The sequence below is a fragment of the Caloramator sp. CAR-1 genome, from assembly GCF_030546345.1.
GTDB lineage: Bacteria > Bacillota > Clostridia > Clostridiales > Caloramatoraceae > Caloramator > Caloramator australicus.
The window spans coordinates 1-45,359 of the sequence record NZ_JAUONW010000024.1; the positions used below are offsets into that span (position 1 = coordinate 1).

The window sequence follows — 45,359 nt, forward strand, 5'->3', positions numbered from 1 at the left end:
CCTTTATAATGGGGAGCATACAGACTGTTGAAAAAGTTATATTTTGATAAGCCCCGTGAAGGATTTCCCTGGCATTCGCTCATTTCGCTAAGCAATTCTAAGCTTTTCTTTGTTTTCAAAAGTCCTACCCTCGTGAGCCGACATCCGTGTCGGCCACTCGGCTCTGCACGTCCGTGTGCAGAATTACGGACTTTTGAAAAGTCGAAAAGCAAGAATTGCTAGAGCTCATGAGAGATGCCTTTTTGAAATCCATTCACGGGGCTCTTGCAAAGTCTAAACACCAATGAGAGTTTGTCTACAATCTGAGGCTATCTAAAAGGATAGCCTAATTTTTTTTTAAAAAAGTCTTTATTAATTTCAATTTTAGTGTATAATTATACCTAAATTACATTACAAAGGAGGATAATATGTTTGGCTACAATTCATTAGGAATAAATGAAAATGGGGTATTAACTATATCTGGGGTAGATGCTGTCCTGCTTGCAAAAATATACGGAACTCCCCTTTATGTTATAGATGAAGCCGAAATAATAAGAAGATGTAATGAAATAAGAGAAAGCCACATAGAAAAATATGGTGGAAGGGCGGTGTATGCCAGCAAGGCCTTTTTAAACAAAGAGATGTGTAGAATAATAGAAAGACAAGGTCTAGGTCTTGATGTTGTATCCGGGGGTGAACTTTATACAGCAAGGGCAGCAAACTTCCCTATGGAAAGGATTATATTTCACGGAAACAATAAATCCCTTAATGAGTTAGAAATGGCTGTTGAGTTAGGGGTTGGAAGGATAGTGATTGACAATTTTTATGAAATAGATAATTTAAACTATATTGTAAAGTCAAAAAACAAAAAAATAGATGTTCAAATAAGGATAAACCCTGGTATAGATGGTCATACCCATGAATTTATAAAAACGGGGCATGTAGATTCAAAATTTGGCTTTCCTTTATTCGATGATTCAGCTTTTTTTGCAGTAAAATCTGTTTTAGAAAGCTCCTTACTAAATCTAAAAGGCCTTCACCTTCATTTAGGCTCGCAACTTCATCAAAAGGATGTATATGTAAGAGCAGTTACTGTTTTAGCTGAATTCATTAAAAGAATAAAGGATGAGCTAAACTATGAGATAGAGGAAATAAACTTAGGTGGTGGATTTGGAATATTCTATACGGAGGACGACTCGAGAAAATTTATAAATTATTTTACAGATGCAATAAATATTTCAGTTATAAAGGAATTTAATAGATTAGGATTAAAAAGACCTATTGTTTATATAGAACCAGGAAGATGGATCATCGGTGAAGCAGGGTTTACTATATATACTGTAGGAGCAATTAAAGAGATTAAAGATGTAAGAAAATATATAGGCGTTGATGGAGGAATGGCAGATAATCCAAGGCCACCCCTTTATGGTGCAAAATATTTAGCTCTTTTGGCAAATAAAATAACTGAGGTTGAGGAAGAGGTTGTAACAATTGCAGGCAAATGCTGTGAATCTGGTGATATTTTAATAAGGGATATTAGTCTTCCTAAGGTTGAAAGCGGAGATATATTAGTAGTTTTGAGCACAGGGGCTTATAACTATTCAATGGCTAGCAATTACAATAGGCTTCCAAGACCGGCAGTTGTTTTAGTCAACAACGGTAATCATAGATTAATCGTAAAAAGGGAAACGTATGAGGATTTAATACGAAACGATATATGATGGAAATTTATAGAAATGTCAAAATGTCAAAAAGTCAAGTGCCTGGCACTTGACTTTTTATAAATTAAATTCTTTAGCAACTAAACCTACTGCCTTCATTTTATCCTGCTGTTTTATTGCACAGGTTATTCTTATTTCTGATGTTGTAATCATTTTAACTTCTATATCATTTTGCTTAAATAGCTTAAAAATCCTTGATGCAACGCCGGATGTTGTTTTCATTCCAAGTCCTACAACTGAAAATTTTGTTATGTCCTCATCGATTATAATTTCATCCTTTTTATAATAAGGTTTAATGACATCTAAGCAATCCCTTAGATCATCCTTTGGAATGGTAAAGGAAAGATTTACCTTATTGTGTATTGGAGCTGTTTGGCTTATCATATCCACATTTATCTTTTTGCTAGCAACAGCCTCGAATATATCTGATAAAAGATTTGTATCGTATTCGATGTTTTGAAGAGTAATAGCAACATCACTGTCGGATACTGCAATGCCAGTTATAGGCTTTTGTTCCACTATTTCAACCTCCCTTATATAAGTTCCTTTTATATCGCTACAGCTTAAAGCAACATAAATAGGAATATTAAACTTTTGAGCAAGCTCTACAGATCTTGAATGCATAACCTGAGCCCCAAGGCTAGATAGCTCAAGCATCTCTTCATAACTTATTTCATCTATCTTTTTAGCTTTCCTATAAATCCTTGGATCGACGCTGTAGATGCCGTCAACATCGGTGAAAATTTGACATTCTCCCTTTAACTTTGCAGCGATTGCAACTGCTGTTGTATCGGAGCCACCTCTACCTAAGGTTGTGATATCACCATCCTCAGTAATTCCCTGAAAACCAGCAACAACCACTATTTTGCCTTCCTTTAATCTATCCAAAATAGCCCTTTCATTTATATCCTCAATTAGAGATTTTCCATATGTTCCATCGGTTAAAAGTTCTATCTGAAAGGCGTTCATTGAAATTGCGTCATATCCTAAGGATTTTATAGCCATTGCAAGTAGGGCGCTAGAAACCATTTCACCAGTTGCTAATAGGGCGTCGAGTTCTCTTTTATCTGGATGTTCAGTTATCTTTTTTGCAAGGTCTATAAGTTCATCGGTGGTATCTCCCATTGCTGAAATTACAACAACAACATCATTTCCCTCCTGTTTCTTTTTTATAACCCACTTTGCAACATTTTTAATTTTTTCAGGAGTAGCAACGGAACTTCCACCGTATTTTTGCACGACAATAGCCATCCTTTCACCCCCATAACAATATTTAGTTGCAATTTTAACATAAATATTTATGCAATTCAATATATTTTTATGCGAACAAAAATCATTTTTTCATTTTCCTTCTTTTGAAAATTACATAATAAAAGTAAATAAATAAAGGTAAAAAAACCTCAAAGGGAAGGGAATAATATGGCCATATTTCAGTTGCCCATTCTACCATCTGCATTATATTCTCATAAACTATTATTGCAAAATTTAACATCAAAAGGCCTATTGGAGTAACTAAAAATCTATAGTCGTTGAAACCTAAAATTTTTGACAATCCCTTTGATGAGGCATACAAACAAATACTTATTTTTGCAAAAGTATAAATTAGAAAGGATATTGCTACTATACTTTCTATTCTTTGAAAAAAATTAGCTATATTTATTCTGCTAACAGCAGTATAAGAAGAAAAATAGTTTCTTGTTGATGTTTCGGGACCTAAAATAAGCACATTTCTCAACGCTAATATTATAAGAATACTGCCAGCAAAAATTAAGGAGGTATAATAAACTTTATAGTATTGTTTTTTATTTATTGAAGGTAGAACAAATAAAAAAACTATAGTTTCTGCAAAGGGGAAGGAGAAAGTTGCAAAGGCTCCCTTTAACACAGGCATGATTCCTTCATATAACATTGGCCTTAAATTGTTTATATCCATTTCAGGTATAGAGAATGGAATAGTTAATAATAATAGAAACAACAAAATTAATAGAAAAAGTTCACAGCCCCTTGCAATTGTTTCGATTCCAGATTTTACTGAAATAATAGCCAATAGGATACATATCAACATAAGAATGGAATTTGGGGTTTCTGGAAGACCAATGGTTTTTATAAATTCCCCAAAATTTCTTAATACAAGAGCTCCAAGATGAAATGAGAAAAATATAAGGAAAAATGACAATAATCTTCCAAAAAACTTGCCGAATATCATTTCTAAAATATCAACAATATCATTGTTTGGTTTTATGGATAGAATTTTAGAATAAAACCAAGTTATAATAAGTGCGGCAATCAATGCGATACTGATTGCAATCCAAAGATCACCCTTTGCATCTACACCGCTGGTTATAATTACAGAACTTCCTATAATAAACATTGTCATTGTAAATATTGCCTGTCTTACAGATATTGTTTCCTTCATAGACTCAACCTCTATTTAAAGAAATAGTTTTTAATGACAATAGCAGGGCTTGGAATCTTAATGTTTAGGGAGATTAAAAGGCTTAATGTAAAAGCTATTAAGTAAAAAAAAGAAAAAACAATTATTTTTTTTATGTTTCTTTCTAACTTTAAGTCAGTAAATTCAAATATATAAAGAAGGATATAGCCTATTATTGTTAAAATAACCTTTGCCATACTATTTACCAACCCTTATTATCTTGCTTGTAGTTGCAGTTCCAAATATATTTAATTTTACATTTACTGAATAGGAAACGGTTTGAAATATTTTATTCCAGTTATCTTTATTTTTCTTCCAATAAGTAGGATATTTTATTTTAAGAAACCTTCCGAAATTTACTATGTCGGCATTATAACTTTGAATTATCGAAAGGGTATTTTCGATATCTTGAGCTATGTATTTTTCAGAAAAATCCTTTAATTTTATTAAGTTTTCTTCCTTTATGAAATCAAATTCACCAGAGTTTTCGGCAAGGGATACATCTACTGAAATATCGATTTTAAATTTGACTTTATCATCAACGATGGGGGTTATTTTGGCTTGGGAATTATATATTTCAAATGATATATCTGTTCCAGTTGAAAGGGCGTTTTTAATAGGAATAATGCCTCCTTTTATTTGATTTTTTATAAAAAGCAAATTTTTAGTATTATGGTCATCTAAAAACCCTAAAAGTTTTGCATCTTTAAATAAAGCACAGCCGGATATTTTTACTATATTTCTTCCCTTTTCCTCTATTATATGGGCAACGGGAAGAATAGTAGCTGCAGAATCTGATTGTATCTCATTTATAACCTGCCAAAGATTGATATTTGGATATTTAGCAATATTTTTAGAGGACTCCAATATATCATATACATGGAAGGATACAATTTTTTGAAGATTATTGGTAGTAGTAAATACATCCTTGGCCATTTTGGAATTTACAAAAACTATTTTCATATCTGGTCTTACTTCAGCATCCCTTTCAATCCAGTCTAATATGGGTAAGATACCTCTCTTAGCTAATTTTTTATTTATGAAAACAACCTTTGCATGACTCCAGAATATTTTTTTACCTGTTTTGGAGATTAAATTCCTAACTGCATCAAAAATAGTGTCGCCTTCTTCAGAAAAATACTCAGGTAGGATCAAAGATTGCCCTTGTCCATAATTGGTTATTGTTACAATTTCTACTGTTAGAATGTATTTGTTTTTATTTTCATCATAGTCAAAGGCTACTCCTGCAGCTGTTGAAACTTGATCTAGTTCTCTGTAATTCCAGCAGGATGTAAAAAAAAGAGAAAATATTATTATTAAAAATATTTTAATCTTATTCAAGATTAATCTTCTCCTTTGGTTTTTGGCTTTTGTTTCTTATTACGTTTTTAGCCCCTAAAATAATCGGCCTGTATTTCATAGCCCACCATGGTCCTCTTATGGATGTGTCCTTTATGTCTTGAAGATCAATGGAGATTGTATGCAAAGTATATGGAACTCCAAAACTTTTTAATGATAAGAGTCTTATAAACATAATTAATATTCCAAAAAACATACCATATAATCCAAAAAAGGATGAAAATAAAAGTATAATAAATCTATAGATTATAACTGCCCATGTCAGCTGAGGAATTAGAAATTCAGTTATGCCTGTTAGGGCAGTTATAATAACCATGGGAGCGCTTACAAATCTTGCAGTAACAGCAGCATCGCCTATTATTAATGCACCTACTATGCTAACTGCTTGACCGATGGGTTTTGGTAGCCTTGTTCCTGCTTCCCTTAATATTTCAAATAAAAATATCATGCCAAAGGCTTCGACGACGGTTGGAAAAGGGATACCGTTTCTTGCTGCAGTAATACTAAGAACAAGAGGGGTAGGTAAAAGTTCTTGATGAAAATTAACAAGGGAAATATATAAAGATGGAATAAAAGTTGTGAGAATAAAACCTAGTATTCTAAGAATTCTATTAAAGGATGCAAAAATAAAGTTAACATAATAATCTTCGCAGGACTGAAAGGATTCAATAAATAAGTAAGGAATGGTTAATACAAAGGGAGAGCCATCAACAAGGATGATTACTCTTCCTTCCAAAAGCTTAGCACAGGCAACATCAGGTCTTTCAGTTGCCCCAATTGTTTGAAAGGGGCAAAAGGGATTATCACAAATAAGCTCTGCAATATAGCCTGAATCCAATATACCGTCTATATTTATGTCATCTAACCTATTTATTACTTCGTTTATTATTTTTTCTGATGCTATGCTGTTTATATAAGCAATACAAATTTGTGTTTTAGTATATTTGCCTATCGATTTAAATAAAAATTTTAGATCTTTATGAGGAATTCTTCTTCTAATTAAGGAAAGATTGATTAATAATGATTCGGTAAACCCTTCCCTTGGTCCTCTTATTATACTTTCTGATGGTGGCTCTTCAATATTTCTTGTATTGCCTTCCTTTGCTTTTATAAGCAACGCCCTGTTGTCATCATTTATTAAGATAACAACATATCCGGTTAAAATACAACCGATAACTTCATCAAAATCTTCAGATGTTTGAATATTAGCTGATGGTAGATGATTTTTAAGAAAATCAATTGTAATTTTATCTTTTATATTTACATTAATGATGCTTTCTAAAATATTATTTATATAATCAGTCTTTACCATCCCATCTGAATAAATTAACATAAAAGTATTTTTATCCTGATGATATGTTCTAAAAATTATAGTTTTATCATTTAAAAAAATGGTTTTTATTAGTTTCATATTTTCATATATATCTGAACTTAACTTTTGCGATTTTTCTTTTTTAAAAAATCCAAACATAGTCCTTCACCATTAAATTTTATTTAGTAATTATTTTTAACATAATGTTCTAAATTATACATTTTTTAATATCAAATAAAAAATATGAAGGCACTGAAAGTGCCTTCATATTACAGATTGTAGACAAACCATCTTTGGTGTTGAAATTTTGCAAGAGCCCTGTGAATGGATTTCAAAAAGGCATCTCTCATAAGCTTTAGCAATTCTTGCTTTTCGACTTTTCAAAAGTCCGTAATTCTGCACACGGACGTGCAGAGCCGAGTGGCCGACACGGATGTCGGCTCACGAGGGTAGGACTTTTGAAAACAAAGAAAAGCTTAGAATTGCTTAGCGAAATGAGCGAATGCCAGGGAAATCCTTCACAGGGCTTATCAAAAAACAACTTTTTCAACAGTCTGATGAAGGCACCTTCAGTGCCTTCATATTACTACTTATAAACTGTTTTTAATTAATTCTATAACTTTTCTTCTGTCTTCTAAATTATTTTCAAAATCAAGGTTGTCTACGTTTATTTTAAGAATTGGCGATATTGAATATTGATCGAAGTATTCTTTGTAATGTCTATTTAATCTTTCCCAATATTCCCTTTCAACTATCTTTTCATAAGATCTTCCCCTTAGGTTAATCCTTCTTATTGCCTCATCTACAGAAATTTCAAGGTAAACCATGAGCTTTGGAGGGTGGCAATGTTCTATCATGTTTTCGAATAGCTCTATGTAAAGTTCAAATTCCTCAGGGGACATCTCGCCGCTTTCCATCAGCATCTTAGCGAATATAACGTCGCCATATATACTTCTGTCCATTACAGCGTTTTCTACCTTTGAGGCTTCCTTGATATGTTTAAATCTTTTATTTAGAAAAAATATCTGCAAAGGAAAACTATATCTATGCCTATCGTAATAAAACTTTTCCAGGATAGGGTTATTATATACAGGTTCCTCAAAGGGAACAAAGCCTTCTTCCTTTAATATTTTCATCAATGTGGTTTTACCGGCACCAACAACACCATCAATCACAAGCATGTTCCAAAATCCTCCTTTATTTATCTTGCTGAGGGCTCCTTTGTAAAACATAATATCTCCCCTTGAAAAGAATATGCCTAAATAGTATATAAAATTTTTGACCCAAATACAATATTTATTTATTTTTTGACAAATAACAATGTATGAAAACAATATTGACTAATTTAAAAACAATGCTAGAATAATTATGAAATATTTAAAAACTAATTGTATCGATACATATAAGGAGGGGAATTTATGGAAAGGTTTAAATTAAATGCTGATCTTGCGAGGATGCTAAAGGGTGGCGTAATAATGGACGTTACGAATGCTAAAGAGGCAGAAATTGCTGAAAAAGCAGGTGCATGTGCTGTAATGGCCCTTGAGAGGGTTCCAGCTGATATTAGAAGGCAGGGCGGGGTTGCAAGGATGTCAGATCCTAAATTGATTAAGGAAATAAAATCGGCTGTTTCAATTCCGGTTATGGCAAAGTGTAGAATTGGACATTTTGTTGAGGCACAAATTCTGGAGGCCTTAGAGATAGATTATATCGATGAAAGCGAAGTTTTAACTCCTGCTGATGATAAATATCATATAAACAAATGGGCCTTTAAGGTTCCCTTTGTATGCGGTGCAAGAAATTTAGGTGAAGCACTAAGAAGAATTGGCGAAGGTGCAGCAATGATAAGAACAAAGGGAGAAGCAGGAACGGGAAATGTAGTAGAGGCAGTAAGGCACTTAAGACAAATCATGGAGGATATAAGAAGAGTAAAAAATGCACCCTATGAAGAACTTATGACCTTCGCAAAGGAACTTGAGGCACCTTATCACCTTGTTGAATATGTTTGGAGGGAGGGAAAGCTTCCCGTTGTTAATTTTGCTGCAGGTGGAATTGCAACACCAGCCGATGCTGCATTAATGATGCAGCTTGGTGCTGAAGGCGTTTTTGTAGGCTCTGGAATATTTAAATCCCAAAATCCTGAAAAAAGAGCAAGGGCAATAGTTCTTGCAACTACTTATTACAATGATCCAAAGGTTTTAGCTGAAATTTCAGAAGACTTAGGGGAGCCTATGTTTGGACTTGATGTTAAGGAAATAGAAACTTCCCTTTCAGAAAGAGGTTGGTAATTATGAAAATTGGGGTTTTGTCAATCCAAGGTGGGGTTATAGAACATATAAACCATCTTAAAGCTTTAGGTGTTCAAACGATAGAGGTTAAAAAGAAAGAGGATTTAGATGATATAGATGGCATTATTTTACCAGGTGGAGAGAGCACGACTATAGGGAAAATAATTTCAGAAAATGGTATTAAAGATAAACTTAAAAAGCTCATAAAAGAAGGCCTACCAGTTTGGGGGACCTGTGCAGGTATGATTTTGCTTGCAAAGGAAATAAAAAACGATACAAGGAGACATCTTGAAGTTATGGACATTGAGGTGGAAAGAAATGCCTTTGGCAGCCAAATAAATAGCTTTATTGAAAATGCTATAATAAATGGAGTTTCAAATAATCCAATTCCTTTGGTTTTTATTAGAGCACCTTATATTTCAAGAATATTATCAGATGATGTTACAATTTTAGGCAGTGTTGGAGGTAAAATAGTTGCAGCAAGGCAAAGGAATATGCTTGCTACAGCCTTCCATCCAGAGCTTACGGATAATCTTGAATTTCATAAATATTTTTTAGATATGTGCCAAAAATAATTTTAAAGGAATAATCTTATAAAAAGCCCCGGAAGGACTAAAAAGGGACAGATAGCTCAAGCGATAAAGCGAATCCAAAGAAATCCTTCACGGGGCTTAAAAAATTTATTTTATAATGCATATATTGTTGTATAATATATATGAGAACTATTTAGGAGTGAGGTTATGAAAAGGCATTATAAATTTATTGGTGTATTTTTTTTGTTTGTATTTTTATTTTTGGGTTTTACATATTATTATAAAGTCAACATGAGGCTTTACAACAAATCAGAAGTTTATTTTATAGTTAAACAGGGGGATAGTATTAATAAAATAGCTGAATATTTACTTAATAAAAAGGTTATAAGATCAAAAAATTTTTTTCTTTATTATGCAAAAATAAAAGGATTTGATAGGAACATAATGGTTGGGAACTATATAATTTCCACCAATAAAGATTTAGACTTTTTATTTAAAAAACTAACATCGGGAAAGTCGGACTTTGCTATAGTTACTATTCCAGAAGGGTATAATCTTTATCAGATAGCAAAAAAATTAGAAGAAAAGGGATTATTAAAGAAGGAAGATTTGTTAAATGCAAAGATTTCGGATTTTGATAAAGAAGGATTAATTCAATTAGATAAAAATGCCTATTATGAGCTTGAAGGTTATTTGTATCCGGATACCTATTATATTCCTTACAATTTAACCTCAAAGGAAATAATAAACATTATGTTTGAAAGGTTTATTAATAAATACAAGCCATTTATAAAAAGGCAAAAGGAATTAAACTTATCCTTAAGGGAAGTTATAACTATTGCTTCATTAATTGAAAAGGAAAGCTATAATGATGAAGAAAGAAGAAGGATATCCGGCGTAATTTATAATAGATTGCAGAGGAACATGCCTTTGCAGATTGATGCAACGGTTATATATGCGATAACAAAAGGGGAAAAGCATATAAACAGGCTCTATTACAAAGACTATAAATTTGAATCGCCATATAATACTTATAAGATCATAGGTCTTCCTCCAGGGCCTATAGCATCACCAGGAATAAAATCCATAGAAGCTGCCTTAAATCCAGAAAAACATCAATACCTTTACTACGTATTGTCAGGAAATGGCCATGTGTTTAGTAAGACCTATGAGGAACACATAAAAAATGTGCATAAATATATCCAGTAGGGTTTCCCTACTGGATATCTGAAAACTCGATATTAACTGTTTCTAGATGATTTTTGTTAACTATTTTAGTGGCAGCTACCTCATCTTGAATGTAATTTTTAGGAAGTCTTACTATAAACTCAGAACCCTCACCTTCTTTGCTGTTTAAAGTTATTTCTCCCCCATGCATTTTAACAAATTCCTGTGCTATAGAAAGACCTATTCCACTTCCTTCGTTTTTCCTTGTGAAGCTAAAATCCGCCTGCTTAAACCTATCAAAGATAACCTTTTGTAGCTCATCTGGGATTCCAATTCCATTATCCTTTATTATTATTAATATATTATCCTCTTCCTCTGAAACCTCTACAAATATTTTTTTATCTTTCTTTGAAAATTTAATTGCATTTGATAAGATGTTTAAAATTATCTTTTCAATCTTTTCAACATCGCAGGCGATATACTTTTCTTCAAAATGGGGGTTATATATTATTTTTATATTTTTGTCATTAAAATAATTATTTGCGGATGTGCATATATCCTCAATTAGGCTAACGATATTTACATTTTCAAGATTAAGCCCCATACATCCAGCATCAATACTAGTAAGATCTATTATATTATTTGTCAGCCTTAAAAGCCTATACATATTTTGTTTTAACACAGGATAAAATTTATCATAGTTTTCAATGAAGGTAGCATCGTTTTTTCTAAATATTTCAAGAAGCTGAACTATACCATATATGACATTCAATGGAGTTCTTAGTTCGTGGGATACCTTTGATATAAATTCGCTTTTTAACTTTTCATATTCAAGCTCCTTTGAAAGTCTTTCCCATTCCATTTGAAGTCTTAGTCTTTCAGCAATTTCTCTTAAGATTATAATCGTTCTATTTTTTTTGCCTTTTTCTTCTATGAAGGATATATGGGAAAAAGAAACCCAAATATATTCTCCATTTTTACTTAAAAGCCTATAATTTACATTATCTATAATCGGTTCCCCGTTCAAATAAGAATAAAATTTCTTTTTTGCTTCATCTAGATCTTCTGGATGAACTATAGATTGAAGATTTGTCCCGATCAATTCTTTAGAATCATATCCGAGTATTCTGCTAACAGATGCGGAATAGTAAGTGACTTTACATTCTAAATCCGTCATAAATATCATATCTTCTATTCCATTAAATATTTTTTTTAGCATTGCCTCATCATCTTCGATCTTTTTGGCCATTAGAATTGGTTCTGTTATATTGTTTAATATAAGGGCGATATATTCTTTTTCTTTAAGGCAAATAAAATAAAAATTTGCTTTAAAATAATATGTGCAATCATTAAGTAAAAGACTAATCTTTTCTATTACATATTCTCCTTTTATTTTAAGTTCTGAAATAACTTGCTTTGAATTAATATTCAAAGCCTTAAATATATTTGAAGGATTGCCTTTAAATAAAGTATTAAAGGTGTTATTTTTAAGTAAAATATCTCCGTTTTTATCAGACAAAATTACAGCATTTGGGCTTTTTTTGAACATCTCGTAAATAACCTCATTTAAACATCTACATTCGCATTCGGAGTTTTTCATATTACCACCTACTGTTTTAAAATTCAACCACATATAATTATTCAACACATTTGCAATTTTTCCTGCAAATTAAATATCGCAAAATTCTACAAAAAATGAGCTTTATCTTATTAAGTCAATCCTTTGGTGTTTTTGCTTACAATAAAGTTTATAAAGTGCTATAATAATATTGTAGAGAAATTAAATAAGACAGTCAAAGAAAGGATATAATATGAAGCAATTTGGGGGGAAAGTGTTCATGAAATATAGAGTTTTAGGGAAAACCCATCTTAAGGTCTCAGAAATAGGGTTTGGAGGAATTCCAATTCAAAAGTTAACTCAAGAAGAGGCAGCAAAGGTTATTCATAAGGCAGAGGAGACGGGGATAAATTTTATAGATACAGCAAGGGCTTACTCCTGCAGTGAAGAATATATTGGAAAGGCCCTAAAGGGAAGAAGAAAAAATTGGATAATTGCTACTAAATCAATGGCAAGAAGCTATGAAGATATGAAAAGGGATATAGAAATAAGCCTTAAGAATTTGAATACGGATTATATTGATTTATATCAGCTTCATAATGTAAAGGATATTGCTTCATATAAAGAAGCTTTTGGTGAAAATGGAGCACTAAAGGCATTATTAGAGGCAAAGGAAAAGGGGATAATAAGGCATATCGGGGTAACTTCCCATAGCCTTGATATGTTAAAACATATGATAGAAAATCCATTAGTTGAAACCATTATGTATCCATATAACGTTGTTGAAAGACAAGCTATTGAAACTTTTAAACTAGCAAAGGAAAGAAATATTGGCATTATTGCAATGAAACCAATGGCTGGTGGGGTTTTATCCGATGGGAAACTTGCTTTAAAATTTATTTTAAAGGATGATTTTATTTCAACAGCAATCCCTGGAATGGCAAGCATACAAGAAGTTATTGAGAATGTATCTGCAAGCAAGGAGGAAATAACTAAGGATGAAATAGAACTTTGCGATAATATTTATAAAGAAATGGATAAGGAATTTTGCAGAAGATGTGGTTACTGCGCACCATGCCCACAGGGGATTGATATTCCATTTAGCTTCATATTAAGGGGATATTATGTTAATTACGACCTTAAGGATTGGGCAAAGGAAAGATATAATAATTTAAAAGCCCATGCTTCTGATTGTAGAGAATGTGGAATATGTGAAACAAGATGTCCATATGATCTTCAGATAAGAAAAATGCTAAAAGAAGTTAAAAAAACCTTCGGATATTAGGCGGCATTTTTTGTTGCCTAATATTTTTTTATTTATTAAAATATAAATAATAAACAAAAATTGGCAGCGGCGAGGTGTTAAGATGAATTTTTTAGCTTTAAAAATTGCATGGGATGTCCATAAGAAACAGCTAAGGAAGGGCTCTTCCATTCCATATATAATTCATCCGATTGAGGTTGCGATAATACTTTACGAAAACGGTGCAGATGAGGAGCTTTTAAATGCTGCTATTTTACATGATACGCTTGAAGATACTACAGGAAATAGGGAGGAGCTTTTAAACAAGTTAAAAAATAATTTCAGCAGAAGGACAATAGATCTTATCCTTGCAGCTTCTGAGCCTTTAAAGGTTAAAACAAAGGAAAAATTAACACAAGAAGAAGAGATAAAAACTTGGAGGGAAAGAAAGGAGCATACAATAGAATTTGTAAAAGGGGCTTCAAGGGATATTAAAATGCTAATTTGTGCCGATAAACTGAGCAACATAAGAAGCACCTATAGGGATTATAAAAGGCTTGGGAAAAAGGTTTGGGAAAAGTTTAATGCAGGATATGAGGATCAAAAATGGTATTATGAAAGCTTAGTAAAGGCTCTGGAGGAACTTAAAGGACTTAAAATGTATGATGAATTTAAAAACTTGGTTGAGCAAATTTTTAACTATGATAAGAAGGATATAATAATAAAATATGCAGATATTGAAGAAAAAAAAGTATTAATGGAGGGCATTAAAAGGGAATGGGGTTCTGATATAATCCTTTCAAAGGGAAAAGTCCACAGGATAATTGAACTTCCATGGCTTATCGCAGTTTCAGAAGGCGAAATATTGGGTTTTTTAATATACAGCATAGAAAAGGCTGAATGTGAAATAGTTCTATTAGAGAGCTTAGTTAAAAATATTGGGGTGGGTTCCAAACTTTTAAAGGAATTAACTAGCATTGCAAAGAAAGAATGCCAAAGGATTTTTTTAATAACCACCAATGATAATATAGATGCCATGAAGTTTTATCAAAAAAATGGGTTTGAAATGGTTGCTATTTATAAAGATGCCGTCAAAAGGGCAAGATGTATAAAGCCCCAGATACCACTTATAGGCAACTATGAAATTCCAATTAAAGACGAGATTGAATTTGAGTTAAGATTTAGTTAAAATTCTGGTAATTTATGAATTATGTTGTATAATTATAAATAAAACTTTAGGGTTTGGGGGGATAAAGGTGAAAAGAAGACATACGATTTATGCTTCTGATATAAATAAATATTTAAGGGGAGAACATTTTAATGCATATGAGTTTCTAGGAAGTAGAATAGTTGAGCATCAAGGCAAAAAAGGTGCAGTTTTTATAACATATGCACCAAAGGCAAGGGAAGTTAGAGTGGTTGGAGATTTTAACGGTTGGAATGGGGATAATCATAAAATGATAAAGGTTTTAGATTCTGGGTTTTGGTGGCTCTTTAATGAAAATATAAAAGAAGGAGATTTATACAAGTATGAAATAATAAAGGCCGATGGGACTAAAGTTTTAAAGGCTGACCCATATGCAAGGTTTTCTGAGTTAAGGCCAAATACTGCATCTATAGTATATGAAGATAAAGACTATAAGTGGCAGGATGGCGAATGGATGGAAAAAAGAAAAAGCATAAACTATTTTAAAAGTCCCTTAAATATTTATGAGGTTCACTTAGGTTCGTGGAAAAAGAAGGGAGAAGATTTTTTAAACTACAGAGAAATTGCCGATGAGCTCTCTAAATATGTCAAGGAAATGGGATATACCCATGTAGAGCTTTTACCTATAATGGAACATCCTTTAGATGCTTCCTGGGGTTATCAAATTACGGGATATTTCTCCCCAACATCAAGATACGGAACTCCCGAGGATTTTAAATATTTTATAGATAAAATGCACAGGGAGGGAATTGGAGTAATTCTTGACTGGGCACCGGGACATTTTTGCAGGGACGAGCACGGACTTTATAATTTCGATGGGGCACATCTTTACGAACATGAAGACCCAATGATAGGAGATAATTTTGACTGGGGAACAGCTAATTTTGATTATTCAAAGGGTCATGTCCAGAGCTTTTTAATCTCCAATGCCCTTTATTGGTTTAAGGAATTTCACGTGGATGGCCTTAGGGTTGATGCGGTTGCAGCAATGCTTTATTTAAACTTTGGTAAAGAGCATTTGAATATAAGAAATAAATTTGGAGGCATTGAAAATTTAGATGCGGTTGAGTTTTTGAAAAAACTAAATAAAGCCATTTTCTTAAATGTTGATAATCCACTTATGATAGCGGAGGAGTCAACAGCATGGCCATTAGTTACATATCCCACCTATGATGGAGGCCTTGGGTTTAATTATAAATGGAACATGGGATGGATGAACGATACCTTAAGATATATGACGATGAATGATGAGGAAAGAAAATATAACCATAACCTTTTAACTTTTTCAATGATGTATGCTTATTCTGAAAACTTCATTCTTCCCTTATCCCACGATGAGGTAGTTCATGGGAAAAAATCCCTCATAGATAAAATGTCAGGAAGCTATGAAGAAAAGTTTGCAAACCTTAGGCTTTTATATGGCTACATGATGGCACATCCCGGAAAAAAGCTTTTATTTATGGGGGGAGAAATCGCACAGTTTATAGAATGGAGATTTTATGAGGAATTAGAGTGGTTCCTCTTAAAATACCCAATTCATGATTCCCTTAAAAGATATGTAAGGGATCTTAACAGATTTTATTTAGAAAATAAAGCCCTTTGGGAGCTTGACCATAAAGGGGAAGGTTTTGAATGGATCGATGCAAATAATAATAATCAAAGCATTTTATCCTTCATAAGAAGGTCTAAGGAGGATTATTTAGTTATTATATGCAATTTTGGAAGGGGAAAATATGAGGATTATAAAATAGGAGTTCCTGAAGAAAATGAATATATAGAGGTTTTCAATAGCGATAAAAATATTTATTCGGGAAGTAATTTTATTAACGAAGGCAGCATAAAATCTTTAAGGGAGTCATGGCATGGAAGGGACTATTCAATAAATATTAGAATAGCACCCTATTCATTTATAGTCTTAAAAACAAGAAGGGGTGAATAAAATGCGTAAAAAGGAAATAATAGCTATGGTCCTTGCGGGGGGCCAGGGAACAAGATTAAAGTCATTAACTAAAAACAATGCAAAGCCTGCAGTGCCTTTTGGAGGGAAGTATAGAATAATAGATTTTGTTTTATCTAACTGTGCTAATTCATCCATAGATACTGTTGGGGTATTAACACAGTATCAGCCCCTTATATTAAACGCCCATATTGGGATTGGAATGACTTGGGATCTTGACAGGAAGTTTGGAGGAGTTAGAATTCTTCCACCCTATCAGCATGAGGCAGGTGGTAATTGGTATAAGGGGACGGCAGATGCGATTTATCAAAATATGAATTATATAGATTATTATAACCCTGAATATGTTCTTGTCCTTTCAGGGGACCATATTTATAAAATGGACTATAACTTAATGCTTGACTATCATAAGGAGAAAAATGCAGACTGCACCATTGCAGTAATTGAAGTTCCAATTGAGGAGGCTAGCCGTTTTGGCATTATGAATACCCACGAGGATGGAAGGATATATGAGTTTGAAGAAAAACCTAAAAAGCCAAAGAGCAATTTAGCCTCTATGGGAATATATGTTTTTAACTGGAATAGATTAAAGCACTTTTTAAAGGAGGATCAAAAGGATCCAACCTCTTCAAACGATTTTGGCAAAAACGTGATCCCAAGGATGTTAAAGGAAGGCGCAAAGCTCTATGCCTATAGATTTGAAGGCTACTGGAAGGATGTTGGAACAGTAGAGAGCTATTGGGAAGCCAATATGGACCTTTTAAAGGAAGACTGCCAGCTAGATCTTTATGAGGGAGTAAATAAAATTTATGCCGTTGATTATTCCCTACCACCACAGTATATAGGACCTGAAGCAGTTGTAGAAAATTCTATGATAGTTGATGGCTGCACAATTTATGGTGAAGTTAAAAACTCCATAATTTCAAGGGGAGTTTATATAGGTAAAAATGCCGTTGTTAGGGATTCTGTTATCCTGCAGGATGTAAGGATCGAAGATGGGGCAACCGTTATAAAAAGCGTTGTAGGTAATGGAGCAAGGATTAGGGAAGGAGTCACAGTTGGAAATGGCAAGGAAATAGTTCTTGTTCCGGAAAAAAGGGATGTTAAGGAAAATATTTTTGAAGAGTAACGAGGTGATATAATGCTAAGGGATTATATGGGGGTTATACTCCTTAATGAGGATGAGAGCAATATAAGAAGTTTAACATTAAATAGACCACTGGCTTCTATTCCAATCTTCGGTAGATACAGAGTTATAGACTTTGTTCTTTCAAACATGGTAAATAGTGGAATAACCAATGTAGGAATATTTGTTGAAAGAAACTCAAGGTCCTTAGTTGACCATATAGGGACAGGAAAACCTTGGGATTTAAACAGAAAAATCGACGGTCTTTTTATATTTAATCATACATTAAAAAGGCTAGTGGAAGAGGATGTCAATGCCTTTAAATATAACATGGAATACTTTTTTAGAAGCAAGAAGGAAAAGGTTGTTCTTTCAAGATCAAGGATGATTTGCAATATTAATTTAGAAGAAATAGCAAAGGAACATGAAAGGTCTGGTGCAGACGTTACAATTGTATATAAGAAAGTTAATAATGATGAAATGTTTTTAAATTGTGAAGTTTTAAACATAGATAACGGCAAAGTAGTTGGCGTTGGGAAAAACCTTGGAATGGGAGATACTATAAACGTTTCTATGGAAATATTCTTTATGAGCAAGGAATTTTTAATACAGGCTATCTATAAGTGCATGCAGGATGGAATTTGCTCCAGCGTTATGGAATATGTATCCAAGCATGTAAGAAATCACGACGTAAGGGCCTATGAATTTAAAGGTTATTTAGGATGTATAAATTCCGTATCTTCCTATTATAAAGTTTCTATGGACTTTTTAAATGGAGATGTTATGCAGGAGCTTTGTAGCAAAAATGGCAACATATATACAAAATCCTATGATTCGCCCCCTACAAAGTATTTAAACGGATGTAGTATTACAAATTCAATAATGGCAAGCGGTAGCATTGTAAAGGGGCTTGTTTCAAACAGCATAATAGGAAGAAGGGTTATAATAGAAGAGGGAGCAGAAGTTATTGACTCTATAGTATTTTCAAGGTGCATCATAGGAAAAAATGTTAAACTAAAAAATGTCATAATTGATAAAAACGTCATAATTGAGGATGATAAAGTTTTAATAGGAGATAACAAATACCCTATTGTTATAGAAAAAGGAAGCAGAATCCATCTTTAAGGGGGAATTTTATGAAGATTTTATTTGCAACGGCGGAGGCCTATCCCTTTTTAAAAACCGGGGGACTTGCGGATGTTTCCCTTGCCCTTCCTAAGGCACTAAGAAGGCTTGGAATTGATGCGAGGGTTATAATGCCAAAATATCAGGATATAAGATATGAATTTAAAATGATGATGAAGCATTGTTGCCATTTTAATGTTCAGGTAGGATGGAGAAATCAATATTGTGGGATAGAATATTTAGAATATGATGGTGTTCCCTTTTACTTTATAGACAACGAATTTTATTTTAAACGCAATGGAGCCTACGGGTATGGGGATGACGATGAAAGATTTGTTTTTTTCAGCAGGGCAATAGTTGAGATGATAAACCATATAGACTTTATCCCTAATATAGTCCATTGTAACGATTGGCATACGGCATCGGTTCCTTTGATTTTAAAGGCACATTATTCAAATAGTGAAAGACATAGAAACATAAAAACGATATTTACCATTCATAATTTGAGATATCAAGGGGTGTTTAGAAGGGAAATACTTTGGGATCTTTTAAATCTTGATGATTATTATTTTACAGAGGAAAGGTTAAAATATTACGATGCAGTTAACCTCATGAAGGCGGGGATAATCTATTCGGATAAAGTTACAACTGTCAGCAGAACCTATGCTAAGGAAATTAAAACACCCTTTTATGGTGAGGGCCTCCATGGCCTATTAAGTGCAAATTCTGATAAGCTTGTTGGCATTGTAAACGGCATAGATTATGATGAGTATAATCCTAAAACCGATAAGTTCATCTATAAAAACTATGATGAGAATTCCTTTGGCTTAAAGAGGGAAAATAAAGAAGCACTACAAAGGGAGCTTCACCTTCCTCAAAATCCTGATATTCCAATGATAGGAATGGTAACAAGGCTTACAAATCAAAAGGGGTTAGACCTTATAGCACAGGTTATTCAAGAGATTCTCGAGATGGATATTCAATTTGTACTACTAGGCGCAGGAGATTCAAACTATGAAGACATGTTTAAATATTATGCATCAGTTTATCCATCGAAAATTTCAGCCAACATAAGATATAGCGAGGAGCTTGCAAGAAAAATCTATGCATCATCGGATTTGTTCTTAATGCCATCGCTATTTGAACCCTGCGGAATAGGACAGCTTATAGCATTAAGATACGGAAGCCTACCTATTGTTAGGGAAACAGGGGGCCTTAAGGATACTGTAAGGCCATATAATAGGTTTACGGGAGAAGGAAATGGATTTTCCTTTGCAAATTATAATGCAAGGGAGATGATTGATATTATAAAGTATGCCCTTTATGTTTACTATAATGAAAGGGATGCCTTTAATAAATTAATTTACAATGCTATGATTTCTGATAATAGCTGGCGTGAATCTGCAAAGCTGTATATTATGCTTTACAACAGCTTAGTAAACTAGGAGGAAGAAGAATGAATTTAAACAAGGAACGTTTCAAGGAGGACTATCAAAGAAAGTTAGTAAGTCTTTTTGCAGAAGATATAAAGGAGGCGTCAAAGCTTCATAAATTTATAGCCCTTGGTGAACTTATAAAGGAATATTCCTTTGAAAACTGGCTTAGGACTAACAAAAATTATATAAATAGCGATAGAAAACAAGTTTACTATTTTTCAATGGAATTTCTAATAGGTAGACTCCTTGAAAACAATTTAATAAACTTAGGAATTAGGGATATAGTAAAGGTTGGCTTAGAAGACCTTGGAATATCCCTTGAGGAATTAGAAATGGAAGAAAAGGATGCAGGGCTTGGAAACGGTGGCCTTGGACGTCTTGCAGCCTGTTTTTTAGATTCTATGGCTACATTAGGAATTGCTGGACATGGTAATGGTATAAGATACAAGTATGGACTTTTTGAACAGAAGATTGTAAACGGCTATCAGGTAGAAGTTCCTGATAATTGGCTAAAGGATGGCTATGTTTGGGAGGTTAGAAGAAGGGATAAGGCTTGTATTGTAAAATTTGGAGGTAATGTAAGATTTACCGAGGAAGATGGTAAATTAAAGGCAATCCACGAAAACTATGAATCCGTCCTTGCTGTGCCTTATGACATTCCTGTTATTGGATATAGAAATGAAGTTGTAAACACTTTAAGACTTTGGAGTGCTGAGATATTTGGAGCAGAGTTTGACTTCTCAAGCTTTTCTATGGGGGATTATCAAAGGGCAATGGAGTATAAATATAATGTTGAATCTATAACTTCAGTTTTGTATCCAGATGACAGGACGGAAAAGGGGAGGCTTTTAAGGTTAAAACAGGAGTATTTCTTCGTCAGTGCAGGGATTCAAAGCATAATAAGAACCTTTAAAAAGAAGGGAAAGCCTATAACTGAGCTTTATAAATATGTAGCTATCCAAATAAATGATACCCATCCTGCCCTTGCAGTCCCTGAACTTATGAGAATATTAATAGATGAAGAAAACCTTCCTTGGGAAACTGCTTGGGATATTACTGTTAAAACCATAGCCTATACAAATCATACGATAATGGCAGAAGCCCTTGAAAAATGGCCAATTGATATGTTTAAAGGTCTCCTTCCAAGGATTTGGACTATAGTTGAGGAGATAAACAGAAGATTTTGCATGGAGCTTTTAGAAAAGTATGGACAGGACTGGAATAGAATAAGTAAAATGTCTATAATAGGCGATGGATATGTAAAAATGGCCCACCTTGCAATTGTAGGGAGCCATTCGGTAAACGGTGTTGCAGAGCTTCATACAAAGATTTTAAAGGAACAGGAGCTAAAGCTTTTTAATGAACACTTTCAAGGAAGGTTCAACAATAAAACTAACGGTATAACCCATAGAAGGTGGCTAATTGAGGCTAATCCAAGGCTTACAAATCTTTTGATTGAAACGATTGGGGATAGATGGATTAAAAAACCAGAGGAACTTATAGAATTTAAAAAATTTGCAAAGGATGGGGCGGCTAGGGATAAATTTTATAAAATAAAACAGCAAAACAAAATTGATTTAGCAAAATATATAAAAAACAAATATGATATAGATGTTGATCCGGAATCTATTTTTGACATTCAAGCAAAAAGATTACATGGGTATAAAAGGCAGCTTCTAAATGCTTTATATATACTTGATTTATACAATAGGCTAAAGGAAGATAAAAATTTAGAAATTTCTCCAAGAACATTTATATTTAGTGCAAAGGCCTTTCCTGGATATACCCTTGCAAAGGAGATTATTAAGTTTATAAATACTTTAGCCCAAAAGATAAATTATGATGAAGATGTTAAGGATAAAATTAAAGTTATATTCCTTGAAAACTATGGAGTAACTCTTGCAGAAAGAATTATCCCTTGTGCTAATGTAAGTCAACAGATTTCAACAGCCTCAAAGGAGGCTTCGGGAACCGGCAATATGAAGTTTATGATGAATGGAGCTATAACTTTAGGAACACTGGATGGGGCTAACATAGAAATAAAGGATGCAGTTGGTGAAGAAAATATAATAATCTTTGGTTTAACCTCCGATGAGGTGATAAATTATTACAAAAATGGTGGATACAACTCTAAAGAAATATACAGCTCAAATGCAAGGATAAAAAGGCTGGTTGACCAACTAACTAATGGATTTTTAAATGTTCCGCCGACGGAATTTTTGAATATTTATAACCATCTTATAACCTACAATGATGAATTCTTTGTTTTAAAGGATTTTGAATCCTATGCTAATGCACAGGAGAGGATTGATAAGCTTTACAGGGACAAAGGCAAATGGAATGAGATGGCAATAATAAATGTTGCAGCATCGGGAAGGTTTTCAAGCGACAATACGATAATTAAATATGCAAGGGAGATTTGGAATGTGTGAGGTGGCTTTAAGCCACCTTTTTTCTATATATTACATGTTGAAAATTGTCGAATTTATTTTTAAAATTTAAGTAAAGGTTAATAAGGGGGGATGAGGGTGAAGGTTGAACTTAATGGGATACCGATTTTTGCAGGAAACTTTGATGATTTGATGAAGACACTATATCAAAGGATAAAAGGAGACCAAAAAACAGCAGTAATATCAGCCAATCCAGAGGTTTTACACTATTTAATATCAAAAAATTTTAAATTTGATGATGAATATATATTCATCCCCGATGGAATAGGAACATGCCTTATAGTATTGGTATCAAAGGGAAAGATATTAAAAAAGATAGCGGGAATAGATGTTTTTTATGAAATGCTAAGAAGTTCTGGTAAGCTAAATTTAAAATTATTCTTCTTAGGGGCAAGGGATGAGGTGATAAAGAGGGCTTATGCCAATGCCATAGATAAGTTTAATGCAAAGGTGGTTGGTTACAATCATGGATATTTTGATTTCCATGAGGAAAAGACTATAGTTGATAAAATAAATTTATTATCCCCAGATGTTTTGTTTGTTGGTCTTGGCTGCCCTAAGCAGGAGGAATTTATAGACAAATATAAGGACAAGCTTAATGTAAAGCTAATTGTAGCCGTTGGGGGAAGCTTTGACGTTTTAGCTGAAAGGGTTAAAAGAGCTCCAAGATGGATGATAAGCTTAGGCCTTGAATGGCTTTATAGAGTAATGGTTGAACCCGTTAGGATAAAACGGTTAAAGAAGGTTTTAATATTTGTCGCACGCTCAATATTAAATTTTTAAAGGAGGATTTTGATGGAGAAAGTCTTTATATGGATTTTTTATGCCTTTCAGGTTTATATCATATTATTAACTTATTATTACAATATAATTTCACTATTTGGGCTTTCAAAGGTTGAGGAGGAAGAGGATAGGGAACCAAAAACAAGGTTTGCAATAGCAGTTGCAGCTCATAATGAGGAGAGGGTTATAGGTCAGATTATAGATAATCTTAAGTTGTTGGACTATCCAAAGGAATTATATGATGTTTATGTTATTTGTGATAATTGCAATGATAATACAGCTAATGTCGTAAGGGAAAAGGGAGCCTATGCCTTAGAAAGATTCGATCAAGTAAATAAGGGTAAAGGTTATGCGATAAAGTGGTTTTTGGAAAAGCTTTTTTCAATGGATAAACAATACGATGCAGTTGCCTTTTTTGATGCAGACAACTTAGTTTCTCCAAACTTTTTAAAAAAGATGAACAACAATATTTTAAAGGGATATAAAGTTATTCAAGGATATTTAGATAGTAAAAATCCTGATGATACATGGATTACAATATCCTATGCTCTTGCATACTGGACGATGAATAGAATGTTCCAGCTGGCAAGGAAAAAATTAAACCTTTATGCAGCCTTAGGTGGGACAGGCTTTGTGGTGACGACGGATGTTTTAAAGCAGATAGGCTGGGATGCCACAAGCCTTACTGAAGACCTTGAATTTACAATGAAATGTATTCTAAAGGATATAAAGACAGTTTGGGAGCATAATGTTAAGGTTTACGATGAAAAGCCTCTAACCTTTAAGGCATCCTTTAGACAAAGGGTAAGATGGCTTCAAGGCCATTGGGACTGTGCCTTTAGATATTCATGGCCACTAATAGTAAAAAGTATAAGAGAAAGAAACTTTGCAGCCTTTGATGCTTTTATATATCTTATTCAGCCTGCAAGGATATTAACCTATGGATTTGTCCTTGTAGCTGCAGGACTGAAGATATTTTTCCCAGGGCTATATTTTTCAAAGATAATATTTCCCTCATATTACTGGTATTTTAGCTTATTCTTTGGGTATGGTGTTCCTATTATAGTTCTTATTATGGAAAAAATATCCTTTAAAAGAATGCTTGGGCTTTTAGTTTATCCCTTCTTTGGACTGTCTTGGATTCCGATAAGCCTTTTAGGATTTATAAAACGAAAAGAAAAAAATTGGACCCATACTATCCATGCAAGGACGGTAAATTCTGAGGAATTTAAAGAGCTAATTCAAAAATAAGGAGGAGGAAGCGTGAAGGGATTTAAAAATATATTTCTTTATTATTTTATATTTTTAATTCTTATGCTATATAAACTTTTAGGTTTTAATTTAATGGTTAATATGGATATAAATATTAAAACTATATTTTCTGCATTAGGGTTTATTTTGCTTCTTTTTGGTTTTCCGATGTTTTTTGAAAAAAGCATTCAGGTAAAGATATTATTTCTTATAAATATATTAATTGCATTTATTTTAACTGTGGATTTATTTTATTATGATTACTACAAAAGCTTTTTTACATTATTCTCACTAAGACAGGTTGGATTATTAGGAGAAGTTATTAATTCATTAACTTATCTTTTTAAGGTGCAATATTTAATTTTAATAGCGGATATTATGCTAAGTATTTTTATCATAACGAGAAAAATTGGCTTCGATGAAGAAAAATTTGGGGATAAGGCAGTTAAGATGTTTGCGTTAATACTTTCAGGAATATTAATTTTAAATATAAATTTTTATCTTGCAAGAAAAAAGGACAAATGGGTTTTGACGGAAATGTATGATAAAAGGTTTATAGTAGAAAATACAAGCATACTAGGCTATCATTATTTTGATTTTAAAAAGTTTGCTAATGAAAATAATTTTATAAAAATAATAGATTCGGCAAAGGCAGCTGAGATTAAGGAATTTTTTAATAAAAAGAAAAATGGAGAAAAACCTAATTACTATGGAAAGTATAAGGGAAAAAATTTAATTATTGTTCAACTTGAGGCCTTCCAATACTTTCTTATCGATAAAAAAATAAACGGAATTGAAGTTACACCAAACTTAAACAAATTAGCAAGGGAAGAAATCTATCTTTCTAATTTTTACTATCAAATTTCTAATGGTGGGACATCCGATGCAGAATTTGCAGTAAACACATCGTTGCTTCCTTTATCAAATGGAGCAGTTTATTATTTATACCCTTACAATAACTATGAATCCATTGCTAAACATTTAAAGGACCTAGGATATTTTACAAGCGTTATGCACGGCAATGACGAATCCTTCTGGAATAGACCCTTCATGTATAAAAGCTTAGGATTTGATAAATATGAAAGTATTAATGACTTTGCATTTGAAGAGAAGATTGGGCTTGGTTTAGCCGATGATAGCTTCTTTAAACAGGCGGTAGGAAAGATGAAGGGATATAATAAACCCTTTTATTCCTTTTTAATAACCCTATCTAGCCATTACCCATATAGGGATAAAAAATTTGAGGAGTTTGATGTAGGAAATCTAAAAGGAAGCCTATTAGGGAATTACCTTCAAAGTGCCCATTATGTTGATAAGGCCCTTGGAGATTTTGTTGAAAATCTAAAAAAAGAAGGGCTTTGGGATAACTCTGTTGTAATCTTTTATGGTGATCATCATGCGATTCCTTATGGCAACAAGGAGGAACTTGAAAGGGCAATTGGAGAAAAAATAAATGACGATTATGACTGGACCTTAAATCAAAGGGTTGTTGCAATAATGCATGTCCCTGATTTTGAAATAAAAGGACAAATCGACAAGGTATGCGGCCAGGCGGATTTGGCACCGACCATTGCAACGCTTTTTGGATTTGAACTTGAAAAGTCATTAGGGAAAGATATATTTTCAAATGAAAAAGGCTATGTAATATTCCCTGATGGAAGTTTTATCTATGATGACTATATATATCTTCAGCAAAAGGGTGAAATGGTAGATAAGAATACCAAAAATAAAGTAAATGAGTATTATATTATTGAGATGATGAAAAAAATGTATGATTATTCATCTCTGATAATAAGAAATAATCTATGAAATGGCCACCTCAAAAATGAGGTGGTCATTATGTTAAAATATCGGAAAATATGATATAATCATAAAAAAGTTTTAGGAAAATAGTAAAAGGAGAGGTAGGATGAGATACGATATAGTTGCAACATGTGCCTTTGGAATAGAAGGAATACTTAAGGAGGAGCTTTTAAAGCTTGGAATAAAAGATATTGTTGTTGATAACGGCAAGGTAACCTTTAAAGGGGATGAAAAAGATATTGTAAGATGTAATCTTTGGCTGAGAACTGCTGATAGAATTTTAATAAAAATAAAGGAGTTTAAAGCTGAAACCTTTGAAGATTTATTTCAAGGAACAAAGTCGGTAAATTGGGGAGAAATACTCCCTAAGGATGCAAAAATTCATGTTGTTGGAAAGTCTGTTAAGTCAAAGCTCTTTAGCGTATCCGATTGTCAAGCTATAGTTAAAAAGGCAATAATAGAATCTATGAAGAATAAATATAAAATAGAGTGGTTTGAGGAGAGCGGGACTACATATAAAATAGAAATTTCGCTTTTAAAGGATATTGCAACACTCACTTTAGATACATCAGGGATAGGACTTCATAAAAGGGGATATAGAGAAATTGCTGGAGAGGCACCTCTTAAGGAAACCTTGGCATCAGCCCTTGTTTATTTAAGCAGGTGGACTCCTGATAGAATTTTAGCGGATCCCTTTTGCGGTTCAGGAACTGTCCTTATCGAAGCTGCCATGATTGGTAAAAATATAGCACCGGGACTTAATAGGGATTTTGCAGCAGAAAAGTGGCCTAACTTCAATAAAAGGATTTGGGAGGAGGAAAGAAAAAGGGCAAGGGAGGGGATTAACGACAAAGAATTTTTACTTTTAGGCTCAGATATTGACGGGAAAGTTTTAAAGGTTGCAAGGGAGAATGCCAAAAAGGCTGGAGTAGAGAAGTTCGTTGCCTTTCAAAAGCTTCCTATGGAGGATTTTAGGTCCAAGAAAAAATATGGAGTTATAATCACAAATCCTCCCTATGGGGAAAGGCTTATGGAAAAAAGGGAGGTTGAGGGACTTTATAAGAGGATGGGAGAAGTTTTTTCAAGGCTTGATTCTTGGTCCTTTTTCATATTAACAGCCCATCCAGAGTTTCAAAGGCACTTTGGCAAGAAGGCAGACAAAAATAGAAAGTTATATAATGGAAAGCTTTTATGCTACTATTATCAATATTTTGGACCATTGCCGCCCAAAAAATAAAGGAGTGGTAACCACTCCTTTAGAAGGTGCCAAGATCTGTTTTAACCTGCTGTATATCCTGAGGTGAAGCAGGTTTTGCTGCCTTGTAGTATCCCTTTTGTTCAGCTATTTTATAAAGGTCATATTGGAACTGTTCGTCTGAATTTCTTATCTGCTGTAGAGTGCTTCTTAGCTGTGCATTAGTGCATTGGGCTATGGCATTGGCGTAGTTTGTTAGGCTACTGTTTATCATAGAAAGTGCATCGTTTACAAGAGCCTTTTCGTTGAGCATTATAAACCCTCCCTATTGTAAGAATGAAAGAAGCTTTTGTTTAGTATTTCTTGCGCTTTGTGCCGCTTGAGTAAACATCTGCTTTATTTGAGGATCGGTTGCCATCTGGGCATATGAGTCAAACTTTTGGGCAGCTGTGTCGTGTTGCCCTATCAAGTGCCTTAAATTTTGAAGTTCCAGTTGATTAAGCTGTGCCATATGAACACTCCTTTCATTATTTTTCATTATTATTTTTGTCAAATAAAGTCGAAATAATACAAGTAAAAATTGGGGGGATTTGGATGAAAAAAGCTTTGTTTACATATGATTACGGAAAGGAAAAGATGAGTTTAATTAAAGAATTAGGCTATGATGTGATAATTAAAGAAGAAAAGGGTTTATTTTATTCTGAGGAATTAAAGGATGTTGAGGTTTTAGTCTGCTATGATCCCTTTTCAACACTTGATATCACTAAAATGGAAAAACTAAAGTGGATTCAATTATCAAGTATTGGTATCGATCAGGCGCCAATTGATTATATTAAAGAAAAGGGAATAATTCTTACAAACAACAAGGGAGGATACAGCATTCCAATTGGAGAATGGATTGTTATGAATATCCTTCAGCTTGCAAAAAATAGCATAAAGTTTTTTGAAAAGCAGAAAAATAAGATTTGGAGGATAGACACATCTATAATAGAAATATATGGGAAAACAATTGGGTTTATAGGAACTGGAACTTTAGCCATTGAAGCTGCAAAGCGATTACAGGGTTTTGGAGTTAATATACTAGGTCTCAACTCCAATGGAAGAAACGTAGAGGGATTTAATAAATGTTTTTCAAAGGATGTGATGGATGATATGCTAAGGCTTTGCGATTTTGTTGTAGTGACAATTCCGTATACAAAGGAGACGCATCATTTAATAAATAAAGAAAGATTTAATGCTATGAAGGATGGAGTATATTTTATAAACGTTGCAAGGGGAAGCGTTGTTGATGAAGGGGAGCTTATTAAAAATTTAAAAAGCGGAAAAATAAAGGGTGCAGCCCTTGATGTTTTTGAGGAGGAACCTTTAAAGGAGGACAGCCCTCTTTGGGATATGGAAAATGTATATATAACCCCCCATAACTCTTGGGTATCGGAGATGAGGAACGAAAGAAGGTTTAAACTTATATATGAAAATATGAAAAAATATGTTGAAGGGGAGAAGCTATTGAATATAGTCGATTTACAAAAAGGCTATTAGAATCGACAAATTTTAAAATTAAAAATTTTTTAAATATTATTGAAATTTAATAATGATTAATGTTAAAATATAAAAAAGCTTATTTTTTGGGGGGTATCTTAATGGAAAATGGACAAAAGAGAAAACCAAGTGTTTGGGAGGCTCTAATCCCAGTCGTTGCACTCGTTGCAATTCTTTCCTTCTCAATTTTAAAGTATGAGGCAAGTCCGCATATTCCGCTTATATTTTCGGCAATCATTGCAGCCTTTATGGCAATGAGGGTTGGGCTTAAGTGGAATGAAATTGAAAAGGGTATTATTGACACAATCGGAATGTCAATGCAGGCAATCATAATCCTTATGATCATAGGAACAGTTATAGGTGCATGGATTCTTTCAGGAACAGTTCCTGCTATGATATACTATGGTCTTAAGATATTATCACCTGGAATTTTCCTTGTTGCAACTTTAATAATTTCAAGTATAGTATCCCTTGCAACAGGAAGTTCATGGACTACTGCAGGAACAGTAGGTATTGCCCTCATTGGAGTTGGACAAGGCCTTGGAATTCCACTACCAATGGTTGCAGGGGCAGTTGTATCAGGCGCATACTTTGGAGATAAGATGTCTCCATTATCAGATACAACAAACCTTGCACCTGCTATGGCTGGTGCAACGCTTTTCGACCACGTAAGACACATGATATTCACAACTGGTCCAAGCTATTTAATAGCTTTAGTAGTTTATGCAATATTAGGTGCTAAATTTGCGGGAAGACAGCTTGATGTTGCTCAAATAAATCAAATACTTGATGCGCTTTCAAAGCAGTTTAATATAAGCATATGGCTTTTAATCCCACCTATAGTGGTTATAGTAATGGTTGTTAAAAAGGTGCCTGCAATTCCAGGTCTTTTGTCAGGAACTATCTTAGGTGCAATTTTTGCAGTTATATTCCAAGGCAAAGGATTTGGAGATATATTATCAGTTCTTAACGATGGTTATGTTTCAGAAACAGGATTTAAGATAGTTGATGACCTTTTGACAAGGGGTGGACTCCAGAGCATGATGTATACAGTATCATTGATCCTTTGTGCTATGACCTTTGGAGGAATAATGGAAAAGGCAGGCTTCTTGGAAGTTCTTGCTGAAAAGCTACTTAGCTTTTCAGATAGCGTTGGAGCCCTTGTTACTGCAACCATCTTTTCAAGCATATTTACAAATATAGTTGCAGGTGACCAATACCTTTCAATAGTTATTCCAGGAAGAATGTTTAAAAAGGCCTTTGATAAGAAGGGCTTACATCCAAAGAACCTTTCAAGGTGCCTTGAGGATGCAGGAACTTTAACATCGCCTCTTGTTCCATGGAATACCTGTGGTGCCTTCATGATGGGGGCATTAGGAGTTCATCCATTTGCATATCTACCTTATGCGGTTTTAAATTATGTTAACCCATTTGTATCCATATTCTATGGATTTACAGGTATTACTATGGAAAAGGTAAAACCTGAGGAAAAGGTTACAATAAACGCATAATATAAGGCCCTAAAGGGTTAAACCTTTTAGGGCCTTTATTCATATATTGAAACGAATTTAATTGAATAAAGGTCGCACATAACTTTAAAGTTTGTAGCAATTTCCCTAATTACTACATAGCTTATACCAACTTCTAAAAGGATTCCTTCCTTGTCTATAAACATATCTGTTCCAATCAAAAAGTCTATTTTTACCTTTTTCCCAATTTGTGTTCTTAAATAAGCCTGTGTATAGCCTATGTCCTTTAGAGTCGGTTCCATCTGTGCCTCTGCTACATCGATAGGTTCAAAGGGTTGCTGCCTAAAGTATTCATAGGGACACATCATGGCAGGACTAAAATATTGAGGAACAAAATAATTCATTTCTTTTGTTTCGTTAACTTGATTTTCTTTTTTAGACATAAAGAACCTCCTTATATATTAATATCAAGTTTGAGCATACAAAGGTGTTGGAATATAAAAGCAATGCTGGGCAATCCTTGTTATATATTGCCCTGTTCTGTTAGGAGGAAAATAGTAGGCACATGTGGGCTTAAATGGATTATAATACCAAAGTGCAAAGCCTATACCTGAATACTTGTTGCCGGAAAGGGCCCAATCGGCTATCCAGTAGTGATATTTATCGGGGGGTTTTGCCCATATATTTTGATAATTAGGCTGACCGTATACAATTGTTAAACAGCAGGTAAATTGACGGGGCTGAAGGATAACCTTTCTAAGATCTCCCTGGCATACCCTTCTATATTCACCATAGGTTACATTAACCCTATTCATAACAACACTTGCAACGGCCTTCATGCCTATTTCGCCTTCACCCTCAGCCTCACATCGAACAAGCCTTGCAAGAAGTTCTCTTGCTGAAAAGGACATAAAATCACCAAAACAAAAAGCTTTAATAATAATATATTCTTAAAAGTAGTTTAAGGTTACTTTATTGAATAAATTTTTTTTAAAAGATATAATTTATTTGTCTAATAAATTATATGAAGGGAGAAAAACTATTATGAGAATATATACATGGAATGTAAATGGGCTAAGGTCTATTTTAAAAAAGGGGTTAATGGATTTTATAAAGGATGAGGATCCGGATATTCTATGTCTTCAGGAGACAAAGCTTCAGGAGGAACAGATAGATGATGAGATTAAAAACCTTAAAGGGTATTATAAATATTTTAGCTTTGCAAATAAAAAAGGATACAGCGGTGTTGCAATTTTTACTAAAGTGGAACCAAAGAATATCTACTACGGGATTGGAATAGAAGAATTTGACACAGAAGGAAGGATTTTAATTGCTGAATATGAGGATTTTATACTTTTTAATATATATTTTCCTAATGGCAAAATGAGCGATGAAAGATTGGATTATAAACTAAGGTTTTACGATGCCATTATGGATTACTCGAAAAAGCTTTTAGAAGAAGGTAAAAATCTAATTATATGTGGCGATTACAACACAGCCCATAGGGAAATAGACCTTAAAAATCCAAAGCAGAACGAAAAGTCCTCAGGATTTTTACCGATAGAAAGGGAATATATAGATAGATTTTTAGAGATAGGCTTTATTGATGCCTATAGACATTTTTATCCTGATAAAATTGAATATACCTGGTGGAGCTATATGTTTAAGGCAAGGGAGAAAAATGTAGGCTGGAGGATAGATTACTTCTTTATTTCAAAAAATTTTATATCAAAGGTAAAAGACGTTGAAATTTTAACCCATATTCAAGGCTCAGACCACTGTCCTGTTAAACTAACTATTTAAGGCTCGGATTTTCCGAGCCTTTTTTGTATATTTTTAAATTTTAAAGTCAAAAATATATTAGTGTAGGTCAAAAGGAGTGGTTTTTATGAAGGTTGGGATCCCAAAGGGACTTTTATATTACAAATACAAGCCTTTTTTTACGACTTTTTTTGAGGAACTTGGTGCAGAGATAATAGAATCTCCAGATACCAATAAGGAAATACTTGATCTTGGGGTTAAGCTCTGCACCGATGAGGCGTGCCTTCCTATTAAGGTTTTTCACGGGCATGTGGAAAAGATAAAGGATAAGTGTGATTTAATTTTGGTTCCAAGGATTATGCAGGTTGAAAAGAGGGAGTTTATCTGCCCTAAGTTTTGCGGAATCCCTGAGATGATCGAAAACAACATAAAGGATTTACCACTAATAACAAAGGCTCCTATATACTCATATTCGGCGGATAAATTTATAAATTGGGCCTATGAAACGGGCAAATTATTTACAAAAAGCTATGTAAAAATACAAAAAGCCTTTGAGGACGCATTAAAGGAGCAGAATAATTTTAAAGAAGGAATAGATGATGAAGGGTTTCAATATAAAATTGCCCTCATTGGACATACCTATAATATCTACGATAATTTTATAAATATGAATCTTGTAAAAAAATTAAAGGGATTTGGCATTGGGGTTATGACCCATGAAGTAGTGGATGATAGCATTAAACATATGGAAATTAAAAAGCTTTTTAAAAGGCCTTTTTGGACCTTTGCAAGGGAATACTACGGATTTGCTTCATATGCTGTAAAAAATAAATTGATTGATGGAATTATTTATTTATCCTCCTTTGCCTGTGGAATTGACTCTGTAATAGTGGAGCTTTTAAAGCTTGAGTTTGAGGATGTTCCCTTTTTACTTCTTAAAATTGACGAACACACAGGGGAGGCAGGATTTGATACAAGGGTTGAGGCCTTTGTAGATATGCTGACGAGAAGAAAAAGGGGGAATCTTGCTTGAAGATTACATTTCCTCACATGGGCAACGTATATATAGGTGCAAAATTTTTAATGGATGGGCTTGGAATTGACTATGTGATTCCGCCCTTTAACAGTAAAAGGGCACTCGAGATTGGAAGTTTGTATTCTCCGGAGGAGATATGCCTTCCCTTTAAAATAATGATGGGGAATTATATAGAAAGCATTGAAAGGGGAGCGGATACAATAATTTTGACAGGCAGCTGCGGCCCCTGTAGATTTGGTGAATATGCAGAACTTCAAATGAAAATATTAAAAAAATTAGGCAAAAACTTAGATTTTATTGTATTGGATTTGCCATCTGATATAGGATTTGATGAATTAAAAAGAAGAATAAATAAGATTTCCTCCCAAAGCCCAAAATCAAAAAAGGAAAAATACATGGCCCTTGTAAATGCCTATAGGATAATAGGGCTTATAGATGCTCTTGAGGCAAAGGCCCACGAAAGGGCAGGATATGAAGTAAACAAGGGAGAATGCAAAGGCCTTTTAAATGAATGCAAAAGAAAACTATTAGAAACAAATAATCCTAAAGAGGCAATATCGATTTTAAAGGAATACCATAAAAAAATGGATGAAGTTGAAATAAGCAGAGAAAAAAATCCCATTAGGGTTGCTATAATAGGAGAAATTTATACTATAATCGAGCCCTTTTCTAATCTATATATAGAGGATAAGCTTATGGAAATGGGAGTTTCAACTAAAAGGACGCTAAGCCCAAGTTGGTGGGTTTACAATACTGTTCTTTTAAGTCCCTTTGGACTTACTGCAAAGAAAATCAGGGATGCAGCAAAGGAGTATCTGCCTTTAGGAGTTGGAGGACATGGACAGGAATGCGTTGGAGAGGCTATTTTGTCCTATGAGGAGGGTTTTGACGGTGCTATTCAAATTTTCCCATTAGGATGTATGCCGGAGATCGTCTCAAAATCCATTTTGCCATCTATATCAAGGGATAAAAATTTCCCTATCTTAAGCCTTGTTGTGGATGAAATGACCGGGGAGGCAGGATATCAAACAAGACTTGAGGCCTTTATAGACCTTTTGGAAAGGAGAAGAGGATATGTATTATCTGGGAATTGATGTTGGATCAGTCAGCACAGATATAGTTGTAATAGATGAAAATTTTAATGTTGTTGAAAGCGTTTATTTAAGGACAAAGGGAAGGCCTATTAAGGCAGTTCAGGAGGGCTTTAAAATTATAAAGGACAAAGTTAAAAGTACTGATATTGCAGGAGTTGGAACTACAGGAAGCGGAAGACACATAGCAGCCTTTTTAGTTGGTGCTGATGTTGTTAAAAATGAAATAACATCCCATGCAGTTGCTGCATTGAGTTTGGATAAGGATGTAAGGACTATAATTGAAATTGGTGGACAGGATTCAAAGATAATTACATTAGAGAATGGAATGATAACGGATTTTGCAATGAATACCGTTTGTGCAGCTGGAACGGGATCTTTTTTGGATAGGCAGGCGGAAAGGCTTGAAATCCCGATAGAGGAGTTTGGCGATTACGCATTAAAATCTAAAAACCCTGTAAGAATCGCAGGAAGATGTGCTGTTTTTGCAGAGTCTGATATGATTCACAAGCAGCAGCTTGGATTTGCTGTTGAGGATATTATAAGGGGGCTTTGTGAGGCCCTTGTTAGAAATTATCTTAACAACGTAGCAAAGGGAAAGGATATTAAAAGCAAAATATTTTTCCAGGGTGGAGTTGCAGCCAATAAGGGAATGAAAAGGGCCTTTGAAGAGGCTTTAGGATGCGAGGTTTTTGTTCCGAAGCATTATAACATGATGGGTGCAATAGGTGCCGCAATCCTTTCTGCTGAAAAGCGGAGCAAGTGGACCAATTTTAAAGGATTTGAAATCGCCGATGTAAATTATGAAACGGCAAGTTTTGAATGCAACGGGTGTTCTAACCTTTGTGAAGTTGCGGTTATAAAATGTGAAGATAAGGTAATCGGGTATTTTGGTGACAGATGTGGAAGACATAGTGGCAAAGTTGCCGTATAATTCTAGTTTAAACTCACTTGTTTTTCAAAAAAATAATATTGAGAAAAACAAGGGGGTGATGATATGCATCTTATTCCATTTAGTCCCTTCAATGAACTTGAAAGATTAAGAAGGGATGTCGATGATGTATTTAAAAGCTTTGACCTTTATGAAAGACCAAGGGTTGATGTCTTTGAAGATGAAAAAGAGGTCAAAGTTGTTGCTGAAATTCCAGGAATATCAAAGGATGATATAGACATTACGGTATATGATGATTCTGTAAGGATTACTGGCGAAGTTAAAAGGTCAAGCGAATTAAAAGAAGAAAACATTAGAAGAAGCGAAAGGTTCTACGGAAAGTTTACAAGAACCGTCCCTCTTCCATCGGAGGTAAAATCCGATGAAGCAAGGGCAGACTATAAGGATGGAGTATTAACTATAACAATTCCAAAAAGATTTGAGGCAAAAAGCTCTGGTAAAAAGATAAAATTATCCTGATGAGCTGCAAATTTGCAGCTCATTTTTTATGAAATATTAATTTTCAAAAAATTAATATTTGTTGTATTGAAATTTGCATATTATAGTATTATCATATTTTTATAAAATAATTTAAAGATAAATGATAATTTTTAAATTAAATTAGGATTATATCGAAATATAAAATTAAATTTTTAAAAATATTTCGCTGATAGGGGGATAAGGCAATGTCAAAAATTACACAATCCTTTGGAGTAAACGTTTTTAATGACGTTGTTATGAGGGAGAGACTACCTAAAAGTATCTATGTTAAACTTAGAAAAACCATTGATGAGGGTGTTGCTTTAGATGCTGAAGTTGCAGAGGTTGTGGCAAATGCTATGAAGGATTGGGCAATCGAAAAGGGAGCAACCCACTTTACCCACTGGTTTCAGCCTATGAACGGAAGAACAGCGGGCAAATTGGAGTCCTTTATATCGCCTAAAAAGGAAGGCACTGCAATAACTGAGTTTTCTGGAAAAGAGCTAATAAAGGGAGAACCTGACGCTTCAAGTTTCCCAAATGGAGGACTAAGAACCACCTTTGAAGCAAGGGGTTATACTGTTTGGGACTGCACCTCTTATGCCTTTTTAGTAGAGGATGAAGGTGGAGCAGTTTTATATATTCCAACAGCCTTTTGTTCATATACTGGAGATGCACTTGATAAAAAGACACCTCTTTTAAGATCCATGGAGGCCGTATCGAAAGAAGCTTTAAGGGTATTAAGGCTTTTAGGCAATGGCGTATCTTCAAGAGTAATTCCAATGGTTGGAGCAGAGCAGGAGTATTTTTTAATTGATAAGGAGATTTTTAAAAGGAGAAAGGATTTAATTTATGCCGGAAGAACGTTAATTGGTGCAAAGCCGCCTAAGGGACAGGAGCTTGAGGATCATTATTTTGGAAGTATCAATGAAAAAGTTGCAGCATTTATGAAGGAAATAGATGAGGAACTCTGGAAGGTTGGAGTTTCAGCAAGGACGAAGCATAAGGAGGTTGCACCAAATCAATATGAAATTGCACCGGTATTTACTAATGCCAATGTTGCAGCGGATCATAATCAGATTATAATGGAAACTCTATTGAAGGTTGCCAATAGGCACGGTCTTGTTTGCCTTTTACATGAAAAGCCCTTTAAGGGAGTTAACGGTTCTGGAAAGCATGTAAACTTTTCTTTAATGACCAACGATGGAATTAACCTGTTTGATCCTGGAAAAACACCCCACGATAATCTTCAATTTTTACTTTTCCTTGCAGCGGTTATAAAGGGAGTTGATGAGTATCAGGATCTTATAAGAATTTCAGCTTCAAATCCAGGAAATGACCATAGATTAGGGGCCAATGAAGCACCTCCTGCGATTGTTTCTATATTTTTAGGTGAACAATTGACGGAAATATTAGAACAAATTGAAAAGGGAGAGATTATAAGTTCAAGAGGGAGAGAAAAATTAGAAACTGGAGTTATAACTTTGCCGGTGCTTAAAAAGGATACAACGGATAGAAATAGAACTTCACCCTTTGCCTTTACAGGGAATAAGTTTGAATTTAGAATGGTGCCATCATCTGCGTCAATATCAGATGCAGTGACAGTATTAAATACGATTTTAGCTGACAAATTAGGGGAATTTGCAGATAGATTGCAAAATTCAAAGGATGTAATAAAGGAAGCAAAGAATATAATAAGGGAAACAGTAAAAGAGCATAAAAGGATAATTTTCAATGGTGACGGGTATTCAAAGGAATGGATTGAAGAGGCTGAAAGAAGAGGCCTTTTGAATTTAAAAAGTTCAGTTGATGCAATAAAGTATTTGATTAGCAAGAAAAATATGGATTTATTTGAAAGGCATAAGGTGTTAAATAAAAATGAGATTTTTTCAAGATATGAGGTTATGCTTGAAGGATATATAAAGCAGCTTCTGATTGAAGCAAGGACTATGGTGGAGATATTTGTAAAGGATATAGTTCCTTCCGTTTCAAGATATATGAAGGATCTTGCAAAGGCTTCATTTGAACTTAAAAACATGGGATTTAATGCTGAAGTTCAACTTGATTTATTAAGGACAATAGATGAACTTTTTAAAAGAGCAAATAACCAATGCGATGCCTTAAAAAAATTAATTTCTCAGGCAGAATCCTTCGAGGAGGATTCCTACAACAAAGCATGCTTTATAAAGGATAATATTTTTACCCAAATGGAAACATTAAGAGAACTAATCGACGATCTCGAGAAGATACTCGACAGAAACTATTGGCCGATGCCCACCTACGGCGAGATAATGTTTAATTAGTAATTAGGGACGGTTCTTAATTGTTTTATAAATTCTGCAATTTTTAAAAGGCTGTCGGGCTAGTTTTTAACCCGAGCAGCCTTCACTTATATTAGAAGGATTGAGTTTGTGTTGAATAATTAAATTGTTTATTTCTAGACTGAGGCTTAAATCCTTTCAAAAGTCTACTTTTTAAAGGAGCCTTTCCGTCCCAATTTTTTAGTTTTTCTTCAAAATTTTGAAGAAGTTTGTTTGCTTCATCTTGTGTTAACTTTCCGTTTTTAACAAGATTATTTAGCTTTTCTTGGAAATGTTTTTTAGCTATTTCCTTTTTCTTATCTAGACTTAGATTATTATATTTTTCCCTTAAATTTAATTCAAACTTAAAGGGGGAACTTCCATCCCATTTTGATAAACTTTCTTTTAAGTTGTTTAACATTTTATCAGCTTCGTCCTGAGTAATTACCCCATCTTCAACAGCAGTTTTAATTCTATTCTCAATTCTTTTTTGAATAAGATTCTTCTTTTCCTCTAAAGTTAAATCTTTAAACTTTCCGTTAAACTGTTTGCCAAACTCACCCTTTGGTCTTAATTTGAAACAATCAGCATAAAGCTTAGAACCATTAAATTTGCTTGTAAATTTTTCTTTGAAAGTAAATCCTTTTGCAAAGGCCAAAGATGTCGTGCTTGTTAAAGCAATTGCAATTGCTAATGATAATGCTAATTTTTTCTTCAAAATTCTACACCTCCTTTTTAAATTTTCTTTTTTATTGTATTATTATATTACCCCTGTATTATGGCAATTTTGTGTCAAAAATATTAAAAAAAGTTAACAAAGGGACGACAGATTGTAGACAAACTCTCATTGGTTTTTAGACTTTGCAAGAGCCCCGGAAGGATTAGAAAAGGCATCTCTCATTAGCTCTAGCAATTAGAATTGCTTAGCGAAATGAGCGAATGCCAGGGAAATCCTTAACGGGGCTTATCAAAAAACAACTTTTTCAACAGTCTGCCGTCCCTAAAGGAGGCTATGTTATGGCAATAAATAGTAATTGCAAAAAATGCCCCTATTATAATTCAAAAAAATGTGACGGAAAGGATGTAAACTGCATTTGCAGATTTTGCCCAAGGAACTTAGGGCTTTGTATTGCGACAAAGTGGTGCAAGGAAACTGAATCATCTATTGTTTTTGAATAAAACAATGGAAAAGTTTAATTACCTTTTTAAGGGACGGTTCTTATCTTTATGAACCGTCCCTTAAAAATTAATTGATAGCTACCTTTCTTGATGCAAGGATTCCAACAATAAGTCCAATTAAGAGTGCGATGTAAACAAAATTAAATGAAGATCCTTTATAGTATAAAACATAAGCAGATTTTGCTGGAAGTTTTAAAGTATCGCCAGTTATAGTTCTTATAACTTCAGTTCCAGCCTTATTTTCATCTACAACTATAGCCCATTTGCCTTTTTTAGGAAGTTTGATTGTTTGTTCAGATGTGTTGCCGTTAAAGGCAACTACAATATTTTCCCATTCATCCCCGTTAGCTTTATCCTTTAAAACATAAGCGATGACGTTTTTAGGAGCATTTAAAAATTCTAAATGCCTTTTTATCATATCAGAAGTTGTCATTCTAAAGGCAGGATGTTCCTTTCTAAGTTTAATAAGTCCTTTATAATATTCAACAACATCTAAATATTTTGCTTTCCTTTCCCAGTCTAATCTGTTTATCTCATCGCTGGCGTTATAGCTGTTTTCGTTGCCTTGTTTTGTCCTCATAAATTCTTGTCCAGCATGTATAAATGGTATTCCCTGAGATGTTAACACTATGGCCCCAGAGAGTTTGTGCATCGCTTTAATTTCTTCTTCCGTAGCATCGGGATTTGTGAATTTTAGTTTATCATATAAAGTATTGTTGTCATGGGCTTCACAGTATACAACAGACTGATCGGGTTCTATTCGTCCCCAGGTGTATATCTGGCCTGAATATTCAATTCCACCAACAATACCTGATTTTACTTTAAATTCAACATAATCCTTACCATTTACAAAACCAGCATCTGTTTTATCGAATACGCTTCCTTTGATCGCATCTCTTATTGTATCATTGAAATGAGCAATTCTAGGCATTTTATATGCATTCTTTTGGTTTGCCTTTACATCCGGTGAGAGGGCAGTGTTTAGATCCCAGCCTTCACCAATGATAATTATCGTGGGATCTATTTTATCTAGGGCCTTCCTTACCTCATTCATTGTTTCAACATCGTGAAGCCCCATAAGGTCAAATCTAAACCCATCGATGTTATATTCCTTTGCCCAATAGGTTACAGAGTCTATAATAAATTTTCTCATCATTTTTCTTTCTGATGCAGTATCATTGCCACAGCCTGAGCCATTTGTAAGCTTTCCATCATGCCCAGTTCTAAAGAAGTATCCTGGAACAAGCTTATTAAAGTTTGAGGCATCAGCACTGAACATATGGTTATATACAACATCCATAATCACCCTAAGGCCGTTGTCATGTAAAGCTTGGATAGCTGTTTTTAGTTCCTTTACCCTTGAAATAGGGTCATATGGATTAGTTGAGTAGCTTCCCTCTGGTGCATTGTAGTTTTTGGGATCGTATCCCCAGTTAAATTGAGGTTTTGTTGATGTCTCATCTATGCTTGCAAAATCGAAAATAGGTAAAAGCTGAACATGCGTTACACCTAAATCCTTTATATGGTCAAGGCCGGTTGATGTTCCATTAGGGCCTTTAGTCCCTGTTTCAGCAAGTCCTAAAAATTTGCCTTTGTTTTTTATACCGCTATCCGGGTGAATGGATAAATCCCTAACATGAAGTTCGTAAATTATTGCATCAACTGCATTTTTAAAGGGAGGTTTGAAGTTTGGATCCCACTTTTCGGGATTTGTCCTAGAAAGATCTAAAACTACGCCTTTATCACCATTGACAGTCACAGAGCGAGCATAAGGGTCAACAGCTTCGTTCCATTTGCTGCCGATTTTAACTTTGTAAGTATAAATTGTTCCGTGCTGATCTCCCTTTAAGGTATAGCTCCAAACTCCCTTTTCCCCTTTTTGCATAGGAAGTTCTTGTCCAGCTTTATCCTCCCATTTTGAATAAATAACAAGCTTTGCTTCAGATGCAGTTGGTGCCCAAACTTTAAATAGGGTTTGTTCCTTTGAATAATTAGCACCAAGGTCGTTGCCATCGTAATAATACAATTTATCAAATTCTTCAGAGCTGAACACTTTGCCGTAGGAAACTATGATTGAACCATAACCAATTTTCTCAACGGTAATGGTTTTATCAAGGGGAAGTTTATCATAAGTTGTGATTATTAATTTTCTCCCTTTATTATTTGAAACTAAATAGTTTTTATCTGGCTCTACCTTTGAAAGTTTTATCTGTTTTCCTTCAACCTTTACCACAATATCTTCTTTAAGGTCATTTTTTAAAACAAATGGGATATTTGTTTCAGCAGAAATGATATTCATGTCATCCAATGTTGCAGCAACAAATTTAGGTGATAAATCTAATTCGGAAGGAGAGTAGTGAACCTTCTCATCTCCCTGAGCCAGCCAAATTTCAGCTGAGCCATCTTCTTTAAATTTAGTTATGAATCTGTCGCCGAATTCCTTTTCAGCCCAGGGGTTATCCTTGGTGCTCCTTCTTGTTATTATCCCAAGCTTATCAACTCCTTCTGTCCCCTCAACATAAAATTCAGCTACCTTACCATATTTGTCTTCGGAGGTAAAATAATAAGCAGAGCCTTCCTTACCAAATGGCCACACCCAAAGATTCCAGCCTTCATAATTTCCGTCATATCTAAAATAGTGAACTGTAACCTTTGTTTTTTCACCTAAAGATGTTTTCTTTATGGATTTCTTGTCAGGCTTAGAATAATAAATTTCAGGATCACCAGGTAAGAGCCAAATTTCTGCAACTCCATTTTTGAATTTATCGACGAACCTATCTTCTGCAACATCCTTTTCCCAATTGTCAGTTCTAACGATAAAACCAACTTTGTCATAGGCTTCTTCAAATTCTATTATTGCATAAGGACCAAAATCATCCTTGTGGGTAAATTCATATTTTTTTCCCTCCATGCCGTAGGGCCAAATCCACAAATTCCAGTCCTTATCGGTATTAGGATCCTTAGCATAGTGGATTATTAATTTGGTTTTTGTTTGAGCAAACGTTTGCTTAAAAGGGAATAAAAAAATTAAATTTGTAAATAAAAATATTAAAACAAATGATAAAACAGATAAATTTTTTCTTTTCATTTCCCCACCTCCATTTTTTCTCTATTATAAAATATTCTACAAAAAATTTTATATTCCTCTAGGGACGGTTCTTAATTTTTTTACTTTTAAGACAAAATTAAAAGTTCTAATACAAAATTGGGATGATTATTTAAAAAATAATTCAGACTGTTGAAAAAGTTGTTTTTTGATAAGCCCTGTGAAGGATTTCCATGGTATTCGCTCATTTCGCTAAGCAATTCTAATAGCTAAAGCTTATGAGAAATGCCTTTTCTAATCCTTCCAGGGCTCTTGCAAAGTCTGAACACCAAAGAGGGTTTGTCTACAATCTGGATTATTTAAAAAATAATTGATAACGATGTTTTAAAAAAAGAATGCACGATATTTTGTTTATAAAACACATTGTAATTTTTAAAGAAAGTGAATTATAAAAAGGGTGTTGTTAATTTTTCTAAAAATAAAATAATTAAGAACCGTCCCCAAAAAAATATAAAGGGCACGTAGCAATCTACCTTGCACCAATATAAGTAGCTTATTACCCAACCATGATCTTCCGACCATGATAGAGCAGTTCACCACCTATACTGATGGTTCGTTCGACCATCTAGGATATCTACGCACCTGCATGCAACCTCTCGGCTGCATGCAAGCACTAGAACTAGTGGCTTGCTAGATCCTAAGCTAATTTAAAAGCTTACAATACCCTAGATGATCTTAGCTCGACCCTGCATGATAGGTTGGAACCTTATTACAATCAAATGAAGCTCGACTGCAATAAAGCTTTTCCCCACCATGCAGGATCTTCCCTCCGGCTGCATGGAAGCCTGCCAGGGCCTGCATGCAACCTTTGGTCGACCCATATACGACCCTTTCGGATCATATATAGGTCTTAGCTCAACTGCTACGCACCCTTTACACTATATATTGTAACCTGATATAATAGTATTATTCTTGGAATTTTTATCTAATTTTGAGGGGTGGGTTTATGAAAAAGAATGCAAATGTAATTTTATATTTGTTTGCAGCTTTATGCTGGATAGCTGCAGCATTTATCACCTTTTCTAATAAGAATGTAAAGCTTGGAATATTGTATGCTGTTCTAGCTCTTATGAATTTAATACTAGCTTATCTTAGCAGAAGAAAGCTAATGTAATTAATCCGCAGCATTTGAAATTGTAACAACCATGTTAACTTCGCCAGCTTCCTGCGCAGTGTCAAACATTTCCTTTAAACTTCTCCAAACATCTTCCTCACGACCATGAAGATGCGTAGAGATAGAACCAACTTTGTAATCAACATTTTCGTTTTGCAAAACTCGAATTGAATTATTAATAACGCTTTCTGGATTGTTGTGCTTTAAAGGATATATCGTAACTTCAGCACAAATCATCTTAACACCTCCATTTTTAGTTTAAACTATGGGACAAAAAATATTCAGGGACGGTTTATTAATTAATGAACCGTCCCTAAATAGTTTTTTATCTCCTCATTATAAAGTTCCATAATTTTTCTTATCAATACATTATTAACGTCATAGATAATATCGTCTATTTTTGAAATAGGTAAAACTTTGGGCGAAGTTCCTGTTATAAATGCTGCATCGAAGTTTTGAAGGTTTTCAATTTTAATCGGCTTTTCAATTATTTCAATATCATTTAATCTGCATATTTTAATTATTTTCTGCCTTGTTATCCCTAAAAGAACGTCCTTTGCTGGGGCAGTGTAAACCTTATTTTTCTTAATAAAAAACAAATTTGACCTGCTTCCTTCTGTTACCTCATCCTTTTCGTTTACTAAAAGGGCCTCATAACATCCCGTTTCCTTTAATTTTCTATTTATATCCTCCCTAAGATTTTTATATATCACCTTTGCATTTGGATTTTCCCTAACAGCTCTATAAATTATAGTTTTTACCCCATTTTTATACATATCTATATTTGGGTATTCGGATTTGATAAAATATAAATAAATATTAGGATTATCAAATTCGTTAATAACGATCTTTATATTTATATCTTTAACTTGATTAAGATTAGCTAACTTCAATATCTGCTGCCTTAAAGTTTCCATGCTTATATTTAATTCTTTGTTTAAAAGTTTTGCTGAATTTTTCAATCTCTCAAAATGCTCCTCTAAAAAAAGGGGTTTCCCATCAATAAGCCTTATGACTTCATAAATTGCAGGATTTAATTCATGATAAATTTTTTCAAAATCATTTATTTCATAAATATTTCCATTATGCATAAAAAATTTCAAAATTGCCTCAACCATTTTGATCACCTCACATATATTTTATAACTATTTTTAAAAAATGTATATCAACAAAATAATTTTTAAATCATAGTGTAAAATTATTGTAGGACGAAAAAGGACAAAAAATTTAAAAGAGACAACCCCTGTGGTAAAATAAAAAGTGGAAAAAACACAAATCAATAAGGGGGTGTCTCTTTTGAATAATATTATACAACATGATATTATACAACAACATTTAATAAATTTCACTACTAAATTAATAAAAAATGTAGAAGAAATGCTGTCAAAAGAATGGGATTTTACAAAACTTGTTGAGGTAGTTAAAG

Annotated in this window: 38 protein-coding genes and 1 pseudogene; 25 read left to right on the plus strand and 14 right to left on the minus strand. The window is 33.8% G+C overall.

All coding sequences use genetic code 11. The features are described 5' to 3' along the window. Positions 1 to 407 precede the first annotated feature (407 nt). Positions 408 to 1,700 carry a diaminopimelate decarboxylase gene (gene lysA, locus Q3V94_RS07515; RefSeq protein ID WP_008907929.1) on the plus strand — a complete coding sequence of 431 codons (1,293 nt, stop codon included), beginning with the start codon at positions 408 to 410 and terminating at the stop codon, positions 1,698 to 1,700. 57 nt (positions 1,701 to 1,757) lie between these two features. Here lysA and Q3V94_RS07520 read toward each other — a convergent pair whose 3' ends face one another. From Q3V94_RS07520 to Q3V94_RS07540, 5 genes are all read right to left on the minus strand, one after another. Beyond that, positions 1,758 to 2,951: an aspartate kinase gene (locus tag Q3V94_RS07520; RefSeq protein ID WP_303526546.1), complete on the minus strand. Its 1,194-nt coding sequence runs from the start codon at positions 2,949 to 2,951 to the stop codon at positions 1,758 to 1,760. Positions 2,952 to 3,033: 82 nt separating this feature from the next. Beyond that, a complete protein-coding gene (locus tag Q3V94_RS07525) occupies positions 3,034 to 4,116 on the minus strand; it encodes an endospore germination permease (RefSeq protein ID WP_303526548.1) in 1,083 nt (360 codons plus the stop codon). Between the two features lie 216 nt (positions 4,117 to 4,332). Further along, positions 4,333 to 5,475 (minus strand): Ger(x)C family spore germination protein, encoded by a 1,143-nt coding sequence (locus tag Q3V94_RS07530; protein ID WP_303526551.1) that lies wholly within the window; start codon positions 5,473 to 5,475, stop codon positions 4,333 to 4,335. After that, positions 5,468 to 6,964 carry a spore germination protein gene (locus tag Q3V94_RS07535; RefSeq protein ID WP_303526553.1) on the minus strand — a complete coding sequence of 499 codons (1,497 nt, stop codon included), beginning with the start codon at positions 6,962 to 6,964 and terminating at the stop codon, positions 5,468 to 5,470. Before Q3V94_RS07535 ends, Q3V94_RS07530 begins: the two co-directional genes overlap by 8 nt. 431 nt (positions 6,965 to 7,395) lie before the next feature. Further along, positions 7,396 to 8,037 (minus strand): deoxynucleoside kinase, encoded by a 642-nt coding sequence (locus tag Q3V94_RS07540; protein WP_303526556.1) that lies wholly within the window; start codon positions 8,035 to 8,037, stop codon positions 7,396 to 7,398. 186 nt (positions 8,038 to 8,223) lie between these two features. Here Q3V94_RS07540 and pdxS point away from each other — a divergent pair, with 186 nt between their 5' ends. The 3 genes from pdxS to mltG all read left to right on the plus strand — a co-directional run bounded on the left by pdxS (position 8,224) and on the right by mltG (position 10,835). Beyond that, entirely contained in the window at positions 8,224 to 9,093 is an 870-nt protein-coding gene (pdxS, locus tag Q3V94_RS07545) for a pyridoxal 5'-phosphate synthase lyase subunit PdxS (protein ID WP_303526559.1), read from the plus strand. A gap of 2 nt (positions 9,094 to 9,095) precedes the next feature. Further along, positions 9,096 to 9,668 carry a pyridoxal 5'-phosphate synthase glutaminase subunit PdxT gene (pdxT, locus tag Q3V94_RS07550; RefSeq protein ID WP_008907656.1) on the plus strand — a complete coding sequence of 191 codons (573 nt, stop codon included), beginning with the start codon at positions 9,096 to 9,098 and terminating at the stop codon, positions 9,666 to 9,668. A 165-nt stretch (positions 9,669 to 9,833) separates the two neighbouring features. Then, positions 9,834 to 10,835 carry an endolytic transglycosylase MltG gene (gene mltG, locus Q3V94_RS07555; RefSeq protein WP_008907655.1) on the plus strand — a complete coding sequence of 334 codons (1,002 nt, stop codon included), beginning with the start codon at positions 9,834 to 9,836 and terminating at the stop codon, positions 10,833 to 10,835. 7 nt (positions 10,836 to 10,842) lie between these two features. Here the strand turns inward: mltG and Q3V94_RS07560 are convergent, their stop codons facing one another. Continuing rightward, positions 10,843 to 12,393 (minus strand): PAS domain-containing sensor histidine kinase, encoded by a 1,551-nt coding sequence (locus Q3V94_RS07560; protein WP_008907654.1) that lies wholly within the window; start codon positions 12,391 to 12,393, stop codon positions 10,843 to 10,845. A gap of 238 nt (positions 12,394 to 12,631) precedes the next feature. Here Q3V94_RS07560 and Q3V94_RS07565 point away from each other — a divergent pair, with 238 nt between their 5' ends. The 11 genes from Q3V94_RS07565 to Q3V94_RS07615 all read left to right on the plus strand — a co-directional run bounded on the left by Q3V94_RS07565 (position 12,632) and on the right by Q3V94_RS07615 (position 27,969). Next, positions 12,632 to 13,636 (plus strand): aldo/keto reductase, encoded by a 1,005-nt coding sequence (locus Q3V94_RS07565; RefSeq protein ID WP_008907653.1) that lies wholly within the window; start codon positions 12,632 to 12,634, stop codon positions 13,634 to 13,636. 82 nt (positions 13,637 to 13,718) lie between these two features. Further along, complete coding sequence (locus Q3V94_RS07570) at positions 13,719 to 14,783, plus strand: GNAT family N-acetyltransferase (RefSeq protein WP_008907652.1); 1,065 nt, start codon at positions 13,719 to 13,721, stop codon at positions 14,781 to 14,783. A gap of 67 nt (positions 14,784 to 14,850) precedes the next feature. Beyond that, positions 14,851 to 16,740, plus strand: coding sequence for a 1,4-alpha-glucan branching protein GlgB (gene glgB / locus Q3V94_RS07575; protein ID WP_008907651.1), 1,890 nt, complete (start codon positions 14,851 to 14,853; stop codon positions 16,738 to 16,740). 1 nt (position 16,741) lies between these two features. Then, positions 16,742 to 17,887, plus strand: a complete 1,146-nt coding sequence (locus Q3V94_RS07580) for a glucose-1-phosphate adenylyltransferase (protein ID WP_008907650.1) — start codon at positions 16,742 to 16,744, stop codon at positions 17,885 to 17,887. 12 nt (positions 17,888 to 17,899) lie between these two features. Further along, positions 17,900 to 19,009, plus strand: a complete 1,110-nt coding sequence (gene glgD, locus Q3V94_RS07585; RefSeq protein WP_008907649.1) for a glucose-1-phosphate adenylyltransferase subunit GlgD — start codon at positions 17,900 to 17,902, stop codon at positions 19,007 to 19,009. Positions 19,010 to 19,020: 11 nt separating this feature from the next. Next, positions 19,021 to 20,454, plus strand: a complete 1,434-nt coding sequence (glgA, locus tag Q3V94_RS07590; protein ID WP_008907648.1) for a glycogen synthase GlgA — start codon at positions 19,021 to 19,023, stop codon at positions 20,452 to 20,454. An 11-nt stretch (positions 20,455 to 20,465) separates the two neighbouring features. Then, a complete protein-coding gene (locus tag Q3V94_RS07595; protein WP_008907647.1) occupies positions 20,466 to 22,877 on the plus strand; it encodes a glycogen/starch/alpha-glucan phosphorylase in 2,412 nt (803 codons plus the stop codon). A gap of 96 nt (positions 22,878 to 22,973) precedes the next feature. Further along, positions 22,974 to 23,678 (plus strand): WecB/TagA/CpsF family glycosyltransferase, encoded by a 705-nt coding sequence (locus Q3V94_RS07600; protein WP_303526567.1) that lies wholly within the window; start codon positions 22,974 to 22,976, stop codon positions 23,676 to 23,678. Positions 23,679 to 23,690: 12 nt separating this feature from the next. Next, the gene (locus Q3V94_RS07605) at positions 23,691 to 24,929 is read left to right on the plus strand and encodes a glycosyltransferase family 2 protein (protein ID WP_008907645.1); all 1,239 of its coding nucleotides are present in this window, start codon (positions 23,691 to 23,693) and stop codon (positions 24,927 to 24,929) included. 12 nt (positions 24,930 to 24,941) lie between these two features. Further along, on the plus strand, positions 24,942 to 26,738 hold the full coding sequence (locus Q3V94_RS07610) for an LTA synthase family protein (RefSeq protein WP_303526571.1): 1,797 nt from the start codon (positions 24,942 to 24,944) through the stop codon (positions 26,736 to 26,738). Positions 26,739 to 26,838: 100 nt separating this feature from the next. Next, positions 26,839 to 27,969: a class I SAM-dependent RNA methyltransferase gene (locus tag Q3V94_RS07615; RefSeq protein WP_303526573.1), complete on the plus strand. Its 1,131-nt coding sequence runs from the start codon at positions 26,839 to 26,841 to the stop codon at positions 27,967 to 27,969. A gap of 19 nt (positions 27,970 to 27,988) precedes the next feature. Here the strand turns inward: Q3V94_RS07615 and Q3V94_RS07620 are convergent, their stop codons facing one another. Together Q3V94_RS07620 and Q3V94_RS07625 are read right to left on the minus strand one after the other, a co-directional pair. Beyond that, positions 27,989 to 28,240: a spore coat protein gene (locus Q3V94_RS07620; protein WP_008907642.1), complete on the minus strand. Its 252-nt coding sequence runs from the start codon at positions 28,238 to 28,240 to the stop codon at positions 27,989 to 27,991. 12 nt (positions 28,241 to 28,252) lie between these two features. Next, positions 28,253 to 28,438, minus strand: a complete 186-nt coding sequence (locus Q3V94_RS07625; protein WP_008907641.1) for a hypothetical protein — start codon at positions 28,436 to 28,438, stop codon at positions 28,253 to 28,255. Positions 28,439 to 28,521: 83 nt separating this feature from the next. Between Q3V94_RS07625 and Q3V94_RS07630 the strand changes: the two genes are divergently transcribed. Both Q3V94_RS07630 and nhaC read left to right on the plus strand, forming a co-directional pair. Further along, the gene (locus tag Q3V94_RS07630) at positions 28,522 to 29,466 is read left to right on the plus strand and encodes a phosphoglycerate dehydrogenase (RefSeq protein WP_008907640.1); all 945 of its coding nucleotides are present in this window, start codon (positions 28,522 to 28,524) and stop codon (positions 29,464 to 29,466) included. Positions 29,467 to 29,567: 101 nt separating this feature from the next. Further along, on the plus strand, positions 29,568 to 30,977 hold the full coding sequence (gene nhaC / locus Q3V94_RS07635) for a Na+/H+ antiporter NhaC (RefSeq protein WP_008907639.1): 1,410 nt from the start codon (positions 29,568 to 29,570) through the stop codon (positions 30,975 to 30,977). Between the two features lie 35 nt (positions 30,978 to 31,012). On the opposite strand, the pseudogene Q3V94_RS13680 reads toward nhaC, so the two are convergent. Together Q3V94_RS13680 and Q3V94_RS07645 are read right to left on the minus strand one after the other, a co-directional pair. Beyond that, a pseudogene (locus tag Q3V94_RS13680) lies at positions 31,013 to 31,231 on the minus strand (alginate lyase); the annotation flags it as partial. A gap of 171 nt (positions 31,232 to 31,402) precedes the next feature. Beyond that, a complete protein-coding gene (locus tag Q3V94_RS07645) occupies positions 31,403 to 31,846 on the minus strand; it encodes a cell wall hydrolase (protein WP_303526580.1) in 444 nt (147 codons plus the stop codon). Between the two features lie 133 nt (positions 31,847 to 31,979). On the opposite strand from Q3V94_RS07645, the gene Q3V94_RS07650 reads away from it, so the two are divergent. From Q3V94_RS07650 to Q3V94_RS07675, 6 genes are all read left to right on the plus strand, one after another. Further along, positions 31,980 to 32,738: an exodeoxyribonuclease III gene (locus tag Q3V94_RS07650; RefSeq protein ID WP_303526582.1), complete on the plus strand. Its 759-nt coding sequence runs from the start codon at positions 31,980 to 31,982 to the stop codon at positions 32,736 to 32,738. Between the two features lie 85 nt (positions 32,739 to 32,823). Further along, entirely contained in the window at positions 32,824 to 33,729 is a 906-nt protein-coding gene (locus tag Q3V94_RS07655) for an acyl-CoA dehydratase activase-related protein (RefSeq protein ID WP_303526584.1), read from the plus strand. After that, positions 33,726 to 34,826, plus strand: a complete 1,101-nt coding sequence (locus tag Q3V94_RS07660) for a 2-hydroxyglutaryl-CoA dehydratase (RefSeq protein ID WP_303526586.1) — start codon at positions 33,726 to 33,728, stop codon at positions 34,824 to 34,826. The genes Q3V94_RS07655 and Q3V94_RS07660 overlap by 4 nt, the downstream gene beginning before the upstream one ends. Beyond that, positions 34,807 to 35,757 carry an acyl-CoA dehydratase activase gene (locus Q3V94_RS07665; RefSeq protein ID WP_303526589.1) on the plus strand — a complete coding sequence of 317 codons (951 nt, stop codon included), beginning with the start codon at positions 34,807 to 34,809 and terminating at the stop codon, positions 35,755 to 35,757. The genes Q3V94_RS07660 and Q3V94_RS07665 overlap by 20 nt, the downstream gene beginning before the upstream one ends. A gap of 63 nt (positions 35,758 to 35,820) precedes the next feature. After that, positions 35,821 to 36,234 carry an Hsp20/alpha crystallin family protein gene (locus Q3V94_RS07670; RefSeq protein ID WP_274765932.1) on the plus strand — a complete coding sequence of 138 codons (414 nt, stop codon included), beginning with the start codon at positions 35,821 to 35,823 and terminating at the stop codon, positions 36,232 to 36,234. A 206-nt stretch (positions 36,235 to 36,440) separates the two neighbouring features. Then, positions 36,441 to 38,537: a glutamine synthetase III gene (locus Q3V94_RS07675; RefSeq protein ID WP_303526595.1), complete on the plus strand. Its 2,097-nt coding sequence runs from the start codon at positions 36,441 to 36,443 to the stop codon at positions 38,535 to 38,537. Positions 38,538 to 38,628: 91 nt separating this feature from the next. Here Q3V94_RS07675 and Q3V94_RS07680 read toward each other — a convergent pair whose 3' ends face one another. Next, entirely contained in the window at positions 38,629 to 39,252 is a 624-nt protein-coding gene (locus Q3V94_RS07680) for a hypothetical protein (protein WP_008907630.1), read from the minus strand. A 299-nt stretch (positions 39,253 to 39,551) separates the two neighbouring features. Here Q3V94_RS07680 and Q3V94_RS07685 point away from each other — a divergent pair, with 299 nt between their 5' ends. Continuing rightward, complete coding sequence (locus tag Q3V94_RS07685) at positions 39,552 to 39,713, plus strand: hypothetical protein (RefSeq protein ID WP_008907629.1); 162 nt, start codon at positions 39,552 to 39,554, stop codon at positions 39,711 to 39,713. A gap of 67 nt (positions 39,714 to 39,780) precedes the next feature. Here Q3V94_RS07685 and pulA read toward each other — a convergent pair whose 3' ends face one another. Continuing rightward, positions 39,781 to 42,801, minus strand: coding sequence for a type I pullulanase (gene pulA, locus Q3V94_RS07690; RefSeq protein ID WP_008907628.1), 3,021 nt, complete (start codon positions 42,799 to 42,801; stop codon positions 39,781 to 39,783). 964 nt (positions 42,802 to 43,765) lie between these two features. Here pulA and Q3V94_RS07695 point away from each other — a divergent pair. Then, positions 43,766 to 43,933 carry a hypothetical protein gene (locus Q3V94_RS07695; RefSeq protein WP_008907627.1) on the plus strand — a complete coding sequence of 56 codons (168 nt, stop codon included), beginning with the start codon at positions 43,766 to 43,768 and terminating at the stop codon, positions 43,931 to 43,933. On the opposite strand, the gene Q3V94_RS07700 is transcribed toward Q3V94_RS07695, so the two are convergent. Together Q3V94_RS07700 and Q3V94_RS07705 are read right to left on the minus strand one after the other, a co-directional pair. Next, entirely contained in the window at positions 43,934 to 44,170 is a 237-nt protein-coding gene (locus Q3V94_RS07700) for a YkoF family thiamine/hydroxymethylpyrimidine-binding protein (protein ID WP_008907626.1), read from the minus strand. 62 nt (positions 44,171 to 44,232) lie between these two features. After that, positions 44,233 to 45,051 carry an aminotransferase class IV gene (locus Q3V94_RS07705; RefSeq protein WP_008907625.1) on the minus strand — a complete coding sequence of 273 codons (819 nt, stop codon included), beginning with the start codon at positions 45,049 to 45,051 and terminating at the stop codon, positions 44,233 to 44,235. Positions 45,052 to 45,359 lie beyond the last annotated feature (308 nt).

Bases quoted from the DNA above. Each gene is read 5' to 3' on its own strand.
- lysA (WP_008907929.1), top strand. From the start codon at position 408: ATGTTTGGCTACAATTCATTAGGAATAAATGAAAATGGGGTATTAACT.
- Q3V94_RS07520 (WP_303526546.1), bottom strand. From the start codon at position 2,951: ATGGCTATTGTCGTGCAAAAATACGGTGGAAGTTCCGTTGCTACTCCT.
- Q3V94_RS07525 (WP_303526548.1), bottom strand. From the start codon at position 4,116: ATGAAGGAAACAATATCTGTAAGACAGGCAATATTTACAATGACAATG.
- Q3V94_RS07535 (WP_303526553.1), bottom strand. From the start codon at position 6,964: ATGTTTGGATTTTTTAAAAAAGAAAAATCGCAAAAGTTAAGTTCAGAT.
- Q3V94_RS07540 (WP_303526556.1), bottom strand. From the start codon at position 8,037: ATGTTTTACAAAGGAGCCCTCAGCAAGATAAATAAAGGAGGATTTTGG.
- pdxS (WP_303526559.1), top strand. From the start codon at position 8,224: ATGGAAAGGTTTAAATTAAATGCTGATCTTGCGAGGATGCTAAAGGGT.
- pdxT (WP_008907656.1), top strand. From the start codon at position 9,096: ATGAAAATTGGGGTTTTGTCAATCCAAGGTGGGGTTATAGAACATATA.
- mltG (WP_008907655.1), top strand. From the start codon at position 9,834: ATGAAAAGGCATTATAAATTTATTGGTGTATTTTTTTTGTTTGTATTT.
- Q3V94_RS07560 (WP_008907654.1), bottom strand. From the start codon at position 12,393: ATGAAAAACTCCGAATGCGAATGTAGATGTTTAAATGAGGTTATTTAC.
- Q3V94_RS07565 (WP_008907653.1), top strand. From the start codon at position 12,632: ATGAAATATAGAGTTTTAGGGAAAACCCATCTTAAGGTCTCAGAAATA.
- Q3V94_RS07570 (WP_008907652.1), top strand. From the start codon at position 13,719: ATGAATTTTTTAGCTTTAAAAATTGCATGGGATGTCCATAAGAAACAG.
- Q3V94_RS07580 (WP_008907650.1), top strand. From the start codon at position 16,742: ATGCGTAAAAAGGAAATAATAGCTATGGTCCTTGCGGGGGGCCAGGGA.
- glgD (WP_008907649.1), top strand. From the start codon at position 17,900: ATGCTAAGGGATTATATGGGGGTTATACTCCTTAATGAGGATGAGAGC.
- glgA (WP_008907648.1), top strand. From the start codon at position 19,021: ATGAAGATTTTATTTGCAACGGCGGAGGCCTATCCCTTTTTAAAAACC.
- Q3V94_RS07595 (WP_008907647.1), top strand. From the start codon at position 20,466: ATGAATTTAAACAAGGAACGTTTCAAGGAGGACTATCAAAGAAAGTTA.
- Q3V94_RS07605 (WP_008907645.1), top strand. From the start codon at position 23,691: ATGGAGAAAGTCTTTATATGGATTTTTTATGCCTTTCAGGTTTATATC.
- Q3V94_RS07615 (WP_303526573.1), top strand. From the start codon at position 26,839: ATGAGATACGATATAGTTGCAACATGTGCCTTTGGAATAGAAGGAATA.
- Q3V94_RS07620 (WP_008907642.1), bottom strand. From the start codon at position 28,240: ATGCTCAACGAAAAGGCTCTTGTAAACGATGCACTTTCTATGATAAAC.
- Q3V94_RS07625 (WP_008907641.1), bottom strand. From the start codon at position 28,438: ATGGCACAGCTTAATCAACTGGAACTTCAAAATTTAAGGCACTTGATA.
- Q3V94_RS07630 (WP_008907640.1), top strand. From the start codon at position 28,522: ATGAAAAAAGCTTTGTTTACATATGATTACGGAAAGGAAAAGATGAGT.
- nhaC (WP_008907639.1), top strand. From the start codon at position 29,568: ATGGAAAATGGACAAAAGAGAAAACCAAGTGTTTGGGAGGCTCTAATC.
- Q3V94_RS07645 (WP_303526580.1), bottom strand. From the start codon at position 31,846: ATGTCCTTTTCAGCAAGAGAACTTCTTGCAAGGCTTGTTCGATGTGAG.
- Q3V94_RS07650 (WP_303526582.1), top strand. From the start codon at position 31,980: ATGAGAATATATACATGGAATGTAAATGGGCTAAGGTCTATTTTAAAA.
- Q3V94_RS07655 (WP_303526584.1), top strand. From the start codon at position 32,824: ATGAAGGTTGGGATCCCAAAGGGACTTTTATATTACAAATACAAGCCT.
- Q3V94_RS07665 (WP_303526589.1), top strand. From the start codon at position 34,807: ATGTATTATCTGGGAATTGATGTTGGATCAGTCAGCACAGATATAGTT.
- Q3V94_RS07670 (WP_274765932.1), top strand. From the start codon at position 35,821: ATGCATCTTATTCCATTTAGTCCCTTCAATGAACTTGAAAGATTAAGA.
- Q3V94_RS07675 (WP_303526595.1), top strand. From the start codon at position 36,441: ATGTCAAAAATTACACAATCCTTTGGAGTAAACGTTTTTAATGACGTT.
- Q3V94_RS07685 (WP_008907629.1), top strand. From the start codon at position 39,552: ATGGCAATAAATAGTAATTGCAAAAAATGCCCCTATTATAATTCAAAA.
- pulA (WP_008907628.1), bottom strand. From the start codon at position 42,801: ATGAAAAGAAAAAATTTATCTGTTTTATCATTTGTTTTAATATTTTTA.
- Q3V94_RS07695 (WP_008907627.1), top strand. From the start codon at position 43,766: ATGAAAAAGAATGCAAATGTAATTTTATATTTGTTTGCAGCTTTATGC.
- Q3V94_RS07700 (WP_008907626.1), bottom strand. From the start codon at position 44,170: ATGATTTGTGCTGAAGTTACGATATATCCTTTAAAGCACAACAATCCA.
- Q3V94_RS07705 (WP_008907625.1), bottom strand. From the start codon at position 45,051: ATGGTTGAGGCAATTTTGAAATTTTTTATGCATAATGGAAATATTTAT.